Raw genomic sequence first — 57,671 nt, 5'->3', positions numbered from 1 at the left:
TTGTTGATAAATCTTTATAATAAAGGAGAGAATGCGTGATGGTAACAAGAATTACCGGGCTTGCCAGCGGAATGGATATAGATTCTATGGTTGAAAATTTGATGAGGGCGGAGCGAACGCCTCTGGACAAGCTCAATCAGAAGAAACAGCGCTTAGAATGGCAGCGCGACAGCTACCGCGACATCAACAAGAAACTTGAAGAGTTCTCTAAATATGTCTTTGATAATATGATTCTATCTACAAACTACAATAAAAAAACGGTTTCAAGTTCAGATACATCAAAAGTGACGGCCAAGGCGGTCAATGCAGAAAACAATGTCACAACACAAATTAAGGTGGGAAACCTTGCGACCGCGTCTACATATAAGTCGACAGGTACGATTAATTACACCGCAGGTTCAGCCCGAACGCTGACTTTTAACGTTACGAAACCGGGAGAGACGAAATCCAGCCCGGTCAGCATCAAAATATCCAGCTCGGATACCCTCGACCAGGTCGTATCTAAAATTAACAGCTCTGGGCTTGGCGTAACTGCGATGAAAGAAAATATTAAAAATGCAGCCGGTGATTATGTCGAAACGATCGCTTTAACGTCCAATGCGACAGGCGCCGGCGGGGTGATTCAGGCGGCTGATTCTGCGACGGCAAGCTTTATGTCGGATCAGCTCGGTTTCACGCTCGATGCCTCCAACAACCTGACAGCCAGCACAGAAGGCGTTGACGCCGTCATCACCTTCAACGGCCTTGAGATGAAAAAGTCATCAAATACCTTTAATGTCAATGGTGTAGAGTACACGCTCACCGGTGTGACGGGAATCGCCGACACAGACACACCAGTGACCATTTCAACCGCCACCGATGTAGACGGGATTTATGACAGCATCAAAGAATTTGTCGACAAATACAATGAACTGGTCGACGAAATCAATTCAAAGCTGAACGAAAACAAGTACAGAGACTATCAGCCTTTGACTGACGAGCAAAAGAAGGCAATGTCAGAGGATGAAATCAAACTATGGGAAGAAAAGGCGAAAAGCGGATTGCTTCGCAACGACTCCATTTTGTCAGGCAGCACCAACGCGATGCGGGCTAAGATGTACGAAAGCGTGTCTGTCAATGGACAGACCCTGCAGCTGGCCGAATTCGGCATTACGACAACAAGCATCTATTCTTTGCGCGGGCATTTGGAAATCGATGAAGATAAACTGAAGGAAAAAATCGCTGAAGACCCTCAGGCTGTCGTCAATTTATTTAAAGCGGACGGCGTGACATCAGGGGAAAAAGGGATTGCCAGACGACTCCGGGAAACCTTGGAGGACACGGTTAACCAAATCGAGAAAAAAGCCGGAAATTCCGGTTTGGCATCTTCTCAATATATTTTGGGCAAAAGTCTGTCATCTGTCGAAAACAGCATCTCCGATATGGAAAACCGTTTAAAAGATATCGAAAACCGTTACTATAACAAGTTCACCGCGTTGGAGACGGCGATTCAAAAAATGAATTCTCAATCTGAATACATCAGCCAGATGTTTAGCGCATCATAATATGGAGGATCAAAACAATGGCGATTAACAACCCTTACGCAGCTTACCAGCAAAATTCAGTAAACACCGCTTCCCCCGGGGAGTTAACGCTCATGCTGTATAACGGCTGCCTGAAATTTATTAAAAAAGCTCAGCAGGGAATTGAGCAGGGCGACATGGAAATGAAAAATGAAAACCTGGTAAAGGCGCAAAATATCATCCGAGAATTGAACATCACCCTTGACAGAAGCATCGAAATAGGCGAATCGATGGCGGCCATGTACGAATACATTTACCGACGCCTGGTGGATGCCAATATTCATAATGATCTCGACATCCTGCGCGAAGCCGAGGGGTATGTCATTGAGTTTCGCGATACGTGGAAAGAGGTCATGCAAATCGAACGGCAGGGCCGGCACGGATCAGGCGGGCAGGCATGATGAGCAGAACAGAGCTCATATACAGCGAAACGAAAAACATGCTGGCAGAGATCAAGGATGCCCCAGAAACTGATGAGCTGCTTCAGACCATTGAAGACTTTCTGGCGAAGCGGGAGGACTTGCTCAAAGAGATCAAGCTTCCCCTTTCTACTGAAGAAAAACACCAGATGGCTCAAGTGATGGAATGGGATCCATTGATTGTTGATGAGCTGAAAAGGCTGCAGCAGGCCGTCAAACAAGAGCTGATCCAAGTGAAGAAGAAGCGCACCCTGCACAATACGTATATGAACCCATACAACAATATCACGATCGACGGCCGCTATTATGACAAGCGCAAATAGGTGAGACATTTGACAAGCACCGAGGATTATATGCTTTTAACAACGTATTATCAGCTTTTGTTTACGATTGAAGAAGGGTTTTGCTATTTGATCGAGGCGAATCAAAACTTGGAGAAGACGGAAGGGGAGCGGATTTTTAACGATTTGATCTATGCTTTTTTTCAATTGGATTCATCGCACACGGTTCTGCTTTCAATAGTGGAGACAAGCTGTGTCAAATCGTCCATTCGTTTCTTTGACAGGGTCTTCCGCGAGTTTGACCGTCTGATTTATCACAATTATCCTTCCGCTGAGTTTCACCACGATTTGATCAACCGTTTTTTACCGCTTTACCGAAAATGGATGAATGCGATTCATCAATGCATGAGACCGTATGTGATCCATTGATGGCCATACGCCCGGCAGCATGTCGGGTGTATGGCCGTTATGTTTAGAAAGGGAGGGGCTTTGTCCGAGTTTCGAAAGTAACGTTCTGATTTCTTCCGTTCCTGCATATATCTAGGATTCCAAAAGGGAATTTACATCGGTGACATCTTAAAGGACAAAATTCGTCAAAATTCACGGATTTTTCACATAATTTTTACGTTTATGCAGGATTTCAGAAGGGAAAAGGAGAAATGTATTTACATATCCTTAATATAAAGGAGGCGTTCTTTTGATGGAGTACAACGTCAGAGGAGAAAACATTGAGGTAACGGCAGCGTTAAGAGAACACGTCGAGAAGAAAATTGGAAAGCTGGAGCGTTATTTTGAAAATAACGTCGATGCGATTGTCCAGGTCAACTTGAAATTTTACAATGATCAGGAATCAAAGGTTGAAGTGACAATTCCAATGACAGACCTCTCTCTCCGTGCGGAAGTTCATCACGAAGATATGTACACAGCAGTAGATCTAGCAGTAAACAAACTGGAACGTCAAATTCGCAAGCATAAAACAAAAGTGAATCGCAAATTTCGCGAAAAGGGTTCTCCGAAATATGTATTTGCGGAAGGGAACGGCATCGGCACCGCCCTCCATGAGGAAGAAACAGATGATGAACAGCCGCAGGTTGTCCGTCAAAAGCGTTTTAACTTAAAACCGATGGATAATGAAGAAGCGATTTTACAAATGAATATGCTTGGACACAGCTTCTATGTCTTCACGAACGCCGAAACCAATCTGACCAATGTGGTTTATCGAAGAAACGACGGAAAGTACGGTTTGATCGAACCGAATGAATAAAGAATGAGCAGCACCCCTCTCGGTTGCCCCGCAGAGGGGATTTTTCCGTTGATCTGCGGTAAATTGTTTGGAAATGACAAAAGGTGTGATATGATAATTGATATATATAAATCACTGTTTAAACAAGGAAAATTACAGAGGAGCGTTATTCTATGCTTGGAATTTTAAATAAAGTGTTTGATCCGACAAAACGCACGCTCAGCCGTTATGAAAAGAAGGCGAATGAGATTGATGCGCTCAAAGCGGAGATGGAAAAGCTTTCTGATGAAGCGCTGAAACATAAAACGATCGAGTTTAAAGAACGGCTTGAGAAAGGCGAATCGGTTGATAACCTTTTAACAGAAGCGTTTGCCGTCGTCAGGGAAGCCTCCCGGCGCGTCACCGGCATGTTTCCGTTTAAAGTTCAGCTGATGGGGGGGATTGCCCTTCATGAAGGAAATATCGCCGAAATGAAAACGGGGGAAGGTAAAACATTGACTTCCACGATGCCCGTTTATTTAAACGCGCTTTCCGGAAAAGGCGTCCACGTCGTGACGGTCAACGAATACCTGGCAAGCCGCGACGCCGAAGAGATGGGGCAAATCTTTCAATTTCTCGGACTGACGGTCGGTTTGAACTTGAACAGTCTGTCAAAAGACGAGAAACGCGAGGCTTATGGCGCCGATATTACGTATTCGACCAACAATGAGCTCGGCTTTGACTACTTGCGGGACAACATGGTTCTTTATAAAGAGCAGATGGTTCAGCGTCCGCTTCATTTCGCGGTCATCGATGAAGTCGATTCGATCTTGATTGATGAGGCGAGAACACCGCTGATTATTTCCGGACAAGCGGCCAAATCGACGAAGCTTTATGTGCAGGCCAACGCGTTTGTGCGGACATTAAAAGCTGAACAGGACTACACATACGATATTAAAACAAAAGCTGTTCAGCTGACGGAAGAAGGCATGACAAAGGCGGAAAAAGCGTTTGGCATCGAAAACCTGTTCGATGTCCGCCATGTGGCATTAAACCACCATATCGCCCAGGCGTTAAAAGCGCATGCGGCGATGCATAAAGATGTTGACTATGTCGTGGAAGAAGGACAGGTTATCATCGTCGATTCCTTTACAGGTCGTCTGATGAAGGGCCGCCGCTACAGCGACGGACTCCACCAGGCGATTGAAGCGAAGGAAGGGCTGGAAATTCAAAATGAAAGCATGACGCTTGCGACGATCACCTTCCAAAACTACTTCCGGATGTATGAAAAGCTGGCCGGTATGACGGGTACGGCGAAGACGGAAGAAGAGGAATTCCGCAACATCTACAACATGCAGGTTGTGACGATTCCGACGAACAAGCCGATTGCCCGGGATGACCGTCCTGATTTGATTTACCGAACCATGGAAGGCAAATTTAAAGCGGTCGCCGAGGATGTCGCCCAGCGCTATATGGTCGGACAGCCGGTTCTTGTCGGCACCGTTGCGGTCGAAACGTCTGAATTGATTTCCAAGCTTCTGAAAAACAAGGGAATCCCGCATCAGGTGTTGAACGCGAAAAACCATGAACGCGAAGCGCAGATCATTGAAGACGCCGGCCAAAAAGGCGCGGTGACGATCGCGACGAACATGGCGGGACGCGGAACGGACATCAAGCTTGGCGAAGGTGTCAAAGAGCTTGGAGGGCTTGCGGTTATCGGGACCGAGCGCCATGAATCGCGCCGGATTGACAACCAGCTCCGCGGACGCTCAGGACGTCAGGGAGACCCCGGGATCACGCAATTTTATCTGTCAATGGAAGATGAATTGATGAAGCGGTTCGGAGCCGAGCGGACGATGGCGATGCTCGATCGTTTCGGGATGGATGATTCGACACCAATCCAAAGCAAGATGGTGTCAAGAGCGGTCGAATCTTCACAAAAACGTGTCGAAGGAAACAACTTTGACGCCCGTAAGCAGCTTCTGCAATATGACGATGTCCTCCGCCAGCAGCGCGAGGTCATCTACAAGCAGCGCTTTGAGGTGATTGATTCCGACAACCTCCGCTCCATCGTCGAAGACATGATCAAATCTTCACTGGAACGGACCGTCGCTTCGTTCACTCCGAGAGAGGAGCTGCCTGAAGAGTGGAATCTCGACGGGCTCGTCGAACTGATCAATGCGAACTTCCTTGATGATGGGCTGCTTGAAAAGAGCGACATTTTCGGAAAAGAGCCTGAGGAAATCACAGAGCTTGTGTTTGACAGGATCAAAACGAAATACAATGAAAAAGAAGAGAGATACGGCGCAGAACAAATGCGCGAATTTGAAAAAGTGATCGTTCTTCGCGAAGTGGATACGAAATGGATGGATCATATTGACGCGATGGATCAGCTCCGTCAAGGCATTCATCTGCGGGCATACGCCCAGACAAATCCGCTCCGTGAATATCAGATGGAAGGCTTCGCCATGTTTGAAAACATGGTCGCCGCCATCGAGGATGACGTTTCAAAATTCGTCATGAAGGCTGAAATTGAAAACAACCTTGAGCGCGAAGAGGTTGTTCAAGGACAGACGACAGCCCATCAGCCGCAAGAAGGCGATGAGGCCAAACAGGCGAAGAAAAAACCGGTCCGCAAAGCGGTCGATATCGGCCGAAACGACCCGTGTTACTGCGGAAGCGGAAAAAAATATAAAAACTGCTGCGGAAGAACAGAATAAAAAGAGGTGTGCGCCTCTTTTTATTTTGCTCCGGCTTGAATACATGATGAGGTGAAGAACATGGAATTAGTTGAAATCAGACAGGAACTTGAAAATATGGCTACTCGATTAGCGGACTTTAGGGGGTCTCTTTGACCTCGAAGCAAAGGAAGCGAGAATTAAAGAATTAGAAGAGCAGATGGCTGATCCTGACTTTTGGGGTGATCAGCAAAAAGCGCAGACGATCATCAATGAAGCGAATGGCCTAAAAGACTATGTCAACACATACAAAGATTTAAGCGAGTCGCATGAAGATCTGCAAATGACGCACGATCTTTTAAAAGAAGACCCGGACCCTGATCTTCAGGCTGAACTCGTAGACGAGCTGAAAAGCTTGACAAAGCGGTTCAATGAATTTGAGCTGCAGCTATTGTTAAGTGAGCCGTATGATAAAAACAATGCGATCCTTGAGCTTCATCCGGGCGCCGGCGGAACCGAATCCCAGGATTGGGGTTCCATGCTTCTCAGAATGTATACGAGATGGGCTGAGCGCCGCGGATTTAAAGTGGAGACACTTGATTACCTCCCCGGCGATGAAGCGGGAATCAAGTCCGTCACACTTTTGATCAAAGGACATAATGCATACGGTTATTTAAAAGCGGAAAAAGGCGTGCACAGGCTCGTCAGGATTTCTCCGTTTGACTCCTCAGGCCGCAGGCATACGTCGTTCGTTTCCTGTGATGTCATGCCTGAATTCAATGAAGAAATTGATATCGAGATCCGCACGGAAGATATTAAAGTCGATACGTACCGGGCGAGCGGAGCGGGCGGACAGCACGTCAATACGACGGACTCGGCCGTCCGTATCACCCACTTGCCGACAGGGGTCATCGTCACATGCCAAACAGAACGTTCGCAAATTAAAAACCGCGAGCGCGCGATGAAAATGCTCAAATCAAAGCTGTATCAGCGCAGAATTGAGGAGCAGCAGGCACAGCTCGATGAAATTCGCGGCGAACAAAAGGAAATCGGCTGGGGAAGCCAGATCCGTTCATATGTTTTCCATCCGTATTCTCTTGTCAAAGATCATCGCACCAATACGGAAATGGGGAACGTGCAGGCTGTCATGGACGGTGACATCGATTCGTTCATTGATGCATACTTGCGTTCAAAGCTGTCCTAAATGAATGAGACACATCCATATCGGATGTGTCTTTTTTTGATGCGGCTAAACCCGTCAGCGTTTGTCCATGATAAGTCGTAAGAGCGGGACAACCTTTGCTCCTCTGCCGCTTTATCCGATTAACACGTTATCCGGCTGTTATTTACTTACAATAGGCGAAATGCTATACTCTCGATTGGTAAAGAAATGTGCGGGGGATGACATACATGACATTTGACAAGAAAAGATATCACGTTTGGCAGGCGATGCGCGATTACGGCTACATTCTTTTAGGGTCGGCGATTGTCGCTGTCACATTTAACATGTTTTTGCTGCCGAACCGGATTGCAGCCGGCGGGGTCAGCGGAATCAGTACGATACTGCAATCATTCGGTTTTGAAGCGGCCTATGTCCAATGGGCTTTTAATATTCCTTTATTTGTCGCCGGCGTCTTGATCCTTGGCGGGAAGTTCGGAGTAAAGACGCTTGTTGGATCTGTGTTTCTCCCGCTTGTTGTCTATCTGACGAGGAATATCGCGCCTGCGACGGAAAATGCGCTGTTGGCAGCCATTTTTGGCGGCGTCGGGATCGGAGCGGGAATCGGAATGGTTTTCCTTGGGAGAGGCTCGACAGGCGGGACTGCGCTTGCGGCTCAAATCATTCATAAGTACACAGGGCTGTCCCAGGGGAAGTGCCTGGCACTGATAGATGGAACGATCGTGCTGTCGGCGATGTTCGTTTTTAATATTGAGCAAGGGCTTTATGCTATGCTTGGCGTTTACATATCGAGCAAAACGATCGATGTCATTCAGCTCGGCTTGAATCGCTCAAAAATGGCGATGATTATTACAAACCGGGAAGAAGAAGTACGACAAGCGGTTTTGAAGAAGATCGACAGAGGCATTACAAAAATCTCGGCTGTCGGGGGCTATACGGATGATGAACGTCCCATCCTGATGTGTGTTGTCGGCCAAACGGAGTTCACAAAGCTGAAACAACTGGTGAAGCACATTGATGAGTCTGCATTTGTCATTGCTATGGACGCTTCTGAGGTGCTCGGAGAGGGTTTCAAACGCGCGTGATCGAAGGTATAATAGGATTGATTTGTAAAAGGAGCTGACCTCAAAATGAAAATGAAGCTGTTTACTCTGTTTATGGCTGTTTCCTTTGTGCTCGCCGCCTGCGGAGGCAACAATGAAAGCAAAGAAAAAAATACAGGCGGGCAAGCGACTGCATCTGACGGGGAAGAAATTTACCAGCAAAACTGCACAGGCTGCCACGGCAAGGATCTGGCCGGCGGCTCTGCGCCGAGCTTGAAAGAAGTCGGCGGCAAATATGATGAAAAAGAAATTAAAGACATCGTTGTCAATGGCCGCGGCAATATGCCGGGAAACCTTGTCAAAGAAGATGAAGCAGAAGAGATTGCAAAATGGCTTTCCGAGAAAAAATAGGAAGCGTCCCAGGGGGAACCTTTTTCACACGGGAGTGAAAAAGGTTCTTTTTGTGTTGAATGATTCTTTTTACCTAATGAAAAAGTGGGTAAAACAGGTTATTTCGTCTTGGAAAAGGCCTAAAGTACACATTTTCTGGGGGATTTTACGTTTTTCCTATAACTAATGTCGTTATTGAAACAAAACTGTAATATCATTTTGTCTAATCTTGACGTATAATGGGTGTTGTTGAAAAAGAGAGCAACACAGCTTGCGGACTGCAAGCGGATTGATAAAGGACATAAAACGACATACGGTTTCGAAGAGTATGACCGTATAAACATAAAAGATTAGGTGATTACATGATCGAAATGACAGATGTGTATAAGACTTATTCCAACGGGGTTTCAGCGCTGAACGGAATAAGCATTTCAATATATCCCGGGGAGTTTGTTTATGTTGTCGGGCCCAGCGGAGCCGGAAAGTCAACCTTTATTAAAATGATCTACCGCGAGGAAAAGCCTTCCAAAGGGAAGATTGTCATCAACAAGAAAAATTTGGCCCAAGTAAAAGAAAAAGATATTCCATATGTCAGAAGAAAAATCGGCGTCGTCTTCCAGGACTTTAAACTGCTGCCGAAGCTGACGGTGTTTGAAAATGTCGCATTTGCTTTGGAAGTCATCGGGGAGCGACCTGAGGTCATCAGGAAAAAAGTGCTTGAAGTCCTTGATCTCGTACAGCTGAAGCATAAGGCAAGGCAATTTCCCGACCAGCTTTCAGGCGGTGAGCAGCAAAGGGTATCGATCGCAAGGTCAATCGTCAACAGCCCTGATGTGGTCATAGCGGACGAGCCGACGGGAAACCTTGACCCGGAGACATCTTGGGAAATCATGCGAACGCTTGAAGAAATCAACAACCGCGGAACAACAGTCGTTATGGCGACTCATAATAAAGAAATCGTCAACACCATGAAGAAACGTGTCATCGCAATCGAAGACGGAGTCATTGTGCGTGATGAATCTAGAGGGGAGTATGGTTCTTATGATTAGAACTCTCGGACGGCATTTGCGCGAGAGTCTGAAATCTCTCGGGAGAAACACGTGGATGACCTTCGCATCCATCAGTGCTGTAACCGTAACACTCATCTTGGTCGGGGTATTTTTGGTGATCATGTTCAACCTATTGCATATGACATCAAACGTCGAAAAACAAGTAGAAGTCAAAGTTTTAATCGACTTAACAGCCAATGAAGATAAAAGAGCTCAGCTTGAAAAAGATATTAAAGACATTCCAGAAGTCAGCAGTGTTAAATACTCTTCAAAAGATGAGGAGCTTAAAAACTTAAGAGACAGTTTTGGGGAAGACGGGGACGTCTTTGCAATGTTTGAGCAGGAAAATCCGTTGAACGATGCGTTCATCGTCAAAACGTCCAATCCTCAGGATACGCCAAAAGCGGCCAAAAAAATTGAGAAGCTCGGCAGCGTTTATAAGGTGAACTACGGGAAAGAGCAAGTTGACCGTCTGTTTAAAATCAGCAATGTTACCAAAGCCATCGGAATTGGATTAGTTGTCGGTCTCTTGTTTACAGCAATGTTCCTAATCTCTAACACCATTAAAATTACGATTTTTGCAAGACGGAAAGAAATCGAGATTATGAAGCTTGTAGGCGCGACAAACTGGTTTATCCGCTGGCCTTTCTTTATCGAAGGTCTGCTGCTCGGTGTATGCGGCTCCATCATTCCAATCGCGATCCTGGTCGGAATGTATGATCAAGCTATTCAATGGATTGCTCCAAAAGTGCAAGGAACTTTTATTGAGTTATTGCCATACAATCCGTTCGTGTTCCAGGTTTCCGCCATTTTGATGCTGATCGGCGGCATTATTGGCGTATGGGGAAGCTTGATGTCGATTCGAAAATTCTTGAAAGTTTAAACCGGCGCTTACCGCCGGTTCTGTCATGTTTAAAGCAGGGATTGCCTGTCAAGTGCAGGGCTCCCTTGATTCTTAAGGGCAAGGAGGTACCAAGGTTGAAAAGAAAGCTTATGACATTGGGATTGACTGCCGCAGTCGGAATGTCGGCGATTTTAATCCCGATCAAAAGCAACCATGCTTTAGCTTACGAAGACTTGGAGAAAAAGAAGAGCGACGTTCAGAGCAAGCAGTCGGAAAACCAGTCAAAACTTGAAAAAAAGAAGCGGGAACTTTCCGAGCTAGAGTCAAAGGAAGCAAGCTTGAAGAGCGATATCGAGAAGATTGACGGCAAAATGACCGACACGAATGAAAAGCTTGAAAAGAAAAAAGAAGAAATCGAGCAAACGAAGAAGCAGATCGACGAACTGAAACAGCAGATTCAAAAGCTGAAAAAGAAGATAGAGAAGCGTGACCGCATATTGAAAGAGCGGGTCCGATCCATGCAGGAAAACGGCGGTAACGTTCAATACATAGATGTTCTTCTCGGCTCGGATTCGTTTGCGGATTTCATCAGCCGTGCCAGCGCAGTATCGACCATTGTGACGGCGGACAAGGATTTAATGGAAGAGCAGAAAAAGGACCTTCAGCTCGTGGAGAAAAAAGAAGCAAAGCTGAATAAAAACCTGGAAAGCCTTGAAAAAGCGCTTAAAGATTTGGAAAAATTAAAAAAGACACTGGATGAGCAGCAAAAAGAAAAAACAAAAGTGATGGCGAAAGTGAAACAGGATCAAGACCATGTACACGATGAGCTTGGCTCACTTGAAAATGAAGCCGACGTTTTAAAGCGCCAGAATGAGGCGATAAAAGCGGAAGAAGAACTGCGCAAAAAGCAGGAAGCTGAAGAGCGCCGAAAGGCACAAAGCGGAAATTCAAAAGCTTCCGATGCAAAACCGTCCGCTCCAAGCAGCTCAGGCTTTATCCGCCCTGCTTCAGGGAGGCTGTCTTCAGGCTTTGGGCATCGTTCGGGCGGAAACCATTTTGGTATAGATATTGCCAAGCGAGGCTCAGGTGTACCGATTCATGCAGCGGCTGCGGGGACCGTGTATAATGCGCACTACTCGTCAAGCTATGGAAATGTTGTGTTCATCACCCATAACATCAATGGGCAAACGTATCAAACGGTTTATGCCCACATGTCTTCACTCAAAGTACGGACAGGCCAGCGCGTCAGTCAGGGACAAGTGATTGGCACGATGGGGAACACAGGGCACTCTTTTGGTCAGCACCTCCATTTCGAGATTCATAAAGGCCTGTGGAACAACGCAAAATCAAACGCCGTTGACCCGGCGAATTATATACCGCTATAATATCAAACCGGTTCGGTCCATGTAGACCGAACCGGTTTTTTGTCATTTTAGCGATCTCCGTGGCACCACCTTTTTTCAGGAGATTTTGCTATGGACTCATCAAACCAAAAAAGTAGAATAAACTCCAAAGCACTTCATGGTATACTAAATTAATCTGAAAAAAGAAGATCTGTTTGAACAGGAGTTTACATGATGACACATTTTACAATAAATGAAGAGATGATAAACAGCGAGTCGCTCCCGCCATTTACGCTTACGATCGAGGATACTTATGCCGCGGCAGTATATAGTGATACGGAGATACAGGCCGAACTCGTAAAGGTCCTCGAGAACAATGGCAAATTGACCGTTTTTGATCAACAGGAAGGTTTGTATCAGCGTCTGACGGTGGAGGGGAATATCGCTTTTTTCCATAAATGGTTCGGTTGTGAAACGCCACTGCCGGAAATTCTTGTACTGTTTGAACTGCAAAACTGTGCCAAAAAATCGCTGCATAAATGTTCGGAATCTGACATTCGCCGTGTCTATTTTGCGAAGTATTTCATGAGCGGTGTTCACCCGATGATCTTCCGCGAGCCGATCCATGGCACTGATGTCAGAACAATAAATACTTTTATGAACATGCTGCAAAAGTTGAGGGATCGCCACATACCTGTCATGATCTTATTATCCAATATGGAACACGCACTGCTGCTTGGGGATATAGCATACAAACTTCAGAAAAATGGTTTACAAAAAATCGAAATCATCGAAGGAGAAGAAAGGGCGACGGAAGCTAAAAACAGTGGAACAGCGACGACTACAAATTTTTTCAAGGTCCCGGCGAAAGTCGATGACAAGATGATATTATTTGATCCCTTGGAGATTGACTACATCGAAAGTCAGGATGGCAAAGCGATGATCGTTGTTCATGATGAATCATATGCGATGGATTCCACACTGGCAGAAATCGAGAAAAAATTAGCGGTTTATGGATTTTATCGATGTCATCGTTCGTATATCGTCAATTTACAAAAAGTCCGTGAAATCATTACATGGTCTAAAAATACATATTCACTGCGAATCGATAACAAATCCCAGTCGACGATTCCGTTGTCGCGAACGAAAATACAAGACATTCAGGAAAAATTCAGTCTGAAATAGGTACCGTTCACCCCATACAAACAGCATTTGCACGTATTTTAGTACAGTTTACCTTCGGGATGGTACATTCCATTCTCATATCACTGCATCAACTGGTTATATCCGTTACGATGAGAGCCGATCATCGAAGGGGGTTTTCAGTTGGAAAATGCAATAAAATTAACAGGAATGCAGAAATCGTTTGGACGACACACAGCTATTAAAGATGTCAGTTTTCATGTGAAAAAGGGTGAAATTTTTGGATTGCTTGGACCAAGCGGATCAGGCAAAACAACAACGATTAAAATCTTAACCGGAGAACTTGGACAATCGGCGGGTAAAGTAACGGTGCTCGGGATGGATTCATCCCGAATTGGAACAGCTGATTTTAAATCCAAGGTCGGGATCCTATCTGATAACAGTTCACTATATGAGCGACTGACGATCTATGATAATCTGAAATTATTTTGTAAATTGTACCATGCTCCGCTAAGTCAAATCGATGTGATGTTGCGTGAGGTTAACCTGCACGATCAGCGAACGAAAACGGTCTCGAAGTTGTCAAAAGGGATGAAACAGCGTGTACTTTTGGCTAAAGCACTCATTCATACACCTGAACTGGTATTTCTGGATGAACCAACATCTGCATTGGACCCGGGAAATATGGCGCACATTCACCGTGGACTAAAGAAGCTGAATGAAGCGGGAACAACCATTTTTCTGACAACGCACAATATGGAGGAAGCGAATGAATTGTGTGACCGTGTTGCATTTTTGCATAAAGGTGAAATAGTGGAAATGGATCGTCCAGATGTACTCCGTTACAAGTACTCGACGCACGCATTTCATGTTGAAACATTTGATGGAGAACGGATCGTCATCAAAAATAAACCGGAAAATGCGGATCAGATTAAGGAATTGGTGATACACAATCGAGTGAAATCAATGCATACCGACAATCCGACGCTCGGCCAAATCTTTTTGAAAGTGACTGGGGAGGAGCTGATATAATGAATATTCAACGTATAAGTGCCATCTTTGAAAAAGATATAAAAGACTTTATGAAAAATATGATGCTATTGATGATGCCGTTGATCCCGATTATATTATCGCTTTTATATGAGCGGATGAGCGCTGGCAAAGAGCTCCCTATTTATGTCATATATATCATTGTTGGGGCAACGTATTCAGCGGTTACTTCAAGCGGTATGATGACCATGATGGCAGAGGAAAATGAAAAGAAGACATTACGCGGTCTGATTCAGTCACCAGCGTCGTTTCTCGATATTATTGTCGGCAAAAGTCTTGTGATCGGATTGATGACTTTTATTTCCCTTGTTGTATCACTACTAATCGTTGGTTTTGACCCGTTTCTTCATTTCAGAGCGCTTCTTGGGTTGATCTTATTGTTCTTATACTTTTTATTGCTTGGCATTGGCCTATTTTCCAAGTCAATCGCTGCAACGTCTGCATACATCATGCCAGTGATGTTTCTGTTCGGATTTACATCGATGATTGAATTTCTTGGTTTGGATAAAGACAGTATCATTATCAAAGTTGCCGATACTTTTCCAATCATGCAAGCAATTGAGATACACGATACCAACTCCTGGCTGCCACTCGGTATTATAGCTGTTTGGGTTTTAGGCGCAGCCCTGTTTATGTATGTTTGTTTTAAGAAGACGATGACAGACGATTAATAGGGCTTTTTAAAAAGGCTGGGGAACTCCCGTCAACGAAGTGAGACTTGAAAAAGCGTACCTTTTCCAGCTTCATGCAGCTGCATTTCGATAAGAGTGCAGCTGTTTTTTATATTGCTTTCGCCTGGTATTACTTCACCATCCAAGGCTGAGAGATAATGTACATCCAGTGAAAGCCAACAAGGCTATTGTTACAATGAAAATAAAACAACCCTCATCTTTACGTTCATAAAATCAGCTTGTCAGAAAATATCTCCAGGTATAGAATGAAAGTGATATCAGTCGACTGTCGACAATTTAAAAAAAGCGAGGAGATTGGCCGATGAAAGTATTCAACATTGCCAGCATACCTGGAGACGGTGTGGGAAAAGAAGTCGTACCTGCAGCACAGCGTGTTTTGAAAGCGGTTTCTGATGTTCACGGAGGAATCTCATTTCAGTTTACAGAATTTCCATACAGCTGTGAGTATTATTTGGAGCACGGGGAAATGATGCCTGAAGACGGGTTGGAGCGGCTGAAGGACTTTGACAGCATATTTTTGGGAGCTGTCGGCAACAGCAAGCTTGTGCCGGACCATGTTTCATTATGGGGGCTGCTCATTAAAATACGCCGTGAATTCGAACAAGTCATCAATATTAGACCGGCGAAGTTTTTACAAGGGATCAAATCACCTTTAGCCAACCCGAAAGATTTTGATCTGCTTGTCGTCCGCGAAAACAGCGAAGGCGAATACAGCACGGTCGGCGGAAGAATCTACAGAGATGAAGAAGAAATCGCCATCCAAAACGCCGTTTTTTCAAGAAGAGGAGCGGAAAGGGCGATGCGCTTTGCGTTTGAGATGGCAGCCAAACGTAAACAACATGTCACGAGTGCGACAAAGTCAAACGGAATCATTCATTCGATGCCTTTCTGGGATGAAGTCTTTAAACAGACCGCCAAGGATTATCCGGATATCGCAACCGACTCACAGCACATTGACGCGCTGGCGGCGTTTTTTGTCACGAAGCCTGAGAAGTTTGACGTTATCGTTGCCAGCAACCTGTTCGGCGACATTTTAACCGATATCGGGGCGGCGATCATGGGTAGTGTAGGTATCGCGCCTGCGGCCAATATCAATGTAAACGGCAAATATCCGTCCATGTTTGAACCGGTGCACGGCTCAGCGCCCGATATTATCGGAAAAGGGATCGCCAATCCAATCGGACAAATCTGGACGGCGAAAATGATGCTCGACCATTTTGGGGAAGAGGAGCTTGGAAGCAAACTGCTGGATGTCATTGAAGATGTGCTGAAAAGCGGCTTTTTAACCCCTGATATTGGCGGAGCGTGTACGACGGAAGAAGTGACAGATGAAGTGATCAAACGTCTCAAATATGCATAGGTAACAATGAAAAACTGCCGGTGTCATCCGGCGGTTTTTTTGAACCCTTCATTACATGAAAACAGCAATGTTGGCACATACTACATCAAGCAAACATAGTGCAGCGAGAAGAGGAGGTATAGGATGAACCAGAAAATTGCACGTCTCATCATGGCCGTCTGCCTGCTGTATGGTCTTTTATCAGGTGCTGCCCCAGCCCTTGCGGAGGGCAAAGATGAAGCCATGCAGAAGATTGAAAAAGCGTACGATCTGATCTCAAACGAATATGTAGAGCAGGTAGATAAAGAAAAGCTGTTGGAAGGCGCCATTCAAGGCATGCTTTCAACATTAAACGATCCATATTCCGTTTATATGGATAAACAGACTGCAAAACGATTTTCCGATTCTCTTGATTCCTCCTTTGAAGGAATCGGTGCGGAAATTGGCATGGAAGACCGAAAGATCATCATCGTTTCCCCATTTAAAAGGTCTCCGGCAGAAAAGGCCGGATTAAAACCGAATGATGAAATTTTGAGCATTGACGGAGAATCGATGGCGGGAATGGATTTGAATGATGCCGTACTTAAGATCAGGGGAAAAAAGGGTTCTACGGTTACGCTGAAGGTTCACCGCCCCGGTATGAGAGATCAGCTGACATTTAAGATCAAACGCGACGAAATCCCGCTTGAGACCGTTTTTGCATCCATTAAGAAAGTACAGAACAAGCCGGTCGGTTACATCGCGATTTCTTCTTTTTCCGAACATACAGCCAAGGATTTTGCGGCAGAACTGAAAAGGCTTGAGAAAAAGGGAATAAAAGGTCTTGTGTTGGATGTGAGGGGGAATCCCGGAGGATATTTGCAAAGTGTTGAAGAAATTTTAAAACATTTTGTGACAAAAGATCATCCGTATATTCAAATTGCCGAAAGAAACGGAAATAAAAAGCAATACTTCTCCAAACTTAAAGAGAAAAAGCCATATCCTGTAAGTGTGATCACGGATAAAGGGAGCGCTTCCGCTTCGGAAATTCTTGCCGGTGCATTAAAAGAAGCGGAGGGTTATCAGGTCGTCGGCGACCCTTCTTTTGGGAAAGGCACTGTGCAGCAGGCTGTTCCGATGGGGGATGGAAGCAATATCAAGCTGACCTTGTATAAATGGCTGACACCAAAAGGAAACTGGATCCATAAGAAAGGAATCCAGCCGACCGTTCCCGTAGCACAGCCTGCTTATTTCTCAGTGGGACCTGTACAGCTGAAAGAGCCGCTCAAGCTCGATATGAACAGCCGTGAAATCAAGCGCGCCCAGCTGCTTTTAAAAGGTCTTGGCTTTGATCCCGGCCGGTATGACGGATACTTCCATGAAGGCACTAAAAAAGCGGTGCTGGCCTTTCAGGCACAAAATAAGATGAAAAAGAATGGGGTCATTGACCAAAAAACGGCAAATACAATGAATCTTCGGATCGAGGAAAAAAAGATGGATGATCAAAACGATCTGCAGCTTCAGGCAGCGTTGAAAGTGCTATTTGACAAAAAGTGAGGATAACGGAATATCCTCACTTTTCTTATATTCGGAAAGTAAATTCTCAACCTTTTTACCTAAAATTTTTGTTTTTTCATAAAAAAAACATTCATAATGAATAGAAATGACCCGATAACATAAGTATATGGGAGACTTTATAAGGATGTAAAGATGCAGTAAAAATGTAACTTTTGCAAGTTGTATAGCAAAGGAAAAGTTTTTAAAATAGAAACAGACCTTTCATAAATTATAATGCGTGCATTTTTTTTGCGAAGAATGTTAGCGCTGTTTGCGTTCTTCGTCTCTGGTTGGTGGAGTCGTCTGACGCTTGCGCTTTTCTTATATATAAATCATAAATGGGGGTACACGATTGAAAAGGGCAAGTATTGTGAGAGAGAAAAAATACTATGAATTAGTGGAGCAGTTAAAAGTTCGATCACAAGACGTTACATTTTCCGCTACAAAGGCAGTGGGGCTGCTGATGCTGTTCAGCAGATACCTCGTGAACTACACTTCCGTTGAGAGTGTGGAAGACATTAATGAGGAATGTGCGGAGCTTTATTTCAACTATTTGATGGACAACCATAAGCGCCTTGGCATCAATTTAACAGATATCAAACGGTCCATGCAGCTGATTGGAGATATTTTGGATGTTGAGGTCAATCATTATTTAAAGGATTTTTCGCTCTCCAATGTGACGCTTTGGATGAGCCAAGAAAAATAAACCTCGCGTTTACCATACCCAAGGATTTTATTATTTGTTAGAATAATAATAAAATGCACCAGCTTGCCTGAAGGTGCTGGCATTTCTCGTCACGAATGCGCGTTTAAAAGCGCCCGGCGTCTTGCAAGTGACGAATCGAGGCACTGCTCAGGCGTCTCCGTCTGAGCGTCCGTCCTCTGTTGTTCCTTTGCTAAAGGATGCCAAGACAAGCTGGATTTCTCCATAAAATATCCAACGTGAAAAGGCCGTCGCATGTGCGGCGGCACCTGCATGCTTGGTTTGAGGCGGTGAACGTTTCCTTGTCAGTTGAAGAAAGCTTGATTGAACTTTTAAAAGGAGCCGGATGGTTTTTTGTGCACCCGCTCTTCTATTTTATGATGGTCATGAGCTTGGCTTACGGCTATGCCCGGATCAAACGTGAAAGAAAAACATTTCATACGCGCATTGAAGATATTTATGATGAACTTCAGTTTACATATTCAAAAGGGATTTTGGCGGGCATCCTTCTGTCCATTGTTACCTTTGGACTGGGGCTGTCCCTCCCGTTCGGAATGCTGATCATCATTGCGGCAGTGACCGCAATTTGTGCTTTAACGTTCAGGCAGAGCATGCTGTCTTCGGCTTACACGCTCGGCTTGAGCATATTAGCCGGCATTGCGCTCGAGTACGTCAATCCGGACGCGATTGATCAGGTGATCCCGCAGCTATCCTTCGCAAATTGGCCGGCAGCCGCCGTCCTGCTCGGTCTTCTTCTGTTTACTGAAGGGATGCTGGCTTACAAAACGGCCCATGTCAGGACGTCCCCGTCAATTGTGATGAGCAGGAGGGGGCTGCCGATCGGACAGCAGATCGCGGGCCGCGTTTGGCTCCTGCCTTTGTTCATTTTGATTCCCGGGCAGGCGATCGAATCGTCCGTCCCATGGTGGCCTGTTCTGTCCGTTCACGACGGCGCCTTTCAATTATTGTGGATCCCGTATTTTGTCGGTTTCGGGCAGCGGGTTCAAGGGTCGCTTCCGATTGTCAGCATCAAAATTACAGCAAGGCGCATCAGTGTTCTCGGTATCATCACATTGCTGATTGCAGCAGGAAGTATATGGTGGACGCCGCTTGCCGCCGCAGCAGCCGTTACCGCTGTGGCCGGCAGAGCCTTTCTGACTTGGAAGCAGCGGATGAACGATAATTCCGCACCTTTCTACTTTTCTAAAAGAGATCGCGGGCTGATGGTGCTCGGGATCATTCCCAACACCCCGGCTGCCGGCCTCGGCCTTCAGATCGGCGAAATTATTACGAAAGTGAACGGCATCGAAGTCAAAAATGAAGCGGATTTTTATGAAGCACTCCAAAAAAACCGCGCCTTCTTCAAGCTTGAAGTGGTCGGCTTGAACAACGAGGTCCGCTTTGAGCAGAGGGCTTCATATGAAGGAGAGCATCATGAGCTCGGGATTTTGTTTGTGAAAGATGAAGCTCCGGCCCTTGCCGAAACGGCTGCGGCTAAGGAAACGCACTAATTCCGGTTTCCCAAAAAAGCGTCTGGTTCAGGCGCTTTTTCTCTTATTGTAAAAGAAACGCGAACCGTTTTTATTGTGTTTTTTCTAACGTTCCGATATTGTGATGAATAGATCTGGTTGAAGGAGTAGGTTGAATGAAAAAGGCTTTTCTCTCGGGTATAATCGTATGTTTTGCTGCTGCACTGATTTCGGCGGTTGCCGGCGATTGGACCTTTATCTACAAAATTTCCGGAACAGCCGGTCTTGGCTCAATGATTCTGTCAGCCTTGCTTTCGTTCGTGAGCGGAGATCGTTTTGGTGGAAGAGACGGGAACGGAAAGATGACGAATGGACTCGCCGTTTTTGCGCTGCCGAATCTATTGGCGGCCGGAATCTCATTATTTTTCGCCTTTTAGAAGAGCCGCTTTCGAATAATGCGGCTTTCATTTGGGTAACATAAAAAAGTGAGTGCCCGCGTTTGTCCGTTTCTTTGTTCTTTAATATAATCGAATAAGATCAACAAACGTGAGGAGGGTTTTTGTGTTTACAAAAGCCGTTTTTGCACTAATTTTTCCTTTTTTCCTTGTCTTGTTTTTTACAAGGGTGACCTATAATCATTATGTCGGAATCGCGCTTACGGCTGCGCTGTTATTCGCTTCCTATTTAAAGGGTTATACGGAAACCTTTTTTATCGTAGGACTTGATATCGTCTCGCTTGTGGCCGGTGCTCTTTATGCGGCCAAAAAGGCCGGCGAAAAGAAGGAAGACTCATAGAAACCGCCGTGAATTTGCTGTGAAGCCCTGCTTTTGATGAGAAAAAGGAGGGATTTTTTGATGGATCGAAAAAACGGTTTGTGGAAAAACACAAAAACCGAACTTTAGTTCGTATTTTTTGTTTGGATGTGTTAAAATAATAAAACAGGAAGATTTCGTAAAGAAACGGAGGCTTTTTTGTGAAAGACCGCTTTGAATTAGTCTCGAATTATCAGCCCCAGGGCGATCAGCCGAAAGCGATTGAACAGCTTGTTGCAGGCATTCGGGAAGGCAAAAAGCATCAAACGCTCCTGGGGGCGACCGGTACAGGCAAGACGTTTACGATGTCAAACGTGATTAAAGAGGTCAATAAACCGACGCTTGTCATCGCCCACAACAAAACGCTTGCCGGTCAGCTGTACAGCGAGTTTAAGGAGTTTTTCCCGAACAACGCAGTCGAATATTTTGTGAGCTATTACGACTACTATCAGCCGGAGGCCTATGTGCCTCAGACCGATACGTTTATTGAAAAAGACGCCAGCATTAATGATGAGATAGATAAATTGAGGCACTCAGCCACATCCGCTCTTTTTGAACGCAAAGATGTCATCATCGTGGCGAGTGTCTCTTGTATTTACGGTTTGGGTTCGCCGGAGGAATATAGAGAGCTCGTGCTTTCGCTCAGAACGGAGATGGAAATTGAGCGCAATGAGCTTCTCAGAAAGCTCGTTGACATTCAGTATGCCCGGAATGACATCGATTTTCAGCGCGGGACATTCAGGGTGCGCGGCGATGTCGTCGAAATCTTTCCGGCTTCAAGGGATGAGCACTGCATCCGCATCGAGTTTTTCGGAGACGAAATCGAACGGATCAGGGAAGTCGATGCCTTGACAGGCGAAATTTTAGGGGAGCGGGACCATGTTGCCATCTTTCCGGCTTCCCACTTCGTCACCCGTGAAGAAAAGATGAAGAAAGCGATCGTGAACATTGAATCGGAGCTGGAAGAACGCCTTAAAGTTCTGCATGATGAAGGCAAGCTGCTTGAAGCGCAGCGCCTTGAGCAGCGGACGAGATACGATCTGGAAATGATGCGTGAAATGGGCTTTTGCTCAGGGATCGAAAACTATTCCAGACATTTGACGCTGCGTCCGGCAGGGTCCACTCCGTATACACTGCTCGATTATTTTCCCGATGACTTTTTGATGGTCATCGATGAGTCTCATGTCACGATTCCGCAGGTGAGAGGAATGTACAACGGAGACCAGGCCAGAAAGCAGGTCCTCGTCGACCACGGCTTCCGGCTTCCTTCGGCTTTAGACAACAGGCCGCTGAGGTTTGAAGAGTTTGAAAAGCACATTCACAACATAGTGTATGTTTCTGCGACGCCTGGTCCGTATGAACTGGAACATTCTCCTGAAATGGTTGAACAGATCATCCGTCCGACCGGACTGCTCGATCCGATTATCGAAGTAAGGCCGATCGAAGGGCAGATCGATGACCTGATCGGCGAAATCAGGCAGCGCATCGACCGGAATGAACGCGTCCTCGTCACGACGCTGACGAAGAAAATGTCAGAGGATTTGACCGACTACCTGAAGGAAATCGGCATAAAGGTGACCTATCTGCATTCCGAGATTAAAACGCTGGAACGGATCGAAATCATCCGCGACCTGCGCCTCGGCAAGCATGACGTTCTCGTCGGCATCAACCTGCTGAGGGAGGGGCTTGACATCCCTGAAGTTTCGCTTGTGGCGATATTGGATGCGGATAAAGAAGGCTTCCTCCGCTCTGAGCGTTCCTTGATTCAAACGATTGGCCGGGCGGCGAGAAATGCCGAGGGCCGGGTCATCATGTACGCGGATAACATCACGGGCTCCATGGAAATCGCGATCAATGAAACGAAGCGGCGCAGGCAGCAGCAGGAAGCATACAACAAGGAACACGGCATTACACCGAAAACGATCAACAAGAAGATCCGCGACGTCATCCGCGCGACACATGTGGCTGAAGAACAGGAAGAATACAAAGCAAAAGAGGAACCGAAGCTTTCAAAACTGACGAAGAAAGAGCGCGAAAAAGTGATCGCCCAGATGGAGCACGATATGAAGGAAGCGGCAAAAGCGCTTGATTTCGAACGGGCCGCCGAGCTTCGGGACCTACTTCTAGAGTTAAAATCGGAAGGATGAATAGAGTATGGCAATGGAACGAATTGAGGTGAAAGGAGCAAGGGCTCATAACCTGAAAAACATCGATGTCTCGATTCCTCGGGATAAGCTTGTCGTGCTGACAGGCCTTTCGGGTTCAGGGAAATCGTCCCTTGCGTTTGACACGATTTATGCGGAGGGGCAAAGGCGTTATGTCGAGTCTCTATCCGCGTATGCCCGCCAGTTTTTAGGGCAGATGGACAAACCTGATGTGGATGCGATCGAAGGTCTTTCACCAGCGATCAGCATCGATCAGAAAACGACGAGCCGCAACCCCCGTTCGACGGTCGGAACGGTCACGGAAATTTATGACTACCTCCGCTTGCTGTTTGCGAGAGTCGGGAAGCCGGTTTGCCCTGTTCACGGCATTGAAATTACGTCGCAGACGATCGAACAGATGACGGACCGGATTCTGGAATATCCTGAACGCACGAAGATTCAAGTGCTTGCTCCGGTCGTGTCAGGGCGGAAAGGCACTCATGTGAAAATCCTCGAACAAATTAGAAAACAGGGTTATGTGAGAGTCCGAATCGACGGCGAAATGAACGACCTTTCCGAGGATATTGAACTTGAGAAAAATAAAAAGCATTCGATCGAAGTCGTTGTTGACCGCATCGTCATTAAAGAAGGCGTGACAGCCCGCCTCACAGATTCGCTTGAAACCGCGCTCCGCCTTGGCGAAGGACGGGTGATCATCGATGTAATCGGCGAAGAGGAGCTGCTTTTCAGCGAGCATCATGCCTGTCCGCACTGTGGCTTCTCGATCGGAGAGCTCGAGCCGCGAATGTTTTCTTTCAACAGTCCGTTCGGCGCCTGTCCAAGTTGCGACGGTCTCGGTTCTAAATTGGAAGTCGATGTCGACCTTGTGATTCCAAATGATGAGCTGTCGCTTAAACAGCATGCGATCGCACCATGGGAACCGCAGAGCTCCCAATATTATCCAAAGCTTTTGGAGGCGGTTTGCAGCCATTATGGAATCGATATGGATGTGCCGGTGAAGGAACTGCCGAAACACCAGCTTGAGAAAATCCTCTATGGAAGCGGCGGGGAGCAGATCTATTTTAGATATGAAAATGACTTTGGTCAGGTTCGTGAAAGTTATATCGAATTTGAAGGCGTTATTCGAAATATCGAAAGACGTTATAAAGAAACGAGCTCAGACTACATCCGCGAACAGATGGAAAAATACATGGCCAACCAGCCGTGCCCTTCCTGTAAAGGATACCGGCTGAAAAAGGAAGCATTGGCCGTTTTGGTAAACGGCCTTCATATCGGAAAAATAACCGAGATGTCGGTGACAAACGCCCTTCAATTTTTCCGTGAGCTAAAGCTTTCGGAGAAAGATATGAAGATTGCCAATCTGATTTTGCGGGAGATTGAAGAACGGCTCGGGTTTTTAAACAATGTCGGCCTTGATTATTTGACGCTGAGCCGCGCCGCCGGTACCCTGTCAGGCGGGGAAGCTCAGAGGATCCGTCTCGCGACGCAAATCGGTTCAAGGCTGACCGGCGTCCTCTACATCCTTGATGAGCCGTCGATCGGCCTTCACCAGCGCGACAATGACCGGCTGATTGATACGCTGAAAAACATGCGTGATATCGGCAATACCTTGATCGTCGTTGAGCATGACGAGGATACGATGCTTGCCGCCGATTATTTAATTGATATCGGACCGGGAGCGGGCATTCACGGAGGAGAAGTGATTTCCTCAGGGAAGCCGGAAGAAGTGATGAATGATGAAAAATCACTGACAGGGCAATATCTTTCAGGGAAAAAGTTTATCCCGCTTCCCGCTGAGAGAAGAAAACCAGACGGACGCTTTATCGAAATCAAAGGTGCTAAAGAAAACAACCTGAAAAATGTTTCCGTCAAATTTCCGCTCGGCGTGTTTGCCGCGGTCACAGGCGTTTCCGGATCAGGGAAAAGTACGCTTGTCAATGAAATTCTGCACAAGACACTTGCGCAGAAGCTCCATCGGGCTAAGACAAAGCCGGGAGAACATAAAGAAATGAAAGGGATTGAGCATCTCGAAAAGGTCATCGATATCGATCAGTCTCCGATCGGCCGGACACCGAGGTCGAATCCGGCCACATACACCGGGGTGTTCGATGATATCCGTGATGTGTTTGCTCAGACGAACGAGGCCAAAGTCAGGGGTTATAAGAAAGGCCGCTTCAGTTTCAATGTGAAAGGCGGCCGCTGTGAGGCGTGCAAGGGCGACGGGATCATCAAAATCGAAATGCATTTTCTCCCGGATGTATATGTGCCTTGCGAAGTCTGTCATGGCAAGAGGTATAACCGGGAGACGCTTCAGGTCACGTACAAAGGGAAAAATATTTCCGATGTGCTTGAAATGACTGTCGAAAAAGCGGTGCAGTTTTTTGAAAACATACCGAAGATCAAACGCAAGCTGCAGACCCTGTATGATGTAGGGCTCGGCTATATTACACTGGGACAGCCTGCAACAACGCTTTCCGGCGGTGAAGCGCAGCGTGTCAAACTGGCGTCTGAGTTGCACCGGCGTTCAACAGGACGATCCCTTTACATTTTGGACGAGCCGACGACAGGCCTCCATGTCGATGACATCGCAAGGCTTTTGACCGTTCTTCAGCGCCTCGTTGATAATGGGGACACCGTGCTTGTTATTGAGCATAACCTTGATATTATTAAAGCGGCTGATTATTTGATTGATTTGGGACCGGAAGGCGGAGACGGCGGAGGGAAAATTATCGCTGCCGGAACGCCTGAAGAAGTGATGAAGGCGGAAGGTTCATATACGGGACGCTATTTGAAGCCGATCATCGAACGCGACAAAAAAAGAATGAAGGAACGGCTTCAGGAGAAGGAAGCTGTCAAACCTTGATAAATGGGCTGCCGGCATCGAGCCGGCAGCTTTTTCGATTGCTCTTTTTTGTATAGCTGTTATAAGGTAAAACAAGGACGTGCACATACAAGACGTTCGGTTAATGGGATCATATAGAAGTGATAAACGCCGCAGACATTATTCCTGATCATGCCTGTCGACCTGTTTAGTCAATTCAATCAGGCTGTTGATGATGTGTGTACTGCTGCTGCTCAGCAAAACCTTTAAATAACGGATTTCACTGGAAAGCGGAGGAGCGGAGTTGATTGCTTCCAGTCGGTTGATGATTTCCTGGTTCATTCTTTTTTGTTCCTGAATCAGTTCCAGAAGCTTTGGGGTGAGTGATGCGGACTCTTCCGATTTCTGTTTCATTGCGCCTCCTCCTTTTCACACTAGCTTTTCCACATATTTTAAAGGGTTATAAAAAAAGAATCTATTCATAAAATCTAAAAAAATCAATTCGCGAAGATTGACGCATGCCTATCGAATGAAAATGAAACCAAAAGGCCATGATACTCGTAAACTTGAGTATAAGGTCATTGTACATTGGACTCAAGGGAGCGCGGACTTACATTGACAAGCTGGTATAGGAGAGTGGTATGAATGACTAGAAGTAATGCGTTGATTTCGGCAATTTGTTATTTTAGCGTTTTTTTTGCCCCGCTTATTTTGCCTATTGCTGCGTATTTTATAACAGATGACCGAGAAACGAAAAAACATGCGCTGCGGTCGCTGGTATCACATATTATTCCGTTTATAAGCGTCGTCATATTGGCAGCAGGCGCAATCAGCGGTACGATTATTTTTAATGATAACGGTTTTCTGGCGCTTTTTTCTGTTTTTGGGGCCTTCATTTTTTTCGGGGTCATCAGTTTGATTATTGTCATCTGGAACGTCGTCCAAGGGATTAAAATGCTGACACAAGCATAATTGACGGAGAACGGGGGAGCTTTTGATGAAAAATGAAAAAGAACGGATTTTAAAGCTTGTTGAAACGGGAAAACTGTCGGCGAAAGAGGCGCTGATTTTGATTGAAAAACTAGAAGATGACTACAGGCAGACTGAAAGCAAGGTGACGGCCTTATCTGAGGATGTCCTTGATTCAGACCACTTTTACAGCGAAAAAAAGCGGGAGCCGAAGCCATCGATCGGATCAAAACTGTTTGAGTGGATCGATACCGCTGTGAAAAAGGTAAAAGAGGTTGACTTGGACTTGAACTTTGGGCAATCATATGATGTCCAACATATTTTTCAATTCAAAGATACCGATTTTTCCACTCTTGATATTCAGTTGGCAAACGGCAGCGTCAACCTCATGCCATGGGACGATGGCGACATTCGCGTCGAGTGCCAGGCGAAGGTGTACCGCGTCGATAACCAAGAGGAAGCAAGGCAGGCTTTTCTTCAGCATATAGATTGCGGTACGGAAGGCGATAAATTTATGATCCGTACCGAGAAAAAAACGATGAAGACCAATCTCACCGTTTATATTCCAAACAAGGAATACGGCAAAATCCGCTTTAAGCTGTTTAATGGCCCTGTCAGGGGGGAACATTTAAGCGTAAAAGAGCTCTCAGCCAAAACGACAAACGGTGTGCTGTCTTTTTCCGCTCTGACCGCCGAAAAGGCAGCGCTTGAAACGGCGAATGGACAGATCAAACTTGCTGATCATGACTGCGGAGAGATTGAAGCGGAAACGATCAATGGCTTGATTGATATAAAAGGGTCATGCGAGTCTCTGGATTTGCAGAGCTTTAACGGCAATATTGCTGCAACTGTCAAAAATCCGCATTGCCGTTCGGCATATGTGAAAACGACGACGGGCTCTATCGAGTTGAACGTCCCGCGCGATTGTGCGGTAACCGCTGAGCTGAAAAGCAATTTGGGCTCCCTGTCAAACGATCTTAGAGATGCGGAAATTCTCAAAGAAAAAAATGAGACCATCCAAAAAGAAATGCATGTCAAAGCGAATCAGAACCATGATCACAGCATGACAGTGTTTTTGGAAACAAAGACAGGATCGATCCATTTAAACCATACACAGGAGTGATACGATGAAAAGGCTATTTCGATCCGAAACAGACAGAAAAATTGCAGGGGTCGTGGGAGGGCTGGCAGAATATTTAAATATAGATGCGTCTTTATTGCGCATTATCACCGTTTTATTATTTATATTTTCGACGGGAATTCCCGTGGTGCTGATTTATATCGTCTGGGTGTTTCTCGTTCCGAATGAAGGAGACGTCAAATCGTGATGAGATGGATCATAAACGTTCTTGTCAACGCCTTGTTATTAATCGTTATTGCTGGTTATTTTGATTCGGTTCATGTCAGAAGCATCGGTGCAGCCATTACGGCAAGTCTGATTTTGTCGATTTTGAATATGTTTGTGAAGCCGGTGCTGATCATCCTGACATTGCCTGTCACCGTTGTGACGCTTGGCTTGTTCTTATTTGTAATCAATGCACTCACGCTCTATATGACGGCAGCCATTATGGGTGACAGTTTTGATCTTGACGGCTTTGGGACAGCTATTTTTGCATCGATTGTCCTGTCGGTTTTCCATCTGCTCATCCAAAAAGCGATCATCGAGCCGATGACGAGAAAATAAAAAGGAGTCTGATTCCATCAGGCTTCTTTTTTTGTCTTTCAACATATTTCATAAAATGGGCCAAACAAGGCAAAATACGAAAGGGAGGTAGACGATGAAAATGAACAGAACCCGCCAAACCCTTTTGTTGCTTGCCGCAGCATGTTTTTTATTGCTGCCGTTTCCAATCGGTCATGCTGCCGGAAAACTGGATGAAGAAAAAAGCTCCCCTGTCATCAAACATGTGCCAACAGAACAAGTCCGCAAAGGGGACGACTTGTATTTTCGCGCCAAAACGTCTGCCGATACGGTGATTCTTCATTACAAACAGCATGACGAATTGCCGTTTCGGGTAATTCCGATGGAAATAGAGCCCGGTAAAATGAACAGCTATATTGCGAAATTGGGAAGCGAGAACATATCTTCCGACAGGATTGTTTATTACATTGAAGCGCAGTCTGGCGATTTGTCCGCCAAGACCGATTTGTATACGATCGACATTGAAGGAATGAAGGTCGATGTCCAAAAGCTGCCTGAGCTTTTCATCACGGAAATGGTTGTTGATTCAACAAATGCCGGAGGAAAAGACGGTTACGAATTTATCGAGGTTTATAATAATACGAATAAGCCGGTTCATATGAACAGCTACAATATCAAATACCGCAATCCCGAAAAAGGAAAGGAATCAGAACTGCTCTGGCCGTTTGCACAAGCCGATATCACGGTGCCGTCGGGACAGACGCATGTATTCTGGATTAAAAACGAAACGAACAGCCGCTTGACGGCCGCTGATTTTAACAGGCACTACGGTGTCGATCTGCAGGAAGGAAAAACGCTTTCGGTGCTGAAAGGAGGCGGAATGGCTAACAACGCTGTCAGGGAATTGGTCATCAGCACCAAAAGCGGTGAAGACATCGCTGTCGCCCGTTATCATCGTGAACGAAACGAGACAGCCGCCGTCAAAAACAAAGCGATCCTTTATCGATATCCGCTCGATGGAACAAAACAGATGATGAAAATGTCCAGCGGTGAAGAAAAGCCTTCTCCAGGTACGCTTTTACAGGAGCAAACACCGTCGGAAACAGTCGCTGTTATGCCTGACAAAGAACAGCCGCATATTCAGGATATGACGGATCATCATGCGGCAAAGCCCGGGGAGACGATTCAGCTGTTAGCCGATATCAGCGACAATCAGCAAGTCAAAAATGTGCAATTTTTTTACCGGATGAGTGCAGATGAGCCATTTAGCAAAGTCAGTGTTGAAAAAAGCAGAAATGACGGGCTTTACCGCCATAATCTTTATTTTGCAGAGCTCATCGGCAAAGAAAAAGTGGAGTATTATATCAAAGCTAGCGACGGATCAAACACAGCGGCGACTGAGAAAAAGACAATCGCACTTGAACAGAGCTTTTTGAAGGGACTTCGCCTGAATGTGCATAACGGCGGAACCGTTTCAGGACATACGCTGCTGAAAGCGACATCTGAAAGACCGCCGTCAGAAACGAAAATCCGGATTGACGGAAAGGAGCAAAAAGCGGGATATAGGGCGCTGGAAAAGAAAGCGTATTTTGCTTTTGACGTCAATAAAACGAACCTATATTTCAAAAATGCGGTCACCATCGGCAAACGGGTGCAAAAAATATTTGACGACTCGCGCCGCCGATATGCGACCATTACCGTTCCGGTTTCGCCTGAAGAATTTACGAAAGGAAAGCCCTTTGCCGTAAAGGTGCGTTCCGGGACAAAATCAACCCCGTTTGAACAAACTTCCGCGGAAAACCGGGATGATTTTGTATTGAAAAACCCGCGGCTCATTTTGGCCGACGGAACTGTCATCCATGATGAGCGCTATGATGACGAAAAAAAAGAGCTTCCCGTCGGAGACAACCCGGATGCGAAAGAATGGTATGAATTCCGATTCACTCTGCCGGAAAGGTGCTTTACATCGCTTGCCGTCCAGTGGAACACAAAGGTGTGGAAAGAAGGGAGCCACACAATTGAAGCGGAGAACGGGGAAGAACGGGTTATACACCAGGTGACGGTTGATCACACAGGCCCTGAAATCAAAGCTTCTGTGAAAGACGGCAAAACGTATAAAGGCGCATTTACACTTGATGCAGCCGTTACTGATAGATGGAGCGGAGTCCGCAAAGTCAAAGCTTTTCTAGACGGAAAAAAAATCGCTTTGCCTTACACCGCTTCATCTGCAGATCTGGACAGCGGCAAGCACGTTTTGACAATTAAAGCAGCCGACAGTGCCGGAAATACGTCAGTTTTAAAAAGGAATTTTCACATCAAAAAAGAACAGCCGGACAAGCCTGAGCAAGCAAAAAACGCCGCAGGGAGCACACATGCAAAATTGGCCGTCCGGGTGAAAGACCCGACAAAGGATAAAATGCGCGTCTCTTTTTATCGAGGGTATCAATATACAGCCGCAGACGAAAAGCATGTCAAAGTGTCGGCGAATCAAAGCGATACAGAGCCGCCGCAAGGGTTGGCGGCAAACGGCGGAAAGGTGCTTACAAAAGATGAGCGCGCTAACATGTCCTCGCCTGACGGAAAAGGCTTTGAAACAGTCTCAAACACTCGTTTTCCGTATCACCGCTTCGATGTGAAGGTCGATGAAAATGTCCGAAAACGCGACAATGTTGAAGTCGTGTGGCGCGGAAGCTCTCTTCCCGGCAGAAAAGTGTCGATGTTCGCCTGGAACTACAAAAAAAAGCAATGGGATACGCTCGCTTTCCATATCGCCAAAAATAACAGGCTGTTTACGCTGAAAGGAAGTGTAAAGGCTGCCGACTATGTCCGCGATTCCCGCGCTGCTGTCATCATCCAGGATCAAATACAGCTGTCGGAAGACGACTATACACTGATTTGGATGTCCGATACCCAATACTACTCGGAAAGCTATCCGCAAATTTTTGAAAAACAAGTAAAATGGATCGCCGAACAGAAGGACAAGCTGAACATTAAGTATGTTTTTCACACGGGAGACCTTGTTGATGAAGCGGATCAGCCGATTCAATGGGAGCGCGCCGACCGCTTTATGAAAGTGCTCGATGATCACAAGGTGCCGTACGGGGTATTGGCGGGAAACCATGATGTCGGCCATAAAGACAACTCTTTTCAAACATACGGGAAGTATTTTGGCGCAAAACGGTTTCAAAACAAACCTTTCTACGGAGGCTCATATGCCAATAACAAAGGCCATTATGACCTGATTTCCTCAGGCGGTAATGACTATATTATGCTGTCGATGGGCTGGGGAATCGGAGCGAAAGAATTGCAGTGGATGAATGATGTGCTGAAGCGCTATCCCGACCGTAAAGCGATTTTGGCATTCCACGAATATCTGCTTGTTTCAGGAGGCAGAAGTCCGATCGGCGAGCGAATATTTGAACAAATCGTCAAACCGAATCAAAATGTCATCGCTGTTTTATGCGGACATTACCACAGTTCAACATTAAAAGTCGACAAGCTGGATGACGATGGAGATGGAAAGCCGGATCGAAAGGTTTTTCAAATGCTTGCCGATTATCAGGGCGGACCTGAAGGCGGCCAGGGCTATTTAAGGATCTTTCATGTCGATCCGAAGCATGATGCGATTCATGTCAAAACCTATTCGCCATATCTTGACGACTATAACTTTTATGATCCGCATCAATTCGGACCAAAGGATGAATTCAGTATAAAAACAGATCTCAAACCGCGGAAGAAAAAAGTGAAAACCGATTATTTTGAAATGAATGTTTTTTCAAATCAGCAGATTGGCAAAGCCAAAAAGGTGAAAAGCGGGAAAACAGCTTCTGTGACATGGGAGGATTTGAAGCCGAATACGGATTACTATTGGTATGCCGAAGCCAGGGATCAATACGGCGGGAAAAGCCGTTCTAACATATGGAAATTGACGACGGCGGCAGATGATATGAAAGCATTTTTCACTAACAACGGTGATGAAGCCTTATCCCTGCACCGAAAAATGACCGGAAGCGCTGAGTTCGGCGGCGGACGGCCTCCAGGTCCTTCGGTGCGTATTTTGCGGCAGGAGGAGCTCCCGTCTTTGCTCAACACCATAAAAAGTTCTGTTGCATCCTTTTTGCTGATATTGATGTTGGTGCACAGCCAGTCAAAACACTTGTTTTCCTGAGGGGGAGACAAGTGTTTTTTAGTTTGAGAAGTGTTGGGTTTGACTGGTCGGAGATGATGTCTTTCTTCTGTGAATCGACAATACCGTGATGGCGGCAAGCACGGCCGCCGATATGAGCGCGGCTGTTAAATAAAGGTTTCCGAAGCCGTTGCCGATGCTGTCATGGATCGCTTCAGCAATAATCCCTTTCACTTTCGGATCAGGAATTTGTGAAAGGGCATCTTTGAACTGAAGTTCACCTGCTGCACCGTTTGAAAATCCGTGTGAGGGAATGCCGGCATCCTCTAATTTGCTTGTGACGCGGCTATCGATATTTTCATAACCGGCTGTAATAAACCCGGCGTAAAGAGCCGGAGCCAAAGTCAGCCCCATCTGTCTGACGAGCGACAACGTCCCGAGGGCGGTACCGTAATTTTGTTTTGCCGCCTCTGACACGAGCATATTTAATGGCGCCCCTAACAGAAAACCAAAACCGGCGCCTGCGATCACACTGGCGAAGATAAACTCCCATTTCTCAGTCACCCAGACGGACAACAATAAAAATCCGATGAAAGAAATCGTTCCTGACAGCAATGTCGCCTTGACCGGCCCTTTTCGGTCAGCCATGATTCCGCCAAGTCCGGCTCCCGCTCCTGAAGCGAGCGCAAGCGGCGTCATCCAGTATCCCGCTTTTTCGGGTGCGACATGCAAATATTGTTCCGCATAGGCGGGAATAAAAATCACGGCCGCTAAAAGACCTCCTGATAAAAAACCGATCAAAAGCGTCCACTGGAACACTTTATTTTTCAGCAAGGTATAGGCGAGTATCGGATCACCGCCTTTTGATTCCACGCGTTTTTCATAGAAAAACAACCCGGTAAACAGGGTGGCGCCGATGATCAAAAAAAGGTAGACGCGCGGATCGGCGAGGCCGGCGAGTATATCTTGGCCATCGAGGTTTGTGATGCCGTACATCACAGATAAAATCGCCAGGGATAATATCACTGTTCCGGCGGTATCGAGCGGTTTTGCTTTTGCCGCCTTTGTTTCGATCATAAACGGAAAGCTTAGCGCGATCAGTCCCGCAGCAATCGGCAGGTTGATCAAAAACAGCCAATGCCAGCTTCCGGTAAGGTCCAAAATAAAGCTGCCGATATTTGGCCCGAGGACCGCTGCGATTCCATTCATCGCCCCTAACAGCCCGAGTGCCGTTCCTTGTTTTTCCTTTGGCAATGTATCAAGGATGTGGGAGCTTCCGATGATAAAGATTCCCCCTCCGCCGAGCGATTGAATCAGCCGGGCAAGCAAAAACATCGGGAAATTCAGGCTTAAGGCAACGACAAGAGAGCCTGTGCCGAACAGCAGCACCTCAATGATAAATAGCTTTTTTCGTCCGTAGCGGTCGGATAATTTCCCCACAATCGGCACGCTGACAGCTAAGCCGAGAGTATAAAGCGTGATCCCCCAGGCTCCCCATGATGGTGATACATCAAAAGAATGATTGATTGTCGTAAGAGCTGCGGAAATGATGCCGTTGTCTAAAGCAGCCATAAACACCCCGATCGTAAACAGAAAAATGGCCCGTTTTTGGTTTGTATCATGTTTCGTCAAAGCTTTGGACACGGTGTTTTCCCCCCTTGTTAATTAATTTTAAGTGAATAATTCACTTAAAATGAACTAATTTTATCATCTTAGAAAAAAATGGTTTTGTCAAAGGTGATTTTTCAACAAAAAAAGCTGCACCGCGCCGGGTGCAGCTTGTCCCTAATCTTCCTGATTGGCTTTAAGCGCTTTTTCAAGAATGGTAAGGCCTTCGTTCACTTTGTTTTTCTCCTGCTCATTCATCATTTGGAGCGCTTTTTTTAGCTTTTCGTGCCCTTTTTGATATAAGCTTCGGAAAATATCTTTCGCTTCCTCTGTTAATTCGACGACGATCGCACGCCGATCTTGCGCGGAATGCGTTCTTTTAATAAAGTTTGCCTGTTCAAGACGGCTGAGCAGCCCGGTCATATTTGACAGGGAGGCGCCCATTTTTTCGGCAATTTCAGAGACTTTCAAGTTTCCATGATTGTTGAGCAGCATCAACACTTTCATTTGCGGCATACTGATATCGAGCTTCATCCATTCGGATACGTCTCCGAGTCCCGCGGCTGTCAGCACTTTCATATAAAGGACCCATGTTTCTTTTTCCTCCGGGGAGAGGATGTCCTCATTCAGCACGGTTGTATCGTGAATGTTGTATTCCACGGTCTCTTCACTTCCTTTAAACATTCCTCTTTTCATACTACTGATTTTCCGGCCTGAAAGAAAGCCCGGAAAACGATGTTTCTAAAGGCGGCGGCAGCGCCTTCTGCAAAAATTGTTTTAGGTTTATTTTGAAAGTGATAGAATAAAGCTGTATGTCAAGTTCTTCACCTTTAGAAAAGGAGGGTGCAATCATCATGCCGAAAGTTCGAACAAAAGATGTAATGGATAAATTTAAACTTGAGCTCATCAGCGGAGAAGAAGGGATCAACCGTCCGATCACGATGAGTGATTTATCAAGACCGGGCCTTGAAATGGCGGGTTATTTTACATATTATCCAAAAGAGAGGGTCCAGCTTCTTGGAAAAACGGAAATCACCTTTTTCGAGAAGCTTCCCGAGGAAGACAAAAAACAGCGGATGCTTTCTTTATGCACGGAAATTACACCGGCGATCATTCTGTCGCGCGATTTGCCGATCCCGCCTGAATTGATTGAAGCGTCGGAAGAAAACGGTGTGCCTGTTCTGCGTTCCCCGCTCAAGACGACGCGTCTGACCAGCCGCCTGACGAATTATCTTGAAAGCCAGCTTGCTCCGACGACTGCGATCCATGGCGTGCTTGTCGATGTCTACGGTGTCGGGGTGCTGATCATTGGAAAAAGCGGCGTCGGAAAAAGTGAAACGGCGCTGGAGCTTGTCAAAAGGGGCCACCGTCTTGTCGCAGACGACTGTGTTGAGATCAGGCAGGAAGATCAGGATACATTGATCGGAAGCGCCCCTGAATTAATCGAGCACCTTCTTGAAATCAGAGGTCTCGGCATCATCAATGTCATGACGTTGTTCGGCGCCGGTGCCGTCAGAAGTTTTAAACGGATTACACTTGTGATGAGCCTTGAGCTTTGGGAGCAGGGAAAACAATACGACCGTTTAGGCCTTGAAGAGGAAACAATGAAAATCATTGATACTGACATTCCAAAGCTGACCATTCCGGTCCGTCCGGGAAGAAACCTTGCCGTCATTATCGAAGTGGCCGCCATGAACTTCAGGCTGAAGCGTATGGGTCTGAACGCGGCGGAGCAATTCACTCATAAACTGGCGGATGTCATTGAAGATGGTGAGCTTGAAGAATAGGAGATGACAATATGAATGAAACGATTGAACCTTTGAATCCGATTGCCTTCCATCTTGGGCCGATCGCCGTACATTGGTACGGTATCATCATCGGTCTCGGCGCTTTGCTGGGATTGTGGCTTGCGGTCAGAGAAGGCGAACGGAGGGGGCTGCATAAAGACACGTTTGTCGATCTGGTGCTTTTTGCGATCCCGATTGCGATTTTGTGCGCAAGGGCGTACTATGTCATTTTTGAATGGGGCTACTACAGCGAACACCCCGACCAGATCATTCAGATTTGGAACGGCGGTCTTGCGATCCATGGCGGTCTTATCGGAGCCGTCCTGACCGGACTTATCTTTGCAAAGGTAAAAGGCCTGTCATTTTGGAAGCTTGCCGATATCGCGGCTCCCAGCATTCTTTTGGGCCAGGCCATCGGCCGCTGGGGAAACTTTATGAATCAGGAAGCGCACGGAGGCTCCGTTTCAAGAGCGTTCTTAGAAAATCTCCACCTGCCTGATTTTATCCTCAACCAAATGTATATTAACGGGCAATATTATCAGCCGACGTTTTTGTATGAGTCATTATGGAGCTTCACGGGTGTTGTGATTCTGCTTCTTTTAAGAAAAGCGAATTTAAAGAGGGGCGAACTGTTTTTAATCTATGTCATTTGGTATTCTATCGGCCGCTACTATATTGAAGGCCTTCGGACGGACAGCCTGATGCTGACGGAAGCGCTGCGCATGGCGCAGGTTATTTCAATCGTGCTGATTATCATCGCGGCCGCGCTGATTCTATTCAGACGCTTGAAAGGCGGAGAGATTAAACGATACCAGGAGATGTAGATTGTCATTAAAGGGGAGACAGCAATGAAGGGAACGTTGAAAGCCGGACTGGAAGCCGGTCTGAAAACGACGTGGACACTCGGCAAGGTGATCTTTCCGGTGACACTGATTGTCAGCCTGCTTCAGCATACACCGGTCATGGACTGGCTGATCAAGATGATCACTCCGGCTATGGGAATTTTCGGTCTTTCGGGAAAAGCGGCGATACCGCTTGTGCTGGGCAACATGCTCAACCTGTATGCGGGGATCGCCGGGATTTTGACGCTTGATTTAACGGTTAAAGAGGTCTTTATATTGGCGATCATGCTGTCGTTTTGCCACAACCTGATCATCGAATCGACAGTCGCTTCAAGGGTCGGCATCAAAATATGGGTCATTTTACTCGTCCGCATCGGTCTCGCTGCCTTCGCCGCTGTTATCATCAATCTTGTTTGGCACGGCGGGCAGGACGCGGCTGAATACGGCCTCGTTTCAGCGCAGAGCACAGCTCCGTCCGGCTGGCTTGACATCGCGCTTGAGGGCGTCACAAAAGCGGGGCTGGGGATCCTTCAGCTTGCCGCCATTGTGATACCGTTGATGATCATCATTCAATATATGCGGGATCTCGGCTGGCTAAACACTTTTTCAAAGTGGTTTGCACCGGTGACGAGAATGCTCGGGATGAAAGAAAACACATCGATGACAATGGTCGCCGGGCTGACGATCGGACTGGCGTATGGTGCCGGTGTCATGATCAAAGCCGTTGAGGAAGACGGCGTCAGCAAACGCGATGTCACGCTTGCCTTTATTTTTCTTGTCGCCTGCCATGCTGTTGTCGAAGACACATTGGTATTTATTCCGCTCGGCATACCTGTCTTGCCGTTGCTAATGATCAGGCTTGTGACAGCGGTGCTGCTGACAATCGCCGTATCGCGTTTGTGGAAAAAACTGGGATATTCCATTCGGAGAAAGGAGGCTTTCTATGAAAATTAATACGGTTTTATTTGATTTGGATGGAACGCTTATCAATACAAATGAGCTGATAATCGCGTCGTTTTTGCATACGCTTGATCATTATGCACCCGGCCGGTATCAGCGGGAGGATGTGCTAAGTTTCATCGGCCCGTCATTGTATGAAACCTTCAGCAGCATACATCCGGATCAAACAGATGAGATGATCAGGATGTACCGCGAATTCAATCATCAAATGCATGATGAGCTTGTCACAGAGTATGAGACGGTATACGAGACGCTTGAGCGTCTGAGAGCTGAAGGATACAAGCTCGGAATTGTTACAACCAAGCTGCGGGATACCGTCAACATGGGGCTAAAGCTTACCGGTCTGGATGCTTTTTTTGAGACGGTAGTGACCCTTGATGACGTAGAGCGGCCAAAACCGGACCCGGAGCCGGTGCTGCTCGCGCTTTCAAAGCTTGACAGCCGTCCCGCGGAAGCGATCATGATCGGTGATAATTACCACGATATATTAGCGGGGAAACATGCGGGAACAAAAACCGCGGGTGTCGCGTGGACGGTAAAAGGAGAGGAAAGCCTTGCCAAGCACCACCCCGATTATATGCTCAGCAAAATGAGCGACCTCCTTCAAATCCTTGGAGTGGAAACAACTTGAGAAAAACGAAACGCTATCCGGTGTCAGGCGCCAATTCGTTATGGCACGTCTATCAGACGGTTCCGTTTTTCAAAGTGGTCAAAAATTTCATCGTCATACAAGCGGCGCGCTATACGCCTTTTTTAGGGGTCAAAAATTGGCTGTACCGGACCTTTTTGCGAATGGAGATCGGTGAAAAAAGCTCATTTGCCCTGATGGTCATGCTTGATGTGATGTTTCCCGAAAAAATTTCCGTCGGACGAAACACCGTGATCGGCTACAATACGACCATTTTAGCCCATGAATATTTAATCAAAGAGTATCGGCTCGGCGAGGTTAAAATCGGCGATGAAGTGATGATCGGAGCGAATGCGACGATCCTTCCCGGTGTTGAAATCGGCGACGGCGCAGTCATCTCCGCCGGTACGCTCGTCCACAAAGATGTTCCGCCCGGAGCGTTTGTCGGCGGCAATCCAATGCGGCTTATCTATACAAAAGAAGAAATGGAAAAACGTTTGAAAACCCCTGCTGAATGACGGCAGGGGTTTTCAAGCTTGTAATGTCTGAAAAAAGACATCTTCCTCCTAAAAATCCGGCTCCTGTTTCATGTTAAAATGAGGAAAAAGAAAAGGGGAAACTTGATAATGAAAAAGAAATTGTGGGTATGTCTCGCTTTTTCAACTGTTTTGGTGTTTCTGACGTATGTGAAAGCGGATGCTGCGGAGAGGATGATTGTCGGCTATACGACTGGCGACAGCGCTTCATATCAATCGCTGGCCGCATATCATGACTATATCAATTCGATCGCCACCGATACATTCGCTTTTGATGCCAAGGGAAATCTCATAGGAGAAGCGCCTGAAAACCAGCTCTCCTTTGCAGAAAAGCACCAAATCAAGACATGGGCTGTGATCTCCAATTACAACGAAGCGATTCAAGATTTTGACGGGGATTTAGCTTCCGCGGTTATGACAAACGAAACAAACAGAAAACGCTTTACGGATCGGCTTGTGAGCCTGGCTAAAGGGCATGGCTATGATGGCATCAACATCGATTTTGAAGCTGTTTTTCCGGAAGAGCGATCCGGATACACGAAATTTATCCAATACATCTCTGATATTTTAAAAAGGGAAGGAATCCAAACGATGGTTTCCGTGCCGGCCAAAAGCGCCGATGACCCGGAGGATGATTGGAGCTGGCCTTATGATTACGGGAAAATCGGAGCCGCCGCCGACTTTGTACAAGTGATGACATATGATGAACACGGCAGCTGGAGCGAGCCGGGATCTGTCTGCAGCATGGGCTGGATCAAAAGCTCACTCGAATTTGCAGTCGAAGAAATCAGCTCGGATAAAGTGATCATGGGGATTCCATCGTACGGATATGATTGGGATTTAACAGATCAAGGCAACAACACATTGAAACAATGGAATGAAATTCGGACGCTCAAAAATGAGACGGGGGCCAAACCGAAGTATGACAGCGGAACAGCATCCATGACGTTTTCTTATGTCGATCAGAAGCGTCATCAGCATGTCGTTTGGTATGAAAATGAAAACACGGTAGAAATGAAAAGCCGCCTCACAAACGATGATCATCTAGCCGGGGGCTCGGTATATTCATTAGGTTATGAATCCGAGTCCTTCTGGCAGGCTGTTCAAAAAGGAACAGAATAACACAACCTAAAAACAAGCTTGCCGGTGACTCGGCAGGCTTGTTTTTTCCGTTAGGAAGCAATCACAATCGCCTGGCTGCCCATTTGCTTCCATGACTTTTCAAAATTGCTTTTATCTGTTTTCCGGTTTTTATAGCCATATGGATCGTTCAGATAAACATAGTTTTCATCATAGCCTGTAACCGCCACACTGTGTACACTGTAAGTCACATCGACTTTGCCGCTTGGCGTCTCCCAAGTCTCCATATCATTCACCTTGTTGAAATGAACGGTTGTAATCACCCAAACCGGTCTCCCTTTATTCAGCTGTTCGTAAATATCTTCAGGGCTGTTTCCTGTCAGGTCGATGACTTTGTCTCCTGCATAAGATGAGGCTAAATCATAAATCGGCCCATGGTAGACGCTGAGACCGGGGCCGTTTTCCATATCGCCGACAAAGCCGTCATTTGGATTTCCTTTCAAGCCGTTTTCATATTGCAGCGGCACCCTTTTGATTTTTTCAGCCAATTCATTCTTTGTCACATCATATCCGCTGTAGTTTAAAATCATCGCCAGGCTGGCAACTTCACAGCCGTTGTAAAGCTTTGGCGAATCCATTTGTTTGATCAGGGGAACGTCCAGGGGAGCCCGGCTCGTTTCCTTCGTTTTAATGCCTACAGTTGTTTGGAAATTTTTGATGCCCTCAGCCAGCGGGCTCAGCGCATCTCTAGAAAACAGGATCAGAACGGCGGTCATGACTGCTGTAAGGAATAAAATAAGAAAAAACGTTTTTAAAATTTTCATATCGATCTCCTGTTCATACAATGCTGATTAACCGTAAATAAGTAGTCCTTTTTTATTATATCATCAAGCTGTTCATGAAATAAAAGAAAGAATTGCCCAGCCCCATGGCCCATTTGAATATCATCTGTTGCTTTTGATTCTTTTATCTGTTAGCATATTATCATATTAGCGAACTAAAGGATTCGGAATATTCCTTCTAGCGTATATGGGGGTGCAAGTGTATATGTTTATGTTCGAAAAACCGTACGGCATGAGAGACACTTTGCCTGAACTTTATGAAACAAAGAAAAAGGTGCGTTCATCTTTGACAGAGGTTATGGTTTTGTGGGGATATCAGTTTGTAGAGACGCCTACGCTGGAGTTTTATGATACCGTCGGTGTTCAATCGGCGATATTAGACCAGCAGCTTTTTAAGCTCCTGGATCAGGAGGGGAAAACCCTTGTTTTAAGGCCTGACATGACCACACCGATTGCAAGGGTGGCGGCGTCCAAGCTCCATAAAGAAAACCATCCGCTCCGAGTCGGATATGCGGCGAACGTTTTCCGGGCTCAGGAACGCGAAGGCGGCCGCCCCGCTGAATTCGAACAGGTAGGGGTCGAACTGATCGGCGATGGATCGACAAGCGCTGATGCCGAAGTGATCGCACTCGTGATTTTCTCGCTGAAAAAGGCGGGGCTGTCCTCTTTTAAAATCTCGATCGGTCATGTCGGCATTGCCGATGCTTTGTTTATGGAGGTATTGGGCAATGAAGAAAGGGCGCAAGTGCTGAGAAGGTATTTATATGAAAAGAACTATGTCGGTTATCGTGAGCATGTGAAGTCGCTGAATTTATCATCCATCGATAAAAGCAGACTGCTTGAGCTGCTGAAGCTTAGGGGCGGTATTGAAACGTGCGGCAAAGCAGAGCAGCTCGTCGATTCCGAAAAAGGAAAAAATGCGATCACAGAACTTGAGACGCTTTGGGAAACGCTCGGTGACTACGGATGTACGAATGATATCAAACTCGATTTCAGCATGGTCAGCCATATGAGCTATTACACGGGCATTTTATTTGAAGTTTATGCCGAAAACGTCGGCTTTCCAATCGGAAACGGCGGCCGCTATGATCAGCTTCTCGGTCATTTCGGCTCTCCGGCCGCGGCCACCGGCTTTGGAATCAGGATCGACAGGCTTCTGGAAGCTTTGAACCCAGACGAGGAGCAGGAAGACATGGATGTCGTGATTTTCAGCACAGAACAGCGGGCGGAAGCGATCAAATTTGCCGAAGAAGAGCGGCTGAAAGGCAAAAAAGTCGTTGTGCAGGATTTAGCGGGAATCGAAAATATCGACCGGATGACCAAATCTTTTCAAAATGTAACCTATTTTATCGGGGCCAGAAAGGAAGAACAGCATGGATAAGGAATTGACGATTGCGATGCCGAAAGGACGGATTTTTGAAGAAGCCGCCGGATTGCTGCGGCAAGCCGGCTATCAGCTTCCGGAAGAATTCGATGATTCAAGAAAGCTGATTCTTGATGTCCCTGAAGAAAACCTTCGCTTTATTCTCGCCAAGCCGATGGATGTGGCGACATATGTTGAGCATGGAGTGGCTGATGTCGGAATCGCCGGCAAAGATGTCATGCTTGAAGAAGAGCGTGATGTGTATGAGGTGCTTGATTTGAAAATCAGCAAATGCCACCTTGCTGTGGCCGGCCTGCCTCTGGCGGCGGCCGGCGGAGTTGCACCGCGGGTCGCGACGAAATATCCAAACGTCGCATCAAGCTATTTCAGGGAACAGGGAGAGCAGGTGGAAATCATCAAGCTCAACGGCTCGATTGAGCTCGCTCCGCTCATCGGCCTTGCCGACAGGATCGTTGACATTGTGTCGACGGGGCAGACTTTGCGGGAAAATGGTCTTGTAGAAACAGAAAAGATTTGTGAGATCACGTCCCGGTTGATCGTAAACCCTGTCAGCTACCGAATGAAGGATGAAGTGATCGATGAAATGGCTTCACGGCTGTCTCTCATTGTGGAAGGGGAAAAGACAAAATGAAGATTATATCCATCAGCGGAAACGCGGCTGTTTCATTAAAACGTTCCATCAGCTCCGGGACGGAAGAACAGAGAAAAGCGGTCTGTGCGATCATTGAAGAAGTGAAGAAAAATGGAGACGCGGCTCTTTCTGCTTATACCCGGCAGTTCGACGGAGTCGATATTGCCGATTTCCGCGTTTCTGCACAGGAGATTGAAGAAGCATACGGCAAGCTGAAACAAAGTGATCTCACCACCTTAAAAGCGGCGATCTTCAATATCAAAGAGTACCATGAACGCCAGCTGTCATCTTCGTGGTTTTATCACCGGAAGGACGGGACGATGCTCGGCCAAAAGATCACGCCGCTGGATTCAGCCGGTGTTTATGTACCAGGCGGGACCGCCGCTTATCCATCATCTGTCATGATGAATGTGATCCCTGCACTTGTCGCGGGCGTCAAGCGGATCGTCCTCGTCTCCCCGCCAGGAAAAGACGGCAAATTGTCTCCCGGTGTTTTGGTTGCGGCGGCCGAGCTCGGCATAGCAGAAATGTGCAAAATCGGTGGTGCACAGGCGATCGCGGCATTGGCATACGGAACGGAAACGATTCTGCCCGTTGATAAGATTACGGGGCCGGGGAATATTTATGTCGCTTTGGCAAAGCGGGAAGTATTCGGCCAGGTTGATATTGACATGATTGCAGGGCCAAGCGAAATCGCGGTGCTTGCCGATCAGACGGCAGACCCGCGGGAGGTGGCCGCTGATCTTCTGTCACAGGCTGAACATGACACAATGGCTTCAAGCATTCTTGTCACCGACTCCCGTCTGCTTGCCGAAGCGGTTCAACAAGAGATCGAGCAGCAGCTTGAGCGTCTGCCGCGAAAAGAGATTGCCCGTCAGTCGATTGAGGACTACGGCCGCATTTATGTTGCAGATACGCTTGATGATGCGGTCTCTGCGGTGAACGAGCTTGCTCCTGAACACTTGGAGATTTTAACGGCTCACCCTGAGGCGCTGCTAGGGAAGATCAGACACGCAGGCGCCATTTTCCTGGGGCGCTACAGTTCCGAACCTGTCGGTGATTATTTTGCGGGCCCGAACCATGTGCTGCCGACAAACGGAACGGCCAAATTTTCAAGCCCGCTCAATGTCACAGACTTTCAAAAGCGATCCAGCATCATTTCATACAGCAAGGAAGCGTTTGCGGAAAACGCTGAAAAAATCGCAGCCTTCGCCAGATTGGAAGGGCTTGAAGCCCATGCCAGAGCAATCGAATTCAGAAACCGGGAGGAAGACCGATGAGAAAAGCCGAACGGGCAAGAAAAACGAATGAGACAGACATTAAATTGTCCTTTAACATCGATGGAGAAGGAAAAGCAGACATTCAAACAGATGTCCCCTTTATGACGCATATGCTTGATTTATTTACAAAACACGGACAATTTGATTTTTCTGTTGATGCAAAAGGCGATGTGGAAATCGATGATCACCATACAACAGAAGACATCGGCATATGCCTGGGGCAGGCGCTTTTGGAAGCGCTCGGCGATAAAAAAGGCATCAAGCGCTACGGTTCAAGTTTAGTGCCGATGGATGAAGCGCTCGCCCAAGTCGCTGTCGATTTAAGCAACAGGCCGCATCTTGAATTCAGGGCCGAGTTTCCGAGCCAGAAGGTAGGAACATTTGATACGGAGCTTGTCCACGAATTTTTATGGAAGCTGGCTCTCGAAGCAAGGATGAACCTTCATGTGATCGTTCATTACGGCACAAATACACACCACATCATCGAAGCGATTTTTAAAGCGCTGGGACGCGCGCTTGATGAAGCGACAATGATTGATCCACGTGTCAAAGGAATTCCATCAACGAAAGGAATGCTGTAAATGATCGGTGTCATTGACTATGGAATGGGCAATTTGTACAGCGTTTCTAAAGCGCTTGAGCGGATTGATGCCCCTTATTTTGTATCGGAGTCGCCAGGCGAGCTTCAGAAAGCTGACAGCTACATCCTTCCCGGTGTCGGCGCTTTCCGGGATGCGATGGAGATTTTGCATAAAACAGACCTGATCCCCTTTATTCGGGACGCTGTCAGTGAAGGAAAGCTTCTTCTCGGCATCTGCCTAGGGATGCAGCTTTTGTTCGCCGAAAGCGAGGAGCAGGGAACAACAGAAGGTCTCGGACTGTTAAAAGGGAAAGCCATCAAGCTGAAGGGGAGCGATCAAGCCGGAAACCGCCTGAAAGTCCCGCACATGGGCTGGAACCGCCTGACGGTTCATCGCGAATCACCGCTTTTGCAGGAAACTGAGGAAGGGTACGCGTATTTTGTCCATTCCTACTATATCAGCGGTATGGATGAAGAAGCATTGCTGGCCAGTGCGGATTACGGTGTTCGCATTCCCGCCGTCGTAGGTTTAGGCAATGTGTACGGCGCCCAATTTCATCCGGAAAAAAGCAGCACGGTCGGAATGTCGATTTTAACACGGTTCCAACAGCTGACAGAAGAACAGAAGGTGAAAAAATGAGCGGATTTACATTATATCCTGCCATCGATATGAGAAATGGCAAATGTGTAAGGCTTGTACAGGGAGACTATGCAAAAGAAACGATATACGGCGATTCCCCGCTGGAAATGGCGTCCCTTTTTGCCGGCGAAGGCGCCGATTGGATTCATCTTGTTGATTTGGACGGCGCCAGGGAAGGGAAAAAAGTAAATGACAGCCATGTGGTAAGGATCGTCAATGAGCTGAATGTCAATGTACAGGTCGGCGGCGGCATCAGAACTGAAAAAGATGTCTATGAATATTTGTCACAAGGCGTAGAAAGGGTTATTTTAGGAAGCTCAGCCGTTTCAAACCCGGATTTTGTCAAAAGGATGCTGAATACATATCGGCATCACATCGCCATCGGACTTGATGCAAGAGACGGGTTTGTCTCGACGGAAGGCTGGCTTGAAACATCGGCCGTGAAAGCGGAAGAGCTTGGCCGTGAGCTTGCAGGAGAAGGTGCGGAGGTTTTTATCTTTACCGATATTGCAACGGACGGTATGCTGTCCGGGCCGAATATCGACAGCACGGTTCAGCTTGCAAAAGCAACCGGCAAGCAGGTGATTGCCTCCGGAGGCGTCAGCTCCCTCGCCGACCTTGAAGCATTGGCGATCCGCAGCGCAGACGGCGTCAGCGGCGCCATTGTCGGAAAAGCTCTTTATACAAACAAATTCACCGTGTCTGCAGCGCTTGAAAGGGTGGGAAGCAAGTGATCACAAAGCGAATTATTCCATGTCTGGATGTGAAGGACGGCCGGGTTGTCAAGGGCATTCAGTTTCTTGAACTGAAAGATGCCGGTGATCCGGTCGAACTTGCTAAGATATATGACAAAGAAGGCGCTGATGAACTCGTCTTTCTCGATATTTCCGCTTCTCATGAAGGGAGAAAAACGATGGTTGACGTTGTGGAAAGAGTGGCGGCAAAGCTCGCCATTCCGTTTACTGTCGGCGGGGGCATCAATCATCTTGAGGATATGAAAACAATTTTGCGGGCGGGAGCGGACAAAGTGTCCGTCAACACAGCGGCTGTTCTCCGCCCTGAACTGATCGCAGAAGGTGCGGCATTCTTCGGCTCGCAATGCATTGTCGTCGCCATTGATGCGAAATATGATCAAGACGCGGGCCAATATTTTGTATACACCCATGGCGGCCGAAAAAAAACCGATCTTGAAGCTGCATCATGGGCGAAGGAAGCCGTTCGGCGGGGCGCCGGTGAAATCCTGTTGACAAGCATGGATTCAGACGGGGAGAAAACCGGCTTTGACCACAGGCTGACAAAGCTTGTATCAGAAGCGGTTCCGGTCCCGGTCATTGCATCGGGAGGCGCGGGAAGCGCCGCGCATATGCACGCGGTATTTGAAGAGGGCCAAGCAGACGCCGCTCTGGCCGCTTCAATTTTTCATTATAAAGAAACATCTGTCAAAGAAGTGAAAGCTTATTTAAAAGAGCGCGGGGTGAATATCAGATGATAACGGCAGAAGAATTGAATTTTAATGAAGCTGGTTTAATCCCGGCGATCGTCCAGGATGCAGCAAGCAAAGAAGTGCTGACCCTGGCTTATATGAACAAAGAATCGTTCCAAAAAACACTGGATACAAAGGAAACATGGTTTTACAGCCGCTCACGCGGAGAGCTGTGGCACAAAGGAGCCACATCGGGCAATATCCAGCGTGTCAAGGATATCCGCCTGGACTGTGATCAGGATGCGCTTGTCGTGCTTGTTGAACCGGCAGGTCCGGCCTGCCATAAAGGAACGTACAGCTGTTTTACTTCATTGGACGGACACAAGACAGCCGGAGGAGACCGTTTCGCGATCATAAACGAACTTGAATCAGTGATTGCCGAGCGTCAGGCTGAAATGCCTGAAGGAGCTTACACGACATATTTGTTTCGGGAAGGCGTAGATAAGATTTTGAAAAAAGTCGGCGAAGAAGCTGCGGAAGTTATAATCGCTGCAAAAAACCGGAATCATGAAGAATTGAAATGGGAAGCGGCGGATCTCCTCTATCATCTGCTTGTCCTTTTAAGGGAACAGTCACTCCCGCTTGATGAAGTGTTAGACGTATTGAAAAAACGTCATGAAGGAAACGAATGATTTGACCAAAAGGGGCTTGTACCCCTTTTGTCCGTTTTTCACCCGATGTTCAGGCTCATCACCAGCTGCTCTCCGATAGGGCCCATTTTTCTTTCTCCGGTGTCTTTAAAGCCTGCTTTCCCATACAGACGCTGTGCCGCAGTGTTTTTATGATTGACGGCTAAAACGATTTCATCACATTGGCTGAATTCCCTGCCGGTGAATTCCGGAAGTTTGAGCATCCCCATTGTGCCGAAGCCTTTACCTTGCTGTTTATAATCGATTGATAAAGCTGTCAGCAGCATTGCCTTACGGTTTTTCGTATAATCTTTCACCCTGTCGCTTGTGTGTAGAATAAAGAATCCCACGGGTGTCCCTTCATATAAAATCACGATTGGATGCTGTCCGTCTGCCGGGCTTAATACATCTTTAGGAAAAGCGGTAAATCGGCTTTGTTCTTCCGGAAGCTCGAACGCAAGCAATACGGGTAGATGTTCCTCGGAAAAATGCACAAGTTCCAGCTTGTTGTCCAAATCATGTCCCCCCTTTTTTATTATCATATAACGGGAACGTATATTCGTCATCTATAGAATTTCAATATTCTGAGGCAAAAAACTCTTTTTTACGGAATGATTCGCTGGAAAATAATGATGAAAAATAACGGCTTAACATCCGATATAAAGCGTGTGCGGAGCAGATGACAGCTGCATGCATCAGGGAGAAAAAAGTCAAAATCCGCTGGTAAAAGTGGAAATTGGAGAGAATTTTCTCGAAACTTGTTTTTGACCTGTTAAGCCTGCTGGAAACTATGTTATACTACTCACGGTATACAGTTTGAATTGGAGGGTATCTGTGGGAAAGTACACTTCTGAACACCAAAAAAACACGACGATTGTCCAGCTGTTTCAAGACGGACAATATTTATATCATAAAGGGCTGAAAGCGTACAGAGAACGAAATTTATCCCGCGCGAGCAAGCTCATTCAGAGAGCGATTTTTCTTGAGCCCGACAACACGGGCATGCTGAGTCAGCTTGCCGTCATTTATACAGAAATGGGCTTTTACCAGCAGTCAAATGAACTTTTAGATTTTATATTGAAAAACATGAATGAAAAAATGACGGAATGCTACTATTTTAAAGCGAACAACTATGCTCATCTCGGCCTTTTCCAGGAAGCTTATAAAGCGGCAGAGACGTATTTGAAAGAAGACCCAAACGGTGAATTCAGCACGGAAAACGCAGAGCTCCTTGATTTATTGGATATGGGGGAAGAAGGTCAAGGCTTCTCGGAGTATGATCAGGATGATTTGATCCTGAAACAGGATCGGGCGAAGTCGCTGCTTGAGAACGGACAGCTTCAGGAATCCATCGTGATGCTAGAAGAGATTATCGCTGATTATCCGGAATTTTGGTCGGCTTACAACAATTTGGCGCTTGCTTATTTTTATGCGGGCGACGTCCAAAAAGCCAAGGCGACGATTTTTACCGTTTTGGAAAAAAGCCATGGAAACCTGCATGCGCTATGCAATCTGCTTATTTTTTACCATTATGAGCGAAAAGACGACAAGGTTAAAGAGCTTTCTGAACAGCTCTCCAATATTTATCCGATGCTGATTGAACAAAGGTATAAGCTCGGGGCCACACTTTCGCTCGTCGGCAGGCACGATCTCGGTTTTAAATGGCTGAAATCTCTTTACCGTATGGGTTTTGAAGGAGATGAAACCTTTTATTACTGGCTCTCCTGCTCCGCATACTTTACAGGCCGCACCCAGTTTGCCCGCTCCGTATGGAAGAAGATGCAGGAGGAGCACCCTGATGCCGCCCGCATGGAGCCGTGGAAAGAACGGCGGGAAAAAACCCCCGTTCAGCGCGCGCTTGAAGAACGCCTTGCCGCATACTATATCAGCGGAAGAAAAGGGGAAAAAGAACAGCTTAAAGCCGTGCTTGATTCAAAAATGGCCAAAACGACGTTTGAAGACCAGTTTATCAGGCTCGTGCTGTACGGTGAAAACGGAGAAGCCGCCGCATCGAAGGAGGCGCTTCTTGCGTACAGGACGGCAAAAGCGATTGAAGAGGCGGACAGATCCGCAATCGAACAGGAAGCGATGTGCTTTTGGATATTCCATGTCATTCAGCAGATCAGGGCTTACGGCCTTCAGCTGAAAAACGCCGGCGGTTTGGCCGCGGCCATCTATTTCATCTGGAAAACAGCGCACCATGAGCGCCTCACCAAAGCTGAAACGGCAAAGCTTTTTCACATCTCGCCGGGAACGCTTTCCAAATATGAACGTACATTAAAAGAGCATCTATAAACAGGTATGAACGGACGTTCAGCCTGTTTTCTTATTGTGTGAGCAAAAAGATAGCGCTTATTCATGATATTTTATAGGATATGGGTAAGGAAGATACAAGAAGGGAATCTTATTTGAAGAGGATTGGACTGCTTGCCGACAAAAGCAGCAAGAAGATTCATGAAGGAGTGAACATTGTGTCAGAAGAAAAGATTTATGACTGCATTATTATAGGAGCGGGTCCTGCAGGAATGACAGCGGCCGTCTATACATCGAGGGCGAACCTGTCAACATTGATGGTTGAAAGAGGGGTTCCCGGCGGACAAATGGCCAATACAGAGGATGTTGAGAACTATCCGGGGTTTGAAAGCATTCTGGGGCCTGAACTTTCAAATAAAATGTTTGAGCACGCGAAAAAATTCGGAGCGGAATACGCATACGGCGATATCAAAGAAGTCGTTGACAACGGAGACACGAAGATCGTCAAAGCCGGTTCCAAAGAATTCAAAGCCCGTGCTGTCATCATCACAGCCGGCGCTGAATACAAGAAGCTCGGCGTTCCGGGCGAAAAAGAGCTCGGCGGCCGCGGCGTTTCCTATTGTGCGGTATGTGACGGCGCATTCTTTAAAAACAAAGAGCTCGTCGTTGTCGGAGGCGGAGATTCTGCTGTAGAAGAAGGCGTCTACTTAACCCGTTTCGCTTCAAAAGTAACGATTGTTCACCGCCGCGATAAACTGAGAGCGCAAAGCATTCTTCAGGCCCGGGCGTTTGACAACGAAAAGATCGACTTCAAGTGGAACAAGACGGTCAAGGAAATCCACGAACAAGACGGAAAAGTCGGCAAAGTGACGCTTGTTGATACCGTCACAGGCGAGGAAGAAGAATTCCGTACGGATGGCGTCTTTATCTACATCGGCATGCTGCCGCTGTCAGAGCCGTTTAAAAACCTCGGCATTACAAATGAAGAGGGCTACATTGTAACAAACGAACAGATGGAAACAAAAGTCGATGGCATCTACGCCGCCGGGGACATCCGTGAAAAAACCCTTCGCCAAATCGTTACTGCAACAGGCGATGGAAGCATTGCCGCACAGAGTGTTCAGCATTACATTGAAGAGCTGAATGAAAAAGAAAAGGCTGTAAAATAACGCCATTTAATCGTCATCATGTTTTAACCGCGCTGTAACACCAGTGAAACAAAAATTCGTTATGATTGGTACAGTAATTGACCCCCTTTTATAATGAATTCTTTTGGCACGGATTGTCATAATCCGTGTCCTTTTTTTGACCGGATCACTTTTTACAAATTTTCGCAATTTGTTCATATTTACTCGATGAACAGGCGGATTTTGCTGTAAAATAGAATGCAAGAACAGTTTTCGCAAGCGCTTTCATTTTCTTGTTTATCCCTGTTCTGCAATCTGCCGGTCCGCGTATTCAAAATGGCCGGATTCATCCAGGAAAAGACGTTTTTTACAGTTGGACTGCATGTTCATTGTGACTGGCTCCAGGAAACGGTATAATAGAAAAAAGAATTGAAGGAATTAAAGGATGGGTGACAGACTTGCAAAGAGTGACGAATTGTGTGCTGATTTCCGATGATCAAGTCCTTTTGCTGCAAAAACCACGCAGAGGCTGGTGGGTGGCTCCCGGCGGGAAAATGGAACGCGGGGAAACGGTAAGGGACGCCGTCATCAGAGAATACCGCGAAGAGACGGGCCTGTATGTGCTAAACCCGAAGCTGAAAGGAATATTCACCTTCATCATAAAAGAAAATGATCAGGTTGTATCAGAATGGATGATGTTCACGTTCGTCGCCGATCATTATACTGGAAAGCATGTGGAGGAGTCTGAGGAAGGCATCATTAAATGGCATCAGGCAGAGGACATAGAGAATTTGCCGATGGCGCCCGGCGATGTTCACATACTTGACTTTATGATGAAAGGCAAGGGTCTGCTTCACGGCACCTTTACTTATACACCTGACTTTGAACTGCTGTCCTACCGTCTGGATCCGCAGCGCGACTAAGTTTAAGGGGGGAAAAGCATGAATGCAAACGGAAGCCATGACATTCAGCTTGTGATAATAACCGGTATGTCTGGAGCAGGGAAAACAGTGGCGATTCAAAGTTTTGAAGACCTCGGTTTTTTCTGTGTCGATAATTTGCCGCCGTCCTTGCTCCCGAAGTTTTTGGAACTGATGAAAGAGTCAAGTTCAAAAATGAGCAAGGTGGCTCTTGTGATGGATTTGCGCGGAAGGGAGTTTTTTGACAGCCTGATTGAGGCGCTTGATGAAATCGGTGAAACGTCTTGGATCACCCCGCGCATTTTATTTTTGGATGCAAAGGATTCGATTCTTGTGTCAAGGTATAAAGAAACAAGGCGGTCACACCCTCTCGCCACGACAGGACTGCCGCTTGAGGGAATCGAAACCGAACGCGAGCTTTTGGAGGAACTGAAAGGCCGATCACAGATTATTTATGACACATCTGATATGAAGCCGAGGGATCTTCGCGAAAAAATCGTCCAGCACTTTGCGACTGACGCGGGACACACCTTTACGGTAAACGTCATGTCATTCGGTTTTAAATACGGAATTCCGATTGACGCCGACCTTGTATTTGATGTGAGGTTTTTGCCGAACCCGTACTACATTGACAGCATGAGGCCGCTGACAGGCAAGGATCACGAAGTGTCTTCCTATGTGATGAAATGGAATGAAACGCAAAAGTTTCTTGAAAAGCTGACTGATCTTTTAAGCTTTATGCTCCCTTCGTACAAGCGCGAAGGAAAAAGCCAGCTCGTGATTGCGATCGGCTGCACAGGCGGTCAGCACCGCTCTGTGACGCTTGCGGAATATCTTTCCGATTATTTTAAAAAGGACTTCTATACTCATGTTACTCACCGGGACATCGAGAAAAAGAGCAGAAAATAGCATGGCTGATCAGAAAAAAATCGCGATATTTGGCGGCGGAACAGGTCTTTCTGTTTTGCTGAGGGGATTAAAGCACCAGCCGGTCGACATTACGGCGATTGTGACGGTCGCTGATGACGGCGGCAGCTCCGGGAGATTGCGGAATGAGCTGTCCATTCCCCCGCCCGGGGATGTCAGGAATGTGCTGGCCGCGCTTTCCGACGTTGAACCTCTCGTTGAAGACCTGTTTCAGCACCGCTTCAACAAAGGCGGCGATTTGCTCGGCCATTCGCTTGGAAACTTGATTTTGGCGGCGATGACGAATATAACCGGTGATTTCTTTCACGCCGTCACCGAAATGAGCAAGGTCTTAAATGTGCGGGGCAGAGTGCTCCCGGCTGCAAATACAAGCGTTGTACTTCATGCGGAAATGGATGACGGAAGAATCATTTCGGGCGAGTCGACCATACCGTCCTACGGCCGGCGGATCAAAAGGGTGTTTCTAACCCCGGAAAAGATCGAGCCTGTTCCGGAAACAATTGAAGTCATACGCGAGGCTGATCTGCTCATACTTGGACCCGGCAGCCTGTACACGAGCATTCTGCCGAACTTGCTCGTCCCGAAAATAGGGGAGGAAATATTAAACGCAGCGGCTAAAAAGGTCTATATTTGCAATGTGATGACACAGCCCGGCGAAACGCTATATTACAGCGCTGCCGACCATGTCAAAGCGCTTAATCAGCATTTGGGAAGTCCGTTTATTGATACGATCCTTGTCAACAGCGAGGAAATTCCCGGGGATATCCGGGAAAGATATGCAAAAGAACAGGCTCAGCCCGTACAGTTCAACATTGACGATCTGACCGAGATGGGGCTTGAAGTCATCAAGGATCAGATTGTCACGTATGAGAATGGCGTCATCCGCCATGATACACATAAAGTCGCTTCGCTTCTTGTTGATTTGTTAAAAGAATAGCAGGCCTTGGAATGGGGGTGTCTAAAAAATGTCATTTGCATCGGAAACGAAAAAAGAACTTACAAACCTTGAAGTAAAGGATTGCTGCGCTAAAGCGGAACTTTCTGCCCTCATTCGGATGAACGGTTCATTGTCTTTTTCAAACCGAAAAGTGGTTCTCGATGTCCAAACCGAGAACGCGGCCATTGCAAGAAGGATTTATACTTTGCTCAAGAAGCAATATGACGTATCCGTCGAGCTGCTGGTGCGAAAGAAAATGAGACTGAAAAAAAACAATGTGTACATCGTGCGCCTGATCGAAAACGCAAAATCAATTCTCGAAGACTTAAAAATTCTCGGAGACAACTTCGTCATCGTCAGAAGCATTTCGGAAGACCTCGTCAAGAAGAGATGCTGCAAGAGGTCTTATATGAGAGGTGCGTTTTTAGCCGGAGGATCTGTCAACAATCCGGAGACATCTTCCTACCATCTCGAAATTTTTTCGATGTACAAAGAGCATAACGATTCATTATGCAGCCTCATGAACCTTTTTCATTTGAACAGCAAAACACTCGAGCGGAAAAAGGGATATATCACTTATCTGAAGGAAGCGGAAAAGATCACAGAATTTTTAAATGTCATCGGCGCACACAATTCTCTGCTTCGCTTTGAAGACGTCCGGATCGTGCGCGATATGAGAAATTCTGTCAACCGTCTCGTCAATTGCGAAACGGCTAATCTAAACAAGACGATCGGCGCTTCGCTCAGACAGGTTGAAAACATTAAATTCATCGATGAAAAAATCGGCCTTGATGCTTTGCCCGAAAAGCTGAGGGAAATTGCACAGCTCCGCATCGATTACCAGGAAGTGACCTTAAAGGAGCTCGGGGAAATGATGACGAGCGGGAAAATCAGCAAATCGGGCATCAATCACCGCCTCAGAAAACTGGATGAAATCGCAGAACAACTGCGTTCAGGACAATCTGTCTCTTTGAAATAATCTGCAGGGAATGGGGGAGATCGTATGGTGCAAAAAAAAGTGGAAATTCTTTTGAAAACAGGCCTGCAAGCCCGGCCGGCGGCACTGTTTGTTCAGGAAGCCAACCGTTTTCAATCAGATATCTTTCTCGAAAAGGGAGAGAAAAAAGTGAATGCGAAAAGCATCATGGGGCTGATGAGCCTTGCTGTCAGTTCGGGGGCGGAAGTCACGCTCATCGCCGACGGAACCGATGAACAGGAAGCCCTTGATACGTTGACCGCATATGTTCAAGAAAAAAGCTGAACCTCTTTCGGGGTTTGGCTTTTTATTCAAAGTGAAAGGGGAATCATGATGACGGCTCTGCTCGATTCGCTCTATAAGAGGATCGGATACCGGTCCAATCAGCCTGTGACATTTGCCGATCTGCCTGAATTTTTATCATTAATGGCCCTTCAGTTTCCTTTTGAAAACAGTGCGGTTTTAAACAAGGAACGGATACCGATGACAAAAGAAGGTTTGGCGGACGCCTTGCTCAACAATCAGCGGGGCGGATTATGCTATGATTTAAACGCTTTTTTATATTATATTCTGAAGGAAATTGGTTTTTCTGTTGAGCTGGTTCAGGGAACGGTCTTCAAAGAAGATACGCAAACATGGACGCTGACAGGAACACATGTCGCCGTTGTCCTGCGGGAAGGCCATGATACTTATCTCCTTGACACGGGCTTCGGCACCAATCTTCCGCTTGCACCTGTCCCGTTTTCAGGAGAAACCGTCACTTCGAAAACGGGGGCTTACCGCGTCAGAAAGACCAAGACGGATAAAGGCGATTATCTTCTTGAAATGAATAAAGGTGAAGGCTGGCAGAAGGGGTATGCCTTTACATTAAAGCCGATCGATGAAAAAGTGCTCGCAAGCGTTCGCGATGTCATTTTTGATGATGAAGGATCACCATTTAATCAAAAGCCGCTCGCATCCAAACTGACGAAGAACGGAAAAGTGATTTTGTCAAAGGATCATTTGACAAAGCATACGGAATACGGGGTGACAAAAGAAAAGGTGAAGGACGGGGAATTTGCAAACATTTTTAAAGATATATTCTTTGATGAATAGCATAGCTTAGCCGGCATGCCGGCACCCGTCAAAAAACTTCTTTCGTTCAGGCGCCTCTCAGGTCATCCACAAGAAGATACGAGAATACAAGTGTTTGTCTTGAGAAGATTCGGTGTGAACAAAAAAGGATCGGGCGATTACCGAAAAACAAATGGGGTTTCTGTTTTTGATCCCGTTTGACGTCGGATCCATGCCGCCTCCCTGCGTATAAAGTGCTCAGCAATATGCTCGGCTCCAATCTGATGTTGAGCGCAGCAGCCGACATCGACGTTTATTTTATCTTCAAGACCGCTCTATACGGCTCGGAAGGTGTATGAACAGGCCGTTTGACATCATATTATATTTAATAAAGTAAAAATAAAAGCTGGTGAACCATATCGAGCGATTCGCCAGCTTTTGTTTTTTTGTATCTGAGCGATGGTCATCCGTCACTCATTTCCTCACGGCGAGAAGTTTAAGCTCGATGTTGATGTCCACTTTGCACAAAGGTGTAGTCTTCGGACGCCGCGGTTTGTTTGACATGACCAGATGCGCTCTCCACATCTTTTTGGTAAAGCGTTCGGCCTTCTTCGCTTTTCCGTTTTTAATGCTCCTTTTCTTTTCGTGCCTCATACACCGGATGATAGTCCACTTGGCGACTTTCGTAATGTACTTGTTCACGTCTTGCTATTTAAACGAAACTCGAACACGCATCATTTCTCATCATTCTTCTAACTGGACGCCACGGCGGCGTAATTGGATGTACCCCGATAGCCCGATGTCCATATTAAGGATCATTCAACCTTTTTTCGTGTTCCACAATGTTGTTCCATATAATTGTGACCCCAATCTTCTAATGCTTTGAGAATTGGAAATAGACTTTCACCTTGTTTTGTCAAGGAATATTCTACTTTAGGGGGAACAACTGGATATACTTCTCGATGAACGAGTCCGTCTTCTTCCAAATCCCTAAGTTGAGTCGTCAACATTTTCTTTGTGATAGCCGGAATGAGTTTTCTAAGTTCTCCAAATCGCTTTGTTCCTTTTAAGCCTAAATGACATAAAATAATCAGCTTCCATTTACCCTCTATAACAGACAATGTTAGTTTCTTCTCAGAATACATGCCGTCATCTTTTTCCTTCATCTGTTCTAAATGTTTTTTTCCCCAGTCATATAACATATCTAGAATGGGCAATAAACTTTTCCCTTGTTCTGTTAAGGAATACTCTACTTTAGGGGGCGCAACGCGATATACTTCCCGATGAATGAGTCCGTTTTTCTCTAATTCTCTCAGCTGATTCGTTAACATTTGTTGTGTGATTTTAGGTGTTAATTGCTTAAGCTCGTAAAAGCGTTTTGTTCCTTTTAACCCTAAATGACATAAAAGAGTCAGTTTCCATTTACCCTCTAGGATAGACAATGTTAATTCTTTTTCAGGATATATTCCTTTGAGTGTTTTCGTCATCATCCCATCCCTCTCTCTTGCATTAGTCTATTTTAAGATACTATATCAGAAAAAAGTGCCTACTTACATAAATAAGGTTTTGTATCTATTATAGATGATGACAAATTTCTATATGGAAGATTTAGTGATTTGATTTATCTGGATAGGATAAAAATTTGACCAGCAGGAGGAATAATCAATGAAATTACAATTAGCGTTAGATCTTGTCAACATTCCGGAAGCGAAGAAAGTCGTCAAAGAGGTAGAAGAACATATTGATATCGTAGAGATTGGTACACCCATTATTAAAATTGAAGGGCTTAAAGCTGTTCAAGAAATAAAAGAAGCTTTCCCCGGGTTGCAAGTATTGGCAGACTTAAAAACAATGGATGCTGCAGCGTATGAAGTACAGAAAGCTTCCGAAGCAAATGCGGATATCGTGACGATTCTAGGCGTGGCTGAAGATGAATCGATTAAAGGAGCTGTTGAAGAAGCGAAAAAGCAAGGGAAGGAGGTTCTTGTTGATTTGATCGCGGTGAAAGATATCGAAGCGCGGGCAAAAGAGCTAGATACATTCGGCGTCGATTACATTTGTGTACATACGGGCTATGATCTTCAAGCCG

The 57,671-nt window shown here is 46.5% G+C and carries 58 protein-coding genes and 2 pseudogenes (2 of these 60 running past the window's edge); 52 read left to right on the top strand and 8 right to left on the bottom strand.

All coding sequences use genetic code 11. The features are described from left to right. The 24 genes from flaG to uvrA all read left to right on the top strand — a co-directional run. Nucleotides 1-20 carry the 3' portion of a flagellar protein FlaG gene (gene flaG / locus P3X63_RS19625; RefSeq protein ID WP_026588931.1) on the top strand. 319 nt of this gene lie to the left of the window's left edge, so 20 of the gene's 339 nt are visible here — the last part of the coding sequence; its start codon lies off the left edge, out of view; it ends in the stop codon at nt 18-20. A gap of 18 nt (nt 21-38) precedes the next feature. Continuing rightward, complete coding sequence (locus tag P3X63_RS19620; protein WP_026588930.1) at nt 39-1,544, top strand: flagellar hook-associated protein 2; 1,506 nt, start codon at nt 39-41, stop codon at nt 1,542-1,544. A 17-nt stretch (nt 1,545-1,561) separates the two neighbouring features. Then, nucleotides 1,562-1,963 carry a flagellar export chaperone FliS gene (gene fliS, locus P3X63_RS19615; RefSeq protein ID WP_026588929.1) on the top strand — a complete coding sequence of 134 codons (402 nt, stop codon included), beginning with the start codon at nt 1,562-1,564 and terminating at the stop codon, nt 1,961-1,963. After that, complete coding sequence (gene fliT / locus P3X63_RS19610) at nt 1,963-2,304, top strand: flagellar protein FliT (protein WP_277692946.1); 342 nt, start codon at nt 1,963-1,965, stop codon at nt 2,302-2,304. Before fliS ends, fliT begins: the two co-directional genes overlap by 1 nt. A gap of 9 nt (nt 2,305-2,313) precedes the next feature. After that, nucleotides 2,314-2,691 (top strand): DUF8042 domain-containing protein, encoded by a 378-nt coding sequence (locus P3X63_RS19605; RefSeq protein ID WP_026588927.1) that lies wholly within the window; start codon nt 2,314-2,316, stop codon nt 2,689-2,691. Between the two features lie 271 nt (nt 2,692-2,962). After that, nucleotides 2,963-3,526, top strand: coding sequence for a ribosome hibernation-promoting factor, HPF/YfiA family (hpf, locus tag P3X63_RS19600; protein WP_277691717.1), 564 nt, complete (start codon nt 2,963-2,965; stop codon nt 3,524-3,526). A gap of 152 nt (nt 3,527-3,678) precedes the next feature. Then, nucleotides 3,679-6,204: a preprotein translocase subunit SecA gene (gene secA, locus P3X63_RS19595; RefSeq protein WP_026588925.1), complete on the top strand. Its 2,526-nt coding sequence runs from the start codon at nt 3,679-3,681 to the stop codon at nt 6,202-6,204. A 60-nt stretch (nt 6,205-6,264) separates the two neighbouring features. Continuing rightward, a protein-coding gene (gene prfB, locus P3X63_RS19590; RefSeq protein WP_142246076.1) for a peptide chain release factor 2 occupies nt 6,265-7,366 on the top strand; the annotation gives its coding sequence in 2 pieces (ribosomal slippage) (nt 6,265-6,336 and nt 6,338-7,366; 1,101 coding nt in all). 206 nt (nt 7,367-7,572) lie between these two features. Further along, entirely contained in the window at nt 7,573-8,427 is an 855-nt protein-coding gene (locus P3X63_RS19585) for a YitT family protein (RefSeq protein WP_026588923.1), read from the top strand. A gap of 45 nt (nt 8,428-8,472) precedes the next feature. Beyond that, on the top strand, nt 8,473-8,796 hold the full coding sequence (gene cccB / locus P3X63_RS19580; RefSeq protein ID WP_026588922.1) for a cytochrome c551: 324 nt from the start codon (nt 8,473-8,475) through the stop codon (nt 8,794-8,796). A 341-nt stretch (nt 8,797-9,137) separates the two neighbouring features. Beyond that, the gene (gene ftsE, locus P3X63_RS19575) at nt 9,138-9,824 is read left to right on the top strand and encodes a cell division ATP-binding protein FtsE (protein ID WP_026588921.1); all 687 of its coding nucleotides are present in this window, start codon (nt 9,138-9,140) and stop codon (nt 9,822-9,824) included. Next, entirely contained in the window at nt 9,817-10,707 is an 891-nt protein-coding gene (gene ftsX / locus P3X63_RS19570) for a permease-like cell division protein FtsX (RefSeq protein ID WP_026588920.1), read from the top strand. The genes ftsE and ftsX overlap by 8 nt, the downstream gene beginning before the upstream one ends. Before the next feature lie 95 nt (nt 10,708-10,802). Beyond that, nucleotides 10,803-12,053 (top strand): murein hydrolase activator EnvC family protein, encoded by a 1,251-nt coding sequence (locus tag P3X63_RS19565; RefSeq protein ID WP_026588919.1) that lies wholly within the window; start codon nt 10,803-10,805, stop codon nt 12,051-12,053. Nucleotides 12,054-12,242: 189 nt separating this feature from the next. Continuing rightward, nucleotides 12,243-13,196, top strand: a complete 954-nt coding sequence (locus tag P3X63_RS19560) for a LytTR family transcriptional regulator DNA-binding domain-containing protein (RefSeq protein WP_277691716.1) — start codon at nt 12,243-12,245, stop codon at nt 13,194-13,196. A 141-nt stretch (nt 13,197-13,337) separates the two neighbouring features. Beyond that, a complete protein-coding gene (locus tag P3X63_RS19555; protein ID WP_277691715.1) occupies nt 13,338-14,186 on the top strand; it encodes an ABC transporter ATP-binding protein in 849 nt (282 codons plus the stop codon). Next, nucleotides 14,186-14,875 carry an ABC transporter permease gene (locus tag P3X63_RS19550; RefSeq protein WP_277691714.1) on the top strand — a complete coding sequence of 230 codons (690 nt, stop codon included), beginning with the start codon at nt 14,186-14,188 and terminating at the stop codon, nt 14,873-14,875. The genes P3X63_RS19555 and P3X63_RS19550 overlap by 1 nt, the downstream gene beginning before the upstream one ends. 322 nt (nt 14,876-15,197) lie before the next feature. Next, nucleotides 15,198-16,256, top strand: coding sequence for a tartrate dehydrogenase (locus tag P3X63_RS19545; protein ID WP_277691713.1), 1,059 nt, complete (start codon nt 15,198-15,200; stop codon nt 16,254-16,256). A 123-nt stretch (nt 16,257-16,379) separates the two neighbouring features. Continuing rightward, entirely contained in the window at nt 16,380-17,771 is a 1,392-nt protein-coding gene (gene ctpB, locus P3X63_RS19540) for a carboxy-terminal processing protease CtpB (RefSeq protein WP_026588914.1), read from the top strand. A 352-nt stretch (nt 17,772-18,123) separates the two neighbouring features. After that, nucleotides 18,124-18,477 (top strand): swarming motility protein SwrAA, encoded by a 354-nt coding sequence (swrA, locus tag P3X63_RS19535; protein WP_035428513.1) that lies wholly within the window; start codon nt 18,124-18,126, stop codon nt 18,475-18,477. A gap of 299 nt (nt 18,478-18,776) precedes the next feature. Continuing rightward, nucleotides 18,777-19,985: a PDZ domain-containing protein gene (locus P3X63_RS19530; RefSeq protein WP_277691712.1), complete on the top strand. Its 1,209-nt coding sequence runs from the start codon at nt 18,777-18,779 to the stop codon at nt 19,983-19,985. A gap of 134 nt (nt 19,986-20,119) precedes the next feature. Continuing rightward, nucleotides 20,120-20,380, top strand: a complete 261-nt coding sequence (locus tag P3X63_RS19525; protein ID WP_026588911.1) for a DUF5316 family protein — start codon at nt 20,120-20,122, stop codon at nt 20,378-20,380. A 124-nt stretch (nt 20,381-20,504) separates the two neighbouring features. Further along, nucleotides 20,505-20,738, top strand: a complete 234-nt coding sequence (locus P3X63_RS19520; RefSeq protein WP_077736089.1) for a CsbA family protein — start codon at nt 20,505-20,507, stop codon at nt 20,736-20,738. 179 nt (nt 20,739-20,917) lie between these two features. Then, complete coding sequence (gene uvrB / locus P3X63_RS19515) at nt 20,918-22,903, top strand: excinuclease ABC subunit UvrB (protein ID WP_026588909.1); 1,986 nt, start codon at nt 20,918-20,920, stop codon at nt 22,901-22,903. Nucleotides 22,904-22,910: 7 nt separating this feature from the next. After that, nucleotides 22,911-25,784 carry an excinuclease ABC subunit UvrA gene (gene uvrA, locus P3X63_RS19510; RefSeq protein WP_026588908.1) on the top strand — a complete coding sequence of 958 codons (2,874 nt, stop codon included), beginning with the start codon at nt 22,911-22,913 and terminating at the stop codon, nt 25,782-25,784. 138 nt (nt 25,785-25,922) lie between these two features. On the opposite strand, the gene P3X63_RS19505 is transcribed toward uvrA, so the two are convergent. Continuing rightward, entirely contained in the window at nt 25,923-26,156 is a 234-nt protein-coding gene (locus tag P3X63_RS19505) for a hypothetical protein (protein ID WP_026588907.1), read from the bottom strand. A 231-nt stretch (nt 26,157-26,387) separates the two neighbouring features. Between P3X63_RS19505 and P3X63_RS19500 the strand changes: the two genes are divergently transcribed. The 5 genes from P3X63_RS19500 to P3X63_RS19480 all read left to right on the top strand — a co-directional run bounded on the left by P3X63_RS19500 (nt 26,388) and on the right by P3X63_RS19480 (nt 32,521). After that, complete coding sequence (locus P3X63_RS19500; RefSeq protein WP_026588906.1) at nt 26,388-26,714, top strand: hypothetical protein; 327 nt, start codon at nt 26,388-26,390, stop codon at nt 26,712-26,714. A gap of 25 nt (nt 26,715-26,739) precedes the next feature. Continuing rightward, nucleotides 26,740-27,834, top strand: a complete 1,095-nt coding sequence (locus P3X63_RS19495; protein WP_277691711.1) for a DUF4097 family beta strand repeat-containing protein — start codon at nt 26,740-26,742, stop codon at nt 27,832-27,834. A gap of 4 nt (nt 27,835-27,838) precedes the next feature. Beyond that, nucleotides 27,839-28,039, top strand: a complete 201-nt coding sequence (locus tag P3X63_RS19490) for a PspC domain-containing protein (protein WP_026588904.1) — start codon at nt 27,839-27,841, stop codon at nt 28,037-28,039. Beyond that, on the top strand, nt 28,039-28,395 hold the full coding sequence (locus P3X63_RS19485; protein WP_372708934.1) for a phage holin family protein: 357 nt from the start codon (nt 28,039-28,041) through the stop codon (nt 28,393-28,395). The genes P3X63_RS19490 and P3X63_RS19485 overlap by 1 nt, the downstream gene beginning before the upstream one ends. 94 nt (nt 28,396-28,489) lie before the next feature. Further along, a complete protein-coding gene (locus P3X63_RS19480) occupies nt 28,490-32,521 on the top strand; it encodes a metallophosphoesterase (RefSeq protein ID WP_277691710.1) in 4,032 nt (1,343 codons plus the stop codon). Between the two features lie 18 nt (nt 32,522-32,539). Here the strand turns inward: P3X63_RS19480 and P3X63_RS19475 are convergent, their stop codons facing one another. Both P3X63_RS19475 and P3X63_RS19470 read right to left on the bottom strand, forming a co-directional pair. Further along, nucleotides 32,540-34,123: an MFS transporter gene (locus tag P3X63_RS19475; protein ID WP_277691709.1), complete on the bottom strand. Its 1,584-nt coding sequence runs from the start codon at nt 34,121-34,123 to the stop codon at nt 32,540-32,542. Nucleotides 34,124-34,264: 141 nt separating this feature from the next. Then, nucleotides 34,265-34,747, bottom strand: a complete 483-nt coding sequence (locus P3X63_RS19470; protein ID WP_026588900.1) for a MarR family transcriptional regulator — start codon at nt 34,745-34,747, stop codon at nt 34,265-34,267. A 194-nt stretch (nt 34,748-34,941) separates the two neighbouring features. Between P3X63_RS19470 and hprK the strand changes: the two genes are divergently transcribed. The 6 genes from hprK to P3X63_RS19440 all read left to right on the top strand — a co-directional run bounded on the left by hprK (nt 34,942) and on the right by P3X63_RS19440 (nt 39,962). After that, nucleotides 34,942-35,874 (top strand): HPr(Ser) kinase/phosphatase, encoded by a 933-nt coding sequence (hprK, locus tag P3X63_RS19465; RefSeq protein WP_026588899.1) that lies wholly within the window; start codon nt 34,942-34,944, stop codon nt 35,872-35,874. Between the two features lie 11 nt (nt 35,875-35,885). After that, nucleotides 35,886-36,698, top strand: coding sequence for a prolipoprotein diacylglyceryl transferase (lgt, locus tag P3X63_RS19460; RefSeq protein WP_277691708.1), 813 nt, complete (start codon nt 35,886-35,888; stop codon nt 36,696-36,698). A 24-nt stretch (nt 36,699-36,722) separates the two neighbouring features. After that, a complete protein-coding gene (locus P3X63_RS19455; RefSeq protein WP_277691707.1) occupies nt 36,723-37,670 on the top strand; it encodes a nucleoside recognition domain-containing protein in 948 nt (315 codons plus the stop codon). Beyond that, the gene (gene ppaX / locus P3X63_RS19450) at nt 37,660-38,307 is read left to right on the top strand and encodes a pyrophosphatase PpaX (protein WP_077736094.1); all 648 of its coding nucleotides are present in this window, start codon (nt 37,660-37,662) and stop codon (nt 38,305-38,307) included. Before P3X63_RS19455 ends, ppaX begins: the two co-directional genes overlap by 11 nt. Beyond that, nucleotides 38,304-38,822: an acyltransferase gene (locus P3X63_RS19445; RefSeq protein WP_026588895.1), complete on the top strand. Its 519-nt coding sequence runs from the start codon at nt 38,304-38,306 to the stop codon at nt 38,820-38,822. Before ppaX ends, P3X63_RS19445 begins: the two co-directional genes overlap by 4 nt. A 108-nt stretch (nt 38,823-38,930) precedes the next feature. Further along, nucleotides 38,931-39,962 (top strand): glycosyl hydrolase family 18 protein, encoded by a 1,032-nt coding sequence (locus P3X63_RS19440; RefSeq protein ID WP_277691706.1) that lies wholly within the window; start codon nt 38,931-38,933, stop codon nt 39,960-39,962. Nucleotides 39,963-40,012: 50 nt separating this feature from the next. Here P3X63_RS19440 and P3X63_RS19435 read toward each other — a convergent pair whose 3' ends face one another. Further along, a complete protein-coding gene (locus tag P3X63_RS19435) occupies nt 40,013-40,744 on the bottom strand; it encodes a C39 family peptidase (RefSeq protein WP_077736096.1) in 732 nt (243 codons plus the stop codon). A 223-nt stretch (nt 40,745-40,967) separates the two neighbouring features. Between P3X63_RS19435 and P3X63_RS19430 the strand changes: the two genes are divergently transcribed. The 8 genes from P3X63_RS19430 to hisIE are packed head-to-tail and all read left to right on the top strand — an operon-like array spanning nt 40,968 to nt 47,392. After that, a complete protein-coding gene (locus P3X63_RS19430) occupies nt 40,968-42,143 on the top strand; it encodes an ATP phosphoribosyltransferase regulatory subunit (protein ID WP_026588892.1) in 1,176 nt (391 codons plus the stop codon). Next, on the top strand, nt 42,136-42,777 hold the full coding sequence (hisG, locus tag P3X63_RS19425; RefSeq protein ID WP_026588891.1) for an ATP phosphoribosyltransferase: 642 nt from the start codon (nt 42,136-42,138) through the stop codon (nt 42,775-42,777). Before P3X63_RS19430 ends, hisG begins: the two co-directional genes overlap by 8 nt. Then, a complete protein-coding gene (hisD, locus tag P3X63_RS19420) occupies nt 42,774-44,057 on the top strand; it encodes a histidinol dehydrogenase (RefSeq protein ID WP_026588890.1) in 1,284 nt (427 codons plus the stop codon). Before hisG ends, hisD begins: the two co-directional genes overlap by 4 nt. After that, nucleotides 44,054-44,638: an imidazoleglycerol-phosphate dehydratase HisB gene (gene hisB / locus P3X63_RS19415; protein ID WP_026588889.1), complete on the top strand. Its 585-nt coding sequence runs from the start codon at nt 44,054-44,056 to the stop codon at nt 44,636-44,638. Before hisD ends, hisB begins: the two co-directional genes overlap by 4 nt. Continuing rightward, nucleotides 44,639-45,277 carry an imidazole glycerol phosphate synthase subunit HisH gene (hisH, locus tag P3X63_RS19410; RefSeq protein WP_277691705.1) on the top strand — a complete coding sequence of 213 codons (639 nt, stop codon included), beginning with the start codon at nt 44,639-44,641 and terminating at the stop codon, nt 45,275-45,277. Then, entirely contained in the window at nt 45,274-46,011 is a 738-nt protein-coding gene (hisA, locus tag P3X63_RS19405; protein ID WP_277691704.1) for a 1-(5-phosphoribosyl)-5-[(5-phosphoribosylamino)methylideneamino]imidazole-4-carboxamide isomerase, read from the top strand. Before hisH ends, hisA begins: the two co-directional genes overlap by 4 nt. Next, nucleotides 46,008-46,766, top strand: a complete 759-nt coding sequence (gene hisF / locus P3X63_RS19400) for an imidazole glycerol phosphate synthase subunit HisF (RefSeq protein WP_277691703.1) — start codon at nt 46,008-46,010, stop codon at nt 46,764-46,766. The genes hisA and hisF overlap by 4 nt, the downstream gene beginning before the upstream one ends. Further along, a complete protein-coding gene (hisIE, locus tag P3X63_RS19395; RefSeq protein WP_026588885.1) occupies nt 46,763-47,392 on the top strand; it encodes a bifunctional phosphoribosyl-AMP cyclohydrolase/phosphoribosyl-ATP diphosphatase HisIE in 630 nt (209 codons plus the stop codon). The genes hisF and hisIE overlap by 4 nt, the downstream gene beginning before the upstream one ends. A gap of 38 nt (nt 47,393-47,430) precedes the next feature. On the opposite strand, the gene P3X63_RS19390 is transcribed toward hisIE, so the two are convergent. Then, nucleotides 47,431-47,925 carry a GNAT family N-acetyltransferase gene (locus P3X63_RS19390; protein ID WP_481748581.1) on the bottom strand — a complete coding sequence of 165 codons (495 nt, stop codon included), beginning with the start codon at nt 47,923-47,925 and terminating at the stop codon, nt 47,431-47,433. Nucleotides 47,926-48,223: 298 nt separating this feature from the next. Between P3X63_RS19390 and P3X63_RS19385 the strand changes: the two genes are divergently transcribed. The 8 genes from P3X63_RS19385 (at nt 48,224) to P3X63_RS19350 (ending at nt 55,624) form a co-directional block, all read left to right on the top strand. After that, nucleotides 48,224-49,684 (top strand): tetratricopeptide repeat protein, encoded by a 1,461-nt coding sequence (locus tag P3X63_RS19385; RefSeq protein WP_277691701.1) that lies wholly within the window; start codon nt 48,224-48,226, stop codon nt 49,682-49,684. A 176-nt stretch (nt 49,685-49,860) separates the two neighbouring features. After that, nucleotides 49,861-50,811 (top strand): thioredoxin-disulfide reductase, encoded by a 951-nt coding sequence (trxB, locus tag P3X63_RS19380; protein ID WP_026588882.1) that lies wholly within the window; start codon nt 49,861-49,863, stop codon nt 50,809-50,811. A gap of 407 nt (nt 50,812-51,218) precedes the next feature. After that, the gene (locus P3X63_RS19375) at nt 51,219-51,692 is read left to right on the top strand and encodes an 8-oxo-dGTP diphosphatase (protein WP_277691700.1); all 474 of its coding nucleotides are present in this window, start codon (nt 51,219-51,221) and stop codon (nt 51,690-51,692) included. A gap of 18 nt (nt 51,693-51,710) precedes the next feature. Beyond that, nucleotides 51,711-52,598 carry an RNase adapter RapZ gene (rapZ, locus tag P3X63_RS19370; protein WP_026588880.1) on the top strand — a complete coding sequence of 296 codons (888 nt, stop codon included), beginning with the start codon at nt 51,711-51,713 and terminating at the stop codon, nt 52,596-52,598. Nucleotide 52,599: 1 nt separating this feature from the next. Continuing rightward, the gene (locus P3X63_RS19365; RefSeq protein WP_026588879.1) at nt 52,600-53,553 is read left to right on the top strand and encodes a gluconeogenesis factor YvcK family protein; all 954 of its coding nucleotides are present in this window, start codon (nt 52,600-52,602) and stop codon (nt 53,551-53,553) included. Between the two features lie 28 nt (nt 53,554-53,581). Beyond that, entirely contained in the window at nt 53,582-54,532 is a 951-nt protein-coding gene (gene whiA / locus P3X63_RS19360; protein ID WP_026588878.1) for a DNA-binding protein WhiA, read from the top strand. A 24-nt stretch (nt 54,533-54,556) separates the two neighbouring features. Further along, nucleotides 54,557-54,814 carry an HPr family phosphocarrier protein gene (locus P3X63_RS19355; RefSeq protein WP_026588877.1) on the top strand — a complete coding sequence of 86 codons (258 nt, stop codon included), beginning with the start codon at nt 54,557-54,559 and terminating at the stop codon, nt 54,812-54,814. A 45-nt stretch (nt 54,815-54,859) separates the two neighbouring features. Then, on the top strand, nt 54,860-55,624 hold the full coding sequence (locus P3X63_RS19350) for an arylamine N-acetyltransferase (protein ID WP_277691699.1): 765 nt from the start codon (nt 54,860-54,862) through the stop codon (nt 55,622-55,624). Nucleotides 55,625-56,065: 441 nt separating this feature from the next. Here the strand turns inward: P3X63_RS19350 and P3X63_RS19345 are convergent. From P3X63_RS19345 to P3X63_RS19335, 3 genes and pseudogenes are all read right to left on the bottom strand, one after another. Beyond that, nucleotides 56,066-56,264 (bottom strand): annotated as a pseudogene (locus P3X63_RS19345) (IS5/IS1182 family transposase); the annotation flags it as partial. A 133-nt stretch (nt 56,265-56,397) separates the two neighbouring features. After that, nucleotides 56,398-56,748, bottom strand: a complete 351-nt coding sequence (locus P3X63_RS19340; protein WP_277692945.1) for a winged helix-turn-helix transcriptional regulator — start codon at nt 56,746-56,748, stop codon at nt 56,398-56,400. Continuing rightward, nucleotides 56,731-57,072: pseudogene (locus P3X63_RS19335) on the bottom strand (winged helix-turn-helix transcriptional regulator); the annotation flags it as partial. The pseudogene P3X63_RS19335 and the gene P3X63_RS19340, both read right to left, overlap by 18 nt. 175 nt (nt 57,073-57,247) lie before the next feature. Between P3X63_RS19335 and hxlA the strand changes: the two are divergent. After that, nucleotides 57,248-57,671, top strand: partial view of a 3-hexulose-6-phosphate synthase gene (hxlA, locus tag P3X63_RS19330; protein WP_026588873.1) — the 5' portion only. Its footprint extends 209 nt past the window's final position; the window shows 424 of its 633 coding nt (coding positions 1-424); the start codon lies at nt 57,248-57,250; its stop codon lies off the right edge, out of view.

The organism is Bacillus sp. HSf4, assembly GCF_029537375.1.
Lineage (GTDB): Bacteria > Bacillota > Bacilli > Bacillales > Bacillaceae > Bacillus > Bacillus sonorensis_A.
The sequence above is the reverse complement of the archived record's forward strand: the minus strand, read 5'-3'. Positions and strand labels throughout refer to the sequence as shown.

What these genes read in the sequence shown, in the direction of transcription:
- P3X63_RS19620 (WP_026588930.1), top strand. Translation starts at nt 39, where the DNA reads ATGGTAACAAGAATTACCGGGCTTGCCAGCGGAATGGATATAGATTCT.
- fliS (WP_026588929.1), top strand. Translation starts at nt 1,562, where the DNA reads ATGGCGATTAACAACCCTTACGCAGCTTACCAGCAAAATTCAGTAAAC.
- fliT (WP_277692946.1), top strand. Translation starts at nt 1,963, where the DNA reads ATGAGCAGAACAGAGCTCATATACAGCGAAACGAAAAACATGCTGGCA.
- hpf (WP_277691717.1), top strand. Translation starts at nt 2,963, where the DNA reads ATGGAGTACAACGTCAGAGGAGAAAACATTGAGGTAACGGCAGCGTTA.
- secA (WP_026588925.1), top strand. Translation starts at nt 3,679, where the DNA reads ATGCTTGGAATTTTAAATAAAGTGTTTGATCCGACAAAACGCACGCTC.
- P3X63_RS19585 (WP_026588923.1), top strand. Translation starts at nt 7,573, where the DNA reads ATGACATTTGACAAGAAAAGATATCACGTTTGGCAGGCGATGCGCGAT.
- cccB (WP_026588922.1), top strand. Translation starts at nt 8,473, where the DNA reads ATGAAAATGAAGCTGTTTACTCTGTTTATGGCTGTTTCCTTTGTGCTC.
- ftsE (WP_026588921.1), top strand. Translation starts at nt 9,138, where the DNA reads ATGATCGAAATGACAGATGTGTATAAGACTTATTCCAACGGGGTTTCA.
- ftsX (WP_026588920.1), top strand. Translation starts at nt 9,817, where the DNA reads ATGATTAGAACTCTCGGACGGCATTTGCGCGAGAGTCTGAAATCTCTC.
- P3X63_RS19560 (WP_277691716.1), top strand. Translation starts at nt 12,243, where the DNA reads ATGATGACACATTTTACAATAAATGAAGAGATGATAAACAGCGAGTCG.
- P3X63_RS19550 (WP_277691714.1), top strand. Translation starts at nt 14,186, where the DNA reads ATGAATATTCAACGTATAAGTGCCATCTTTGAAAAAGATATAAAAGAC.
- P3X63_RS19545 (WP_277691713.1), top strand. Translation starts at nt 15,198, where the DNA reads ATGAAAGTATTCAACATTGCCAGCATACCTGGAGACGGTGTGGGAAAA.
- ctpB (WP_026588914.1), top strand. Translation starts at nt 16,380, where the DNA reads ATGAACCAGAAAATTGCACGTCTCATCATGGCCGTCTGCCTGCTGTAT.
- P3X63_RS19525 (WP_026588911.1), top strand. Translation starts at nt 20,120, where the DNA reads ATGAAAAAGGCTTTTCTCTCGGGTATAATCGTATGTTTTGCTGCTGCA.
- uvrA (WP_026588908.1), top strand. Translation starts at nt 22,911, where the DNA reads ATGGCAATGGAACGAATTGAGGTGAAAGGAGCAAGGGCTCATAACCTG.
- P3X63_RS19505 (WP_026588907.1), bottom strand. Translation starts at nt 26,156, where the DNA reads ATGAAACAGAAATCGGAAGAGTCCGCATCACTCACCCCAAAGCTTCTG.
- P3X63_RS19500 (WP_026588906.1), top strand. Translation starts at nt 26,388, where the DNA reads ATGACTAGAAGTAATGCGTTGATTTCGGCAATTTGTTATTTTAGCGTT.
- P3X63_RS19495 (WP_277691711.1), top strand. Translation starts at nt 26,740, where the DNA reads ATGAAAAATGAAAAAGAACGGATTTTAAAGCTTGTTGAAACGGGAAAA.
- P3X63_RS19490 (WP_026588904.1), top strand. Translation starts at nt 27,839, where the DNA reads ATGAAAAGGCTATTTCGATCCGAAACAGACAGAAAAATTGCAGGGGTC.
- P3X63_RS19485 (WP_372708934.1), top strand. Translation starts at nt 28,039, where the DNA reads ATGAGATGGATCATAAACGTTCTTGTCAACGCCTTGTTATTAATCGTT.
- P3X63_RS19480 (WP_277691710.1), top strand. Translation starts at nt 28,490, where the DNA reads ATGAAAATGAACAGAACCCGCCAAACCCTTTTGTTGCTTGCCGCAGCA.
- hprK (WP_026588899.1), top strand. Translation starts at nt 34,942, where the DNA reads ATGCCGAAAGTTCGAACAAAAGATGTAATGGATAAATTTAAACTTGAG.
- lgt (WP_277691708.1), top strand. Translation starts at nt 35,886, where the DNA reads ATGAATGAAACGATTGAACCTTTGAATCCGATTGCCTTCCATCTTGGG.
- P3X63_RS19455 (WP_277691707.1), top strand. Translation starts at nt 36,723, where the DNA reads ATGAAGGGAACGTTGAAAGCCGGACTGGAAGCCGGTCTGAAAACGACG.
- ppaX (WP_077736094.1), top strand. Translation starts at nt 37,660, where the DNA reads ATGAAAATTAATACGGTTTTATTTGATTTGGATGGAACGCTTATCAAT.
- P3X63_RS19440 (WP_277691706.1), top strand. Translation starts at nt 38,931, where the DNA reads ATGAAAAAGAAATTGTGGGTATGTCTCGCTTTTTCAACTGTTTTGGTG.
- P3X63_RS19435 (WP_077736096.1), bottom strand. Translation starts at nt 40,744, where the DNA reads ATGAAAATTTTAAAAACGTTTTTTCTTATTTTATTCCTTACAGCAGTC.
- P3X63_RS19430 (WP_026588892.1), top strand. Translation starts at nt 40,968, where the DNA reads ATGTTTATGTTCGAAAAACCGTACGGCATGAGAGACACTTTGCCTGAA.
- hisG (WP_026588891.1), top strand. Translation starts at nt 42,136, where the DNA reads ATGGATAAGGAATTGACGATTGCGATGCCGAAAGGACGGATTTTTGAA.
- hisD (WP_026588890.1), top strand. Translation starts at nt 42,774, where the DNA reads ATGAAGATTATATCCATCAGCGGAAACGCGGCTGTTTCATTAAAACGT.
- hisB (WP_026588889.1), top strand. Translation starts at nt 44,054, where the DNA reads ATGAGAAAAGCCGAACGGGCAAGAAAAACGAATGAGACAGACATTAAA.
- hisH (WP_277691705.1), top strand. Translation starts at nt 44,639, where the DNA reads ATGATCGGTGTCATTGACTATGGAATGGGCAATTTGTACAGCGTTTCT.
- hisA (WP_277691704.1), top strand. Translation starts at nt 45,274, where the DNA reads ATGAGCGGATTTACATTATATCCTGCCATCGATATGAGAAATGGCAAA.
- hisIE (WP_026588885.1), top strand. Translation starts at nt 46,763, where the DNA reads ATGATAACGGCAGAAGAATTGAATTTTAATGAAGCTGGTTTAATCCCG.
- rapZ (WP_026588880.1), top strand. Translation starts at nt 51,711, where the DNA reads ATGAATGCAAACGGAAGCCATGACATTCAGCTTGTGATAATAACCGGT.
- P3X63_RS19365 (WP_026588879.1), top strand. Translation starts at nt 52,600, where the DNA reads ATGGCTGATCAGAAAAAAATCGCGATATTTGGCGGCGGAACAGGTCTT.
- whiA (WP_026588878.1), top strand. Translation starts at nt 53,582, where the DNA reads ATGTCATTTGCATCGGAAACGAAAAAAGAACTTACAAACCTTGAAGTA.
- P3X63_RS19355 (WP_026588877.1), top strand. Translation starts at nt 54,557, where the DNA reads ATGGTGCAAAAAAAAGTGGAAATTCTTTTGAAAACAGGCCTGCAAGCC.
- P3X63_RS19350 (WP_277691699.1), top strand. Translation starts at nt 54,860, where the DNA reads ATGATGACGGCTCTGCTCGATTCGCTCTATAAGAGGATCGGATACCGG.
- P3X63_RS19340 (WP_277692945.1), bottom strand. Translation starts at nt 56,748, where the DNA reads ATGAAGGAAAAAGATGACGGCATGTATTCTGAGAAGAAACTAACATTG.